Origin of the sequence: Pseudomonas sp. MYb2 (genome assembly GCF_002979955.1) — a bacterium.
In the GTDB taxonomy this organism is placed as follows: Bacteria; Pseudomonadota; Gammaproteobacteria; order Pseudomonadales; family Pseudomonadaceae; genus Aquipseudomonas.
The window spans coordinates 115343-173013 of the sequence record NZ_PCQC01000010.1 but is presented as its reverse complement, the minus strand read 5'-3'; the positions used below and the strand labels follow the sequence as shown (position 1 = coordinate 173013).

General features: G+C 61.7%; 21 protein-coding genes (2 of these 21 running past the window's edge). 12 read left to right on the top strand and 9 right to left on the bottom strand.

Translation table 11 applies throughout. The annotated features are described in order from the left end of the window. On the bottom strand, positions 1–602 hold the beginning of the coding sequence (locus tag CQ009_RS18260) for a lysine N(6)-hydroxylase/L-ornithine N(5)-oxygenase family protein (RefSeq protein WP_105707988.1). Its footprint begins 733 nt before the window's first position; the window shows 602 of its 1335 coding nt (coding positions 1–602); the start codon lies at positions 600–602; its stop codon lies off the left edge, out of view. 132 nt (positions 603–734) lie between these two features. Continuing rightward, entirely contained in the window at positions 735–1217 is a 483-nt protein-coding gene (locus CQ009_RS18255) for a sigma-70 family RNA polymerase sigma factor (protein WP_105707985.1), read from the bottom strand. A gap of 319 nt (positions 1218–1536) precedes the next feature. Here CQ009_RS18255 and CQ009_RS18250 point away from each other — a divergent pair, with 319 nt between their 5' ends. Genes CQ009_RS18250 through CQ009_RS18240 form a run of 3 tightly spaced genes read left to right on the top strand, consistent with a single transcriptional unit; the run spans position 1537 to position 6085 of the window. Then, positions 1537–2709 carry an efflux RND transporter periplasmic adaptor subunit gene (locus CQ009_RS18250; protein ID WP_105707983.1) on the top strand — a complete coding sequence of 391 codons (1173 nt, stop codon included), beginning with the start codon at positions 1537–1539 and terminating at the stop codon, positions 2707–2709. Beyond that, positions 2710–4683, top strand: a complete 1974-nt coding sequence (locus tag CQ009_RS18245) for a MacB family efflux pump subunit (RefSeq protein ID WP_105707981.1) — start codon at positions 2710–2712, stop codon at positions 4681–4683. It abuts the gene before it with no gap. A 7-nt stretch (positions 4684–4690) separates the two neighbouring features. Then, on the top strand, positions 4691–6085 hold the full coding sequence (locus CQ009_RS18240) for an efflux transporter outer membrane subunit (RefSeq protein ID WP_064389813.1): 1395 nt from the start codon (positions 4691–4693) through the stop codon (positions 6083–6085). Positions 6086–6207: 122 nt separating this feature from the next. Here the strand turns inward: CQ009_RS18240 and CQ009_RS18235 are convergent, their stop codons facing one another. Further along, positions 6208–7827 (bottom strand): PvdJ/PvdD/PvdP-like protein, encoded by a 1620-nt coding sequence (locus CQ009_RS18235; RefSeq protein WP_105707979.1) that lies wholly within the window; start codon positions 7825–7827, stop codon positions 6208–6210. 251 nt (positions 7828–8078) lie between these two features. Here CQ009_RS18235 and pvdM point away from each other — a divergent pair, with 251 nt between their 5' ends. The 5 genes from pvdM (at position 8079) to CQ009_RS18210 (ending at position 17819) form a co-directional block, all read left to right on the top strand. Continuing rightward, on the top strand, positions 8079–9449 hold the full coding sequence (pvdM, locus tag CQ009_RS18230) for a pyoverdine-tailoring dipeptidase-like protein PvdM (RefSeq protein WP_105707976.1): 1371 nt from the start codon (positions 8079–8081) through the stop codon (positions 9447–9449). Then, entirely contained in the window at positions 9446–10738 is a 1293-nt protein-coding gene (locus tag CQ009_RS18225) for an aminotransferase class V-fold PLP-dependent enzyme (protein ID WP_105707974.1), read from the top strand. Before pvdM ends, CQ009_RS18225 begins: the two co-directional genes overlap by 4 nt. Before the next feature lie 46 nt (positions 10739–10784). Next, entirely contained in the window at positions 10785–11696 is a 912-nt protein-coding gene (locus CQ009_RS18220) for a formylglycine-generating enzyme family protein (RefSeq protein ID WP_105707972.1), read from the top strand. A gap of 162 nt (positions 11697–11858) precedes the next feature. Continuing rightward, on the top strand, positions 11859–13520 hold the full coding sequence (locus CQ009_RS18215) for a cyclic peptide export ABC transporter (RefSeq protein ID WP_105707970.1): 1662 nt from the start codon (positions 11859–11861) through the stop codon (positions 13518–13520). Between the two features lie 126 nt (positions 13521–13646). Further along, entirely contained in the window at positions 13647–17819 is a 4173-nt protein-coding gene (locus CQ009_RS18210; RefSeq protein WP_105708034.1) for a non-ribosomal peptide synthetase, read from the top strand. 162 nt (positions 17820–17981) lie between these two features. On the opposite strand, the gene CQ009_RS18205 is transcribed toward CQ009_RS18210, so the two are convergent. The 5 genes from CQ009_RS18205 to CQ009_RS18185 form a co-directional block, all read right to left on the bottom strand. Next, positions 17982–20462 carry a TonB-dependent siderophore receptor gene (locus CQ009_RS18205; RefSeq protein WP_105707968.1) on the bottom strand — a complete coding sequence of 827 codons (2481 nt, stop codon included), beginning with the start codon at positions 20460–20462 and terminating at the stop codon, positions 17982–17984. 337 nt (positions 20463–20799) lie between these two features. Then, entirely contained in the window at positions 20800–24030 is a 3231-nt protein-coding gene (locus CQ009_RS18200) for a non-ribosomal peptide synthetase (RefSeq protein WP_105707966.1), read from the bottom strand. After that, on the bottom strand, positions 24027–37553 hold the full coding sequence (locus CQ009_RS18195; RefSeq protein WP_105707964.1) for a non-ribosomal peptide synthetase: 13527 nt from the start codon (positions 37551–37553) through the stop codon (positions 24027–24029). The genes CQ009_RS18200 and CQ009_RS18195 overlap by 4 nt, the downstream gene beginning before the upstream one ends. Further along, a complete protein-coding gene (locus CQ009_RS18190; RefSeq protein ID WP_105707962.1) occupies positions 37553–49873 on the bottom strand; it encodes a non-ribosomal peptide synthetase in 12321 nt (4106 codons plus the stop codon). The genes CQ009_RS18195 and CQ009_RS18190 overlap by 1 nt, the downstream gene beginning before the upstream one ends. 244 nt (positions 49874–50117) lie before the next feature. Then, the gene (locus CQ009_RS18185; protein WP_105707960.1) at positions 50118–50855 is read right to left on the bottom strand and encodes a thioesterase II family protein; all 738 of its coding nucleotides are present in this window, start codon (positions 50853–50855) and stop codon (positions 50118–50120) included. Positions 50856–50984: 129 nt separating this feature from the next. On the opposite strand from CQ009_RS18185, the gene CQ009_RS18180 reads away from it, so the two are divergent. Then, the gene (locus tag CQ009_RS18180; RefSeq protein WP_105707958.1) at positions 50985–52118 is read left to right on the top strand and encodes a cupin-like domain-containing protein; all 1134 of its coding nucleotides are present in this window, start codon (positions 50985–50987) and stop codon (positions 52116–52118) included. Positions 52119–52219: 101 nt separating this feature from the next. Here the strand turns inward: CQ009_RS18180 and CQ009_RS18175 are convergent, their stop codons facing one another. Further along, entirely contained in the window at positions 52220–53392 is a 1173-nt protein-coding gene (locus CQ009_RS18175) for an MFS transporter (RefSeq protein ID WP_105707956.1), read from the bottom strand. Positions 53393–53722: 330 nt separating this feature from the next. Here CQ009_RS18175 and CQ009_RS18170 point away from each other — a divergent pair, with 330 nt between their 5' ends. The 3 genes from CQ009_RS18170 to CQ009_RS18160 all read left to right on the top strand — a co-directional run. Next, positions 53723–55270, top strand: a complete 1548-nt coding sequence (locus CQ009_RS18170) for a family 2 encapsulin nanocompartment cargo protein terpene cyclase (protein WP_105707954.1) — start codon at positions 53723–53725, stop codon at positions 55268–55270. Positions 55271–55359: 89 nt separating this feature from the next. Continuing rightward, the gene (locus CQ009_RS18165) at positions 55360–56160 is read left to right on the top strand and encodes a glucose 1-dehydrogenase (RefSeq protein ID WP_105707952.1); all 801 of its coding nucleotides are present in this window, start codon (positions 55360–55362) and stop codon (positions 56158–56160) included. Continuing rightward, a protein-coding gene (locus CQ009_RS18160; RefSeq protein ID WP_105707950.1) for a glycoside hydrolase family 15 protein crosses the window boundary here: on the top strand, positions 56153–57671 show its 5' portion. The gene runs 308 nt beyond the window's last position; only the first 1519 of its 1827 coding nucleotides appear in the window; the start codon lies at positions 56153–56155; the stop codon falls past the right edge of the window. The genes CQ009_RS18165 and CQ009_RS18160 overlap by 8 nt, the downstream gene beginning before the upstream one ends.

Genomic DNA, 57671 nt, shown 5'->3' with positions numbered 1-57671 from the left:
GGCTGCTTGGCCATCTGCGACAGATACTGCGAGTGGTGGAACACGCGAGTGTCGCCCTTCAGCGCCTTGAATGCCTCGGGAATACGCGGCGTGCCGCCGGCGCTGACCACCACCGAGCGGGTCGTGCGCACATGTTGCAGGCCGTCGCTGCCACGGGAAATAACCCGCAATGCTTCAACCTGATGGTTGTGCAGCACCGGTTCGATGGTCAGCACTTCTTCGCCGTAACGGCTCTGCTCGTTGAACTGCCCGGCGACCCAGCGCAGGTAATCGTTGTACTCCATGCGGCATGGGTAAAAGGTGCCGAGGTTGATGAAGTCGACCAGACGGCCGTGGTACTTGAGGTAATTGACGAACGAATACGGGCTGGTCGGATTACGCAGGGTCACCAGATCCTTGAGGAAGGAAATCTGCAACTCGCTTTGCGTCGACAGGGTATTGCCGTGCCAGCTGTAGTTGGCCTGCTTGTCGAGGAACAGCACATCCAGCTCACCCTGGATCGGGCCGCGCTCTTGCAGAGCGATGGCCAGCGCCAAGTTCGAAGGGCCGAAACCGACGCCGATCAGGTCGTGAACGATGGGCGATGCAATTGCCTGTGTCATTTCCAGTGTCCTCTGGATGAACCCCTCAACCGTGGGGATAAAGCCTGGGTGACCTGACCGGCCCGGAGCAGGACAGCAGATCGTCTGTTGATTAGGAACGAGGACGGTGAAAAGAAATTTACTGAGGAGAGATCAATGGGCGTCCCATTGTTTGATGCGCACCCGGCAATGTTTCATGGCATTGACGATGTGCTTCTCCACCAGCGCTTTGGAAATACCCAGGCTTGCGGCGATTTCGTTGTGGGACAGGCCTTCGATCTTGCGCAGCAGAAAGCTTTCGCGGCACAGCGGCGATAATTCGGCCAGCGCGCGCTGGAGCATCTCCAGGCGTTGACCGTGATCGAGGGTGCCATGGGGCGACGGGGTGAAATAGCGCTCTTCGTTGTCGAGCACTTCCAGCGATTCGACCTGGCGCGAGGCATTGCGACGATGGTCGTCGATGACCAGATTCAATGCCGTTCGATAAAGAAACGCCCGGGGCTGCTCGATCGGCGTGTCGCTGGAGCGCTCGAGTACGCGCAAATAGGCGTCATGCACCACATCCTCGGCAACCTGGCGGTTGCCCAGCTTGGCGTTCAGGAAACACACCAGCTCGCGATAGTAGTTTTCCAACATGACTCCCGGCCGCAGCAGTGCGGTTTCGATCCTTGAGCCACACCCGCCACCGTCAAAACGACAGTGGCACGATGCTGGCAATTTCAGATGCGTAATTTATAGTAATTCTCATATAGATTTAAAGCGCTGTTTCGATTTGCCCGACAAATTGTTAGCTTCTATACCTGTTACCGCGTTTTTCAGCGCTTAAATTACCCAACGCGTCCCTCGTTTAAAAAACAGTTCCCCGTATCTGTCGCCTCCTGCGCCAGCGTTCGGTCTTGGCCCGTGTGCGGTGCCGGCTGGATGACGGGTCGATTTCCACTGGCCGGAACCCTGCATGAAACGTCCCCGCCCCGCCCGACGCGCCCTGCTCGTAGCCCTTTGTCTGATTCCCGTTGTCGCCGTAGCCGCCTGGCAGATATTGCCCCCTGGCCGGGACAAGTTCGCCACCGTGCAAGTCAGTCGCGGCGACATTGAAAGCAGCGTCACCGCGCTGGGCACGTTGCAGCCACGGCGCTACGTAGATGTCGGTGCGCAGGCTTCCGGGCAGATCCGCAAAATCCACGTAGAAGTCGGCGACGTGGTCAAGCAAGGACAATTGCTGGTCGAAATCGATCCATCGACGCAAAAGGCCAAACTCGACGCCAGCCAGTTCTCCATCGAGAACCTCAAGGCGCAGTTGCAAGAACAACAGGCGCAGCACGAATTGGCGCGACAGAAGTACCAACGCCAGCAGAACCTCGCGGCCGGTGGCGCCACCCGCGAAGAAGACGTGCAGACCGCGCGCGCCGAACTCAAGGCCACCCAGGCGCGGATCGACATGTTCCGTGCGCAGATCCGTCAGGCCGAGGCCAGTCTGCGCAGTGACCAGGCCGAACTCGGTTACACGCGCATCTATGCGCCGATGGAAGGCACGGTGGTTGCACTCGATGCCCGCGAAGGCCAGACCCTCAATGCCCAGCAACAGACGCCGCTGATTCTGCGTATCGCCAAACTGTCGCCAATGACGGTCTGGGCTGAGGTCTCCGAGGCGGACATCGGCCATGTCAAACCGGGCATGACCGCGTACTTCACCACGCTCAGCGGTGGTAATCGGCGCTGGAGCAGCACCGTACGACAAATTCTGCCGGTGCCCCCCAAACCGCTGGATCAAACCAGTCAGGGCGGCGGCAGCCCGGCCAGTTCGAGTAAAAGCGGCAGCGCGCGCGTGGTGCTGTACACCGTGCTGCTGGACGTCGATAACGCCGACAACGCCTTGATGGCAGAGATGACCACGCAAGTGTTCTTCGTTGCCGACCAGGCAAAAAACGTTCTCACCGCACCGGTCGCTGCCCTGCAAGGCAGCGCGGTGGCCAATCGGCAGACCGCGCAGGTCATCGCCGCCAATGGCCAGATTCAGTCCCGCGAAGTACGCACCGGCATCAGCGACCGTCTCAAAGTGCAGATTATCGAGGGCTTGAACGAAGGCGATCACTTGCTGATCGGCCCGGCCGACGGCAGCGGAGGTTGAATGCAAACGCCTCTGATCGACCTGCAGGACATCCGCAAATCCTACGGCGGCGGTGACGCTCCCGAAGTTCACGTGTTGCGCGGCATCGACCTGTCGATTCACGCCGGCGAGTTCGTGGCGATTGTCGGCGCGTCCGGTTCCGGTAAATCGACACTGATGAACATTCTCGGCTGCCTCGACCGGCCGACGTCCGGCGAATACCGCTTCGCCGGGGAAAACGTCGCCGGCCTCGACAGCGATGAACTGGCCTGGCTGCGGCGCGAAGCCTTCGGTTTCGTGTTCCAGGGCTATCACCTGATTCCGTCCGGCTCGGCCCAGGAGAACGTCGAGATGCCGGCCATCTACGCCGGCACACCCGCCGCCGAACGCCATGCGCGCGCCGCCGCCCTGCTCGACCGTCTCGGTCTGGCCGCGCGCACCGGCAACCGCCCCCATCAGCTGTCCGGCGGCCAGCAACAACGCGTGTCGATTGCTCGCGCACTGATGAATGGCGGTCACATCATTCTGGCCGACGAACCGACCGGCGCCCTCGACAGCCACAGCGGCAAAGAAGTCATGGCGCTGCTCGATGAACTGGCGAGCCAGGGCCACGTGGTCATTCTCATCACCCACGACCGCGAAGTGGCGGCGCGGGCCAAGCGCATTATCGAAATCAGCGATGGCTTGATCATCAGCGATAGCGCCAGAAACAACCCCGATGCCCAGCACAGTGCCAATCCCGGCGCCCTGCAAGCGGTGGATCTGCGCAAGCGCTTGAGCGAAGGCGCCGAAGCTACCGGCGCCTGGAAAGGTGAACTGGTCGATGCCCTGCACGCCGCTTGGCGAGTGATGTGGATCAACCGCTTCCGCACCGCGCTGACCCTGCTCGGCATCATCATCGGCGTCGCCTCGGTGGTGGTGATGCTCGCCGTCGGCGAAGGCAGCAAGCGTCAGGTCATGGCGCAAATGGGCGCGTTCGGTTCGAACATCATTTATCTCAGCGGCTCGGCGCCCAACCCGCGAACGCCACCGGGCATCATCACCCTCGACGATGTGCACGCTCTGGCGAGCCTGCCGCAAGTGCAGCGGATCATGCCGGTCAATGGCGCCGAAGCCGGCGTGCGCTTCGGCAACGCCGACCACCTCAGTTACGTCGGCGGCAATGACACCAATTTCCCGGCGATCTTCAACTGGCCGGTGGTACAGGGCAGTTACTTCACTGAGGCCGACGAACAGAACGCAGCCGCCGTTGCGGTGATCGGGCACAAGGTGCGGAGCAAACTCCTCAAGGACATACCCAATCCGATCGGCCAGTACATCCTGATCGAGAACGTACCGTTTCAGGTGGTCGGGGTGCTCGCGGAAAAAGGTGCCAGCTCCGGCGACTCCGACAGCGACAACCGCATCGCCGTGCCCTACTCCGCTGCCAGCGTCAGGCTGTTCGGCACGCGCAATCCCGAGTACGTGGCCATCGCTGCCGCCGACGCACGCAAGGTCAAGGACACCGAACATGCCATCGAACAATTGATGTTGAACCTGCACAACGGCAAAAAGGATTTCGAACTGACCAACAACGCCGCGATGATCCAGGCCGAAGCGCGCACACAAAACACCCTGTCGCTGATGCTCGGCTCGATTGCGGCGATCTCGTTGCTGGTCGGCGGCATCGGCGTGATGAACATCATGCTCATGACCGTCCGCGAACGCACCCGCGAGATCGGTATCCGCATGGCCACCGGCGCCCGTCAGCGCGACATCCTGCGCCAGTTTCTCACTGAAGCGGTGATGCTCTCAGTGGTCGGCGGCATCGCCGGCATCGCCCTGGCGCTGATCATTGGCGGCGTGCTGATTCTCAGTGAAGTCGCGGTAGCGTTCTCGTTGATGGCGGTACTCGGCGCTTTTGGTTGCGCCCTGGTCACCGGTGTTGTCTTCGGCTTCATGCCGGCCCGCAAAGCTGCCCGACTCGACCCGGTCACGGCCCTTACCAGTGAATGATCGCTCTATGAAACCGCGCCTCAGCCTGTTGACCGCCTGCCTGATACTCAGCGCTTGCGGCAGTTCCGCACAACGTCCGGACAGCGGCATTGTCCCGCCTGTTGCGTGGCAATCGCCACACGACACCCGCGCCGAACGCGACACCCTGCGCTGGTGGACGCGCTTCGCCAGCCCGCAGCTCAATCAACTGATCGAACAGGCTCAGGTCGGCAGTTATGATCTGGCCGCAGCCATCGCTCGCGTGCGTCAGGCGCGCGCTGCCACCGTCATTGCCAGTGGCTCGCAATTGCCGGAAATACAAGGCACCGGCAACGCCAATCGGCAGAAGCTGTTGCGTGGCGAAGGTTACCGTCAACTGGATGCCGACAGCAGCAACAAGGCTGTGGACTACTTCGATGTCGGCCTCAACGCCAGTTACGAAATCGACTTCTGGGGCGGCAAGCGCGCATCGCGCGACAGTGCACAGTTCAGCCTGCAAGCCAGCGAGTTCGATCGCGCCACCGTCGAATTGACCTTGCTCAGCGGCGTCGCCAACAGTTACACCCAGGTGCTGTCGCTGCAGGAGCAGAGTCGCATTGCCGAGCTGAACCTGGCCAATGCGCAAAGCGTTCTGCAACTGGTGCAGACGCGCTACAACGCCGGCTCGGCCACCGCGCTGGAGCTGGCCCAGCAGAAAAGCCTGGTGGCCGCACAACAACGCCAACTGCCGACCGTCCGGCAACAAGCCCAAGATGCGCGAATCGCGCTGGCGGCGCTGCTCGGGCGTCCAGTGCAAGACCTGCCGACCGGTCATGAGTCCTTCGATCAATTGCAATGGCCGCAGATTGCTGCCGGCCTGCCCAGCGAACTGCTGACCCGCCGCCCGGACATTGCCCGCGCCGAGGCGCAACTGGCGGCAGCCCAGGCGGACGTCACCGTGGCTCGCGCGGCGATGCTGCCAAAAATCACCCTGAGCGCGAGCATCGGCTCCGGCGCCAATCAGGCGGGTGACCTGTGGCGCAGTCCGTTCTACAACCTCACCGGCGGGCTGATCGCACCGATCTTCAACAATGGTCGTTTGGGCGCCGAACGCGACAAAGCCACGGCTCGTCAGCAGGAGCTGCTGGAAACCTATCGAGGCGCGATCATCAACGGTTTCGCCGACGTCGAAAAAGCCCTCAACAGCATCCGCGGCCTCGATGAACAACGGCAGTGGCAGAGCGAAGAGCTGAACCAGGCGCAAACCGCCTTCAACATCGCCCAGAGCCGCTATCAGGCCGGCGCCGAGGACTTGCTGACCGTATTGGAAACCCAGCGCACGCTGTATGCGGCGCAGGACCAGAACGTGCAACTGCGGCTGTCGCGAATGCAGGCGAGTATTGCCTTGTACAAGGCATTGGGCGGCGGGTGGCAGGCACTGTAATCGCGCAGCCCGGCCAAGCGCTTTCGCGAGCAGGCTCGCTCCCACAAGAGAGCGCATTTCAACTGGTGGGATGCGGCCAACCTGTGGGAGCGAGCCTGCTCGCGAAGAAGTTGACGCGGTAATCAGGCCTGAGTCTGTTTGGCCTTCAGATTGCGCGCATACCACGGTCGTTGCGGCACGCGGCGGAACAGCCCGGCGAGTTTTTCCTCGTCGTTGAGGAAGGTGATGCGCAGCGCCAGCTTCATGGTTTCCGGGTCCATCTCCACGGTCTTGCCCGCCTGCAACCCAGGCGTGGTGCTGCAACCATGGGTGACCGGACCCAGCCAGGGGTCATCGACTTCGTTCCAGCGTCCCGGTGCAAACCACTGCACACCATTGACCACCTTGCGCGTGACCTCCCCCGGATGGAAACGCTCGTGAGCGCGAAACCAGTCTTCAATACGATCATCGATCCAGCCATGGAAGTGCCAGAACGACGGGTTGACGTGGGATGAAAACGGGTCGCCAAGGAAGTCATTTTCCGGGCCATACCAACGTGCAGCGAAGTCGGCAGGATCACGCGCAAAAGGCACGGGCTGACCGTTGGACGGATCGCGCGGCACAGACGCCCAGCGCATGTGCAGCCAGTCGTGCAGACCCAGCTCCACCTCGGAACCGAACTGGCCCAGCGTCAGTCTGGCCAGATACGCCGGATCACGGTATTGCGACTCCCAGACCTGAAAGTTGCTTTCGTAGGTCTCGGCCGTCTTGAGATCGCTGACCCACTTGCTGTATTCATCATCACCGTCGGCCAGCCACGGAGGCGGCAGCGCCGTGCCGTCATGATTGTCGAAGTAACGGGCGAAACCCGGGCGATCACGGATCAATTCCGGCTGTGGCAGCGGAAAGTATTGCCACGATGGCAGGTCCTGCATCGAGCGCGCCGTGCCGAGCATGTGCCGGTGCATAAAGAAGAAATCGACGCCGGAACCATTGCGATCCTTGCGCGGCCCACGAGCATCGCGCTCCTTGTCGCGCGGCCCCGGTTGCCAGCCGATGCCGCGCAAGGCTTCGCGCTTGTCCTCTGGCAAGGTGTGCCACTTGTCCCGCGTCGCATGCCACAACTGGTGGAACAGCCGGTGCTCGGGGGAAATCAGCCAGGCCAGCAGCGTCGGATTCAGCGGCGTACGTTCACGCGCTTCGGGAAACAGTCGCTTGACCGCTACGAAGCCGTTGTCCTGTGCGGGCAAGGCCAGAGGGCGATCCAGGCGCAAGGCTTTACCGCTGAGGGTGCCTTTGCCGGCGTTGCCGAAATCGGCCCAGACCTCGTCGAGGATCATCTCCAGCTCATAGTTGATCTGGCCTTGCGCACCGATCAGCCGCCAGGTCAACTTCGCGGCGTCGGCACCGGCGAGATCGCCAAGAATTCGGTAACGAGGTGTTTCGCCGGAGCGCAAACGCTCCGGTGTATCAAGAAAACCACAGACGCCACGGCCTTTCTGGCCGATGTCGAGGAACACTTGCAGGCCCTTGGCCGGAAGCCCTTCAAGGCCTGCGTCACGGCCTTCGAAGCGAATATCCCAGACGCCCCGCAAGGCACTGGCCAAGCGTTGTCCGGCGAGGTCGGCGACGTCGAAAGACGCTTCACCCGGAGTGATCGTCGGATCCGGCTTCGTCCATTCACGATGCCCAAACCAAGCCGCAGGCACCGCAGCGCCAGTCAGCGCCAGACCTGCCATGAACCATCGTCGAGAAATCTTCATTGCCCTACCTGTGTCAGCCATGAAGCAGGCTTTATCCAAGCTAGAACGTTTGTTGCGCGGGTAAATTTATGTGGGTTTGAAAAGATCGCAGCCTTCGGCAGTTCCTACATCGAATGTATATCCCTGCAGGAGCTGCCGAAGGCTGCGATCTTTTAACCTGGCAAGCTAAATTCCACGGCCATCCACTCGTTCTTCCCAGATAGCAAAGGCTTTGCGCCTGCACCTCGATGGCGAACCCGACTGAGATGGCAATGACAAAACCACGTTCGAAAAAGGCTCTATTCATCGGCCTGCCCTTAGCCCTGGCGATCAGTGCCGGTGCAGGCTTTGCCGTCTGGCATCACTGGTTCAAGGACGACCTTGGCTATGACGCCAAGATTGTGAAACAGGCAGATGAACTGCACGAACGCATGCTCTCCTTCGACAGCCATGTCAGCCTGATGCAAAACTTCGGCACCGACGGTCACGAGGCCGACAAGGATGGCTCCGGCCAGTTCGACCTGGCCAAGGCCAGTCGCGGTCGTTTGTCTGGCGCGGCGCTGACCATTTTCGGCTGGCCGGAAATGTGGAACGGCCCCGATGCCCCGCACAAACCTACCGCGGGCTTCATTGATGAAGCACGCAACCAGCAAGAGATCCGCTACAAGATCATTTCCGGCATGGTGCGCGACTTCCCCAATCAGGTCGCAATCGCCTACACCCCGGACGATATGCGCCGCCTGCACGGCGAAGGCAAGTTCGCGATTTTCATCAGCATGCTTAACGCCTATCCACTGGGCCATGACTTGAATCTGCTGGACCTGTGGACGGCGCGCGGCATGCGCATGTTCGGTTTCAGCTATATCGGCAACAACGACTGGGCGGACTCATCGCGCCCGTTGCCATTTCTCAATGATTCTCCGGACGCCCTCGATGGCCTCTCCGATCTGGGCAAGCAGGCGGTCAAGCGCCTCAATGATCTGGGCGTAATCATCGACGTATCACAAATGTCGACCAAAGCCCTCGAACAAGTCGCACAGCTGAGCCGTACGCCACTGATTGCCTCGCACTCGGCGCCGCGCGCGATGGTCGACATCCCACGCAACCTCAGCGACAAAGAGATGCAGTTGATCAAGAACAGCGGCGGCGTGGTGCAAATCGTCGCGTTCTCCCAGTACCTGCGGCCGCTGACCCAGAAGACCCAGGATCGCCTCAACGAACTGCGCAAGGAATTCGACCTGCCGCCCCTGCCAAACCTGGCGATGGCGCTGATGCCGGGCGACCCGATCATTGCGGCCTGGTCCGAAACGAAATTCGGCCTGTACGCCAGCCGTCTGTACGCGATCCTCGAAGACGAACCGAAGGCCAGCCTCAAGGATTTCGGCGACGCCATCGAGTACGCCGTGCGCAAGATCGGCATCGACCATGTCGGCATCAGCTCCGACTTCAATGAGGGCGGCGGCGTCAAAGGTTTCGAGAACGTCGGCGAGATCCGCAATGTCACCGCTGAACTGCTGTCGCGCGGTTACTCCGAAGCCGACATCGGCAAACTCTGGGGCGGCAACTTCCTGCGCGTCTGGGATCAGGTCGAAAAAGCCGCGAAACCGGCGCTGGCCAACGCGCAGGGAACGACGCAGCCATGAGCAATCGTCGTGATTTTCTGAAACAGGCCGGACTGCTCGCCGCTGCGCTGCCACTGGGCGCCAGCCTGCCGAACATCGCCAGCGCTGCCGCCACGGCTGCGCCCGCTGCGCCAATGCCGCGCAGCAAGTGGACGCAGTTGCAGCAACTGTTCAATCAGGATCCGGACTACCTGCACTTTTCCAACTTCCTGATCACCTCGCACCCGAAACCGGTGCGCGAAGCGATTGAACGGCATCGCGCCGCCCTCGACAAAAATCCCGGTTTGACCATGGATTGGGACCTCGGCGTGATCGAGCAGCGCGAGGAAAACGTCCGCGTCTGGGCCGGCCAATACCTGCAGGTAAACGCTAAACAGATCGCCCTGACCGGCAGCACCACTGAAGGTCTGACGATGATTTACGGCGGTGTGCATGTGCGCCCCGATCAGGAAATCCTCACCACCGCCCACGAACACTACGCCACCCACACCATCCTCGCCTTGCGCAAGGAACGTGAAGGCACGCAGGTGCGCAAGATCCGGCTGTTCAAGGATCCGCAGACCGCGACCAAAGCCGAAATCCTCGCCGCCATCGACACTGCCATCCGCCCGGAAACCCGTGTGCTGGGGATGTGCTGGGTGCATTCGGGCAGCGGCGTGAAGCTGCCGATCGGTGACATCGGCGCCATCGTCGACAAGCACAACCGTGGCCGCAGCGATGCCGACCGGATCATTTATGTGGTCGATGGCGTGCACGGTTTCGGCGTCGACGACCTGAGCTTTGCGCAGATGAACTGTGATTTCTTCATCGCCGGCACCCACAAGTGGATGTTTGGCCCGCGCGGCACCGGCATCGTCTGCAGCCGTTTCGAGGAGGTCAAATACGTGACGCCGATCACCCCGACTTTCTCCGAAGCCACCGCGTTTTCCACCACCATGACGCCCGGTGGCTACCACTCTTTCGAGTATCGCTGGGCGCTGGACGAAGCCTTCAAGCTGCATCTGCAATTGGGCAAGGCCGAGGTCGAAGCGCGCATCCACGCGCTCAACAGCTACCTGAAGAAACGCCTGCTGGAACACCCGCAAATCGAACTCGTCACGCCGCTGAGCACGCAACTGTCGGCCGGTTTTACCTTCTTTCGGGTCAAGGGCCAGGACTGCGACAAAGTCGCCGCGTACCTGATGCAAAACCGGGTGGTCGCCGACGCCGTGAACCGCGACGTGGGCCCGGTGATTCGTACTGCACCGGGCCTGCTCAACGACGAAGCGCAAATCGATCGCTTGATGGCGCTATTGGCCAAACAGCTGTAGGCGCCCCGCTCCCACGTTTCCTTTCAACCTGTTATCGAGAGTCATGATGAACAGTAGTGAACCGCGTAATTTTTCCTTGAAGGCCTTACCCGCACTGGGCCTCGCCGCGTTGCTCGGTTGTGCCTTGCCGGGGCTGGCGCAAGCGGCCGAACCGCTCAAACCGGGCAAAGTCTTCAAGGACTGCAAGGACTGCCCGGAAATGGTCGTGCTGCCCACCGGCACCTTCACCATGGGCACCCCGGAGGACGAAGTCGGCCGCGAGCCGGACGAAGGTCCGATGCACCCGGTGACCTTTGCCAAACCGCTGGCCATCAGTCGTTTCCAGGTGCTCAAAGGGCAATGGGACGCCTACCTCGCCGACACCGGCTATCAGATGCCCGACGGCGACAAACGCCCGGGCCGCGCGTGCAAGGCCGGTATTCCCGACTACGCGGGCAGCGATCCGAAAAAGCAGTACACCGACAAGCATCCGGCGGTGTGCATGGACTTTCCCGAGGCCGAGGCCTATGTAGCCTGGCTGTCGAAGAAAACCGGTAAATCGTATCGACTGGTCAGCGAATCGCTGCGTGAATACGCCGCCCGTGCCGGCAGCGCCGGACCTTTCCCGTTCCCCTTCGATGAAGGCAAGGAATACAGCATCGCCAAACACGCCAATACCTATGGCGCCGCCGACGGCTACAACTTCACCGCGCCGGCGGGCAAGTTTCCGGCGAACGCCTTCGGCGTCTACGACATGCACGGCAACATCTATGAATGGACCGCCGACTGCTACAACGAAAACTATGTCGGCGCGCCGAGTGACGGCAGTGCCTGGCTGACCGGTGACTGCAAGATCCGCCGCATCCGCGGCAACGACTGGGGTGAAGCACCGGTGTTCTCGCGCTCGGGTAATCGCAACGCCACCTACAGCGATACGCGCGGCGACTGGATCGGTTTTCGCGTCGCGCGCGATCTCTAAGGACAGCGGTAACGACAGCCGCCATGGCGGCGCGGGCCGCTCGCTCGTCGCTTCAGCCTCGATAAACCCGTGGTCGGCTAAATCGCCGCCCACGGGTTTCGTCTTTTAACCAGCCCAATCCTTGAAACGATGCCGTTAGCGGCACTAGAAGCGGAAACCTCCATGACCACAAAATCGCGCGGAGCCATCAGTGAAGTCCTCGGCCTGCTCAAGCCTTACCGGGTCGTCGTGGCGCTGTCGATCCTGCTCGGCATGCTTGGTGGCGTCAGCGTCACCGCACTGCTGGCGACCATCAACAAAGCCCTGAACGGCAGCGGCGTTCCGTCAGCGACAGTGCTGCTGACGTTTGCCGGCCTCTGCGCGTTTGCCTTGTTGACTTCGATTCTGTCGGACATCGGCACCAACCATGTTGGCCAGCACATCATCGCCGGCCTGCGCAAATCACTCGGCGAAAAAGTCCTGCTGGCACCTATCGAACAGATCGAGCGGTTTCGCAGTCATCGCCTGATTCCGGTGCTGACCCATGACGTCGACACCGTGAGTGATTTCGCGTTTTCCTTTGCGCCGCTGGCGATCGCTTTCACCGTCACCCTCGGTTGCCTGGGTTACCTGGCCTACCTGTCCCTGCCGATGTTTGCCCTGCTGTTGATCGCGATCGTGATCGGCACCGTCGTTCAATACATTGCGCGGGCCAAAGGCATCAAAGGTTTCGAAGCGGCACGAGAAGCCGAGGACGAACTGCAAAAGCACTACAGCGCGATCGCCGCGGGTGCCAAGGAATTGCGTATTCATCGCCCGCGCCGCCAACGCATGTTCAGCCAGCGCATCGAGGGCACGGCGGATTACATCTGTAACACACACATCCGTTCGATCAACACGTTCGTGGTGGCGAAAACCTTTGGCTCGATGCTGTTTTTCGTGGTGATCGGTCTGGCCCTCGCGCTGCAATCGTTCTGGCTCGGTACCGACAAAGCCGTGCTCAGCGGTTTCGTGCTGGTGTTGCTGTACATGAAAGGCCCACTGGAATATCTGGTCACCACGTTGCCGGTGGTCAGTCGCGCGAACATTGCCTTCAAACGCATTGCCGAACTGGCCGAGCAGTTTTCCTCGCCGGAACCGCACTTGCTCCTGCGCGAGTCGACGCCCGCGAGCAAAACCGCAGTGCAACAGTTGCAAATGCACAACGTGCACTACGCCTTCCCGCCGGTTCAGGGCAGCGCTGCATTTGAGCTGGGTCCGGTCAATCTGAACATCGCGCAGGGTGACATCGTGTTCATCGTCGGCGAGAACGGCGGCGGCAAAACCACCCTGATCAAATTGTTGCTGGGCCTGTATGCGCCGCAACGCGGGGAAGTCCTGCTCAATGGCCAGGTGGTCGATGCCCAGGCGCGCGATGATTATCGCCAACTGTTCACCACGATCTTCGCCGACTACTACCTGTTCGATGAACTGGTACAGGGCGACAAACAAGTGCCGGCCGACACCAGCCGCTATCTGGAACGCCTGGAGATTGCGCACAAGGTGAGCATCAACGACGGTGTTTTCAGTACCACCGATCTGTCCACCGGCCAGCGCAAACGCCTGGCGCTGATCAACGCCTGGCTGGAAGAACGTCCGGTGCTGGTGTTCGACGAATGGGCTGCCGATCAGGACCCGGCCTTCCGGCGCATCTTCTACACCGAGCTGCTGCCGGAGCTGAAACAGATGGGCAAGACCATCATCGTGATCTCCCACGACGACCGCTACTTCGACGTCGCCGATCAACTGGTGAGGATGGAGGGAGGCCGAGTGGTCACCCACAAAAAGCCCCTCGAGACTGCTTGATCGATTGCACCTTTGCAGCCGGCCGGACGCCCGTCCTGCCGGCCTTCAATCCGAATGTCTATCGCCGTGGACCCGACTGTCGGCAACGCCGTCAGCGCTCACGGTGCTGCCAACCACGAGAGCCCGATGAACGACTTACTCGATGATGAGGTACTGGCGCTGCTGATGGCAGATGCCGGCGAGCAATCCCAAGGCATCATTGCCCGTCCCCACCCGGCCCCGGCCCCCCTCTCCTTCGCGCAACAGCGATTGTGGTTCGTACAACAGCTGACACCTGACAGTGCCGCCTACAACTTGCCACGCGCCGTACGCCTGAGCGGCTCCCTGCAAGCACAGCATCTGGAAATGGCGCTGAATAAAGTCATCGAACGCCACGATGTCCTGCGCAGTGCGATCGTCGAGATCGACGGGGTAGCCATGCAGGTGGTCGATGCACACGCAACGCTGCAGTTGGGCTTCGATGATCTGCGCGGGCTGAGCGCTGAAGCGCGCGAACAGCAGCTTGCCCAGCGCACTGCCGAAGAGGCCGCCAAGCCCTTCGACCTGAAGCAGGCGCCGCTGATGCGCGCGACACTGCTGCAAGTCGCCGACACGGAGCACTTGCTGTTGCTCAACATGCACCATATCGCCTCGGACGCCTGGTCCAACGCGATTCTGATGCAGGACCTGACCCGCGCCTACGCGCAAGCGGCAATGGGCATGAGCGCGCCACTGCCGCGCCCGGCCATCCAGTACGCCGACTATGCCGACTGGCAGCGTGGCGACTATCTGCACAGCCCGGCCTGCAAGACCAGCGCCGAATACTGGCAGAATTATCTGGGCCAGACGTTGCCGCCGCTGGATCTGCCGGTGGACTTTGCGCGCAATGACCAGCACAGCCATGCGGCCGGCAAACACGACTTCAGCCTGCCCGCCACCTTGGCGCAAGCACTCAATCGCTTCTGCCAGCAGCACGGTTTGACTCCCTTTGTGGTCGCCCTGGGCGCCTGGCAATTGCTCCTGAGCCGCTACAGTGGCCAGGACGATTTCACCGTCGGCGTGCCCAACGCCACACGCAACCGAAGTGAAATTCAGGATCTGGTCGGATTCTTTGTCAGCACCCAGGTCTATCGCGTGCGGATTGACCCGCAGCAGCCTTGCAAAGACTTTCTGCTGCGTCTGCGCCGCGAATCGCTGGCCGCGCTCGACCATGCCGACTACCCCCTGGAATTGAGCTTCGACGACCTGCAACTGCAAAGCAGTCAGCAGATCAATCCGTTGTTCCAGGTGCTGTTCAACTGGCGCACGGACGGCGGCACCTCGGTGCCGCTGAACCTGGGCGAATTGACCCTGGACTTTGTCGATGCCGGCAGCGGCCAGGCGAAATTCGACCTGTCGCTGGACGTCAGTTATTCCCTGAACCGCATCGACGCCAACATCGAATTCAGCCGCGACCTGTACCGCCCCGCCACCATCGAGCGGTTGGCCGGACATTGGCAGAACCTGTTGCACGCCATCACCGCAAATCCCGATGTTGCCCTGAGCGAACTGCCGCTGCTGAGTGACACCGAGTGCCGTCAGCAACGCGAACAATGGAACCCAGCCGTTGCGCCATTGCCGAGCGCAGGCGTGCATCAGCTCTTTGAACGCCAGGCACTGGCCACGCCGCATGCCCTCGCGCTGATTTGCGATGACGTGCGCCTGAGCTATGCCCAACTCAACTCGGCAGCCAATGGCCTGGCGCAGACCCTGATCGGCTATGGCGTGGGCCCGGAAGTGCGGGTGGGCATCGCGGTCGAGCGTTCGGCGCGGATGATCGTCAGCCTGCTGGCGGTGCTCAAGGCCGGCGGCGTGTACGTGCCACTCGACCCCGAATACCCGCAGGAACGCCTGACCTGGATGATCGAAGACAGCGGCTTGAGCGTGCTGCTCAGCCAGCGCTCTTTGCTCCAGCGCCTGCCTTCGGTAGCCGCGGTGAGCGTGCTGTGCGTCGATGAACTCGACCTCCTCGACAGCACGCACAGCGACAATCCGCCCTGCCGTACCCATGGCCATAACCTGGCATATGTGATGTTCACCTCAGGCTCCACCGGCCGACCAAAAGGTGTGGGGATTACCCAGGCGGCGTTGACCCGACACGCGCAAGTCGCCCTGCAATTCCTCGGCCTGACAGCCGCCGATCGATCGCTGCAATTTGCCACGTTCAACTTCGATGCCTTCGTCGAACAGCTCTACCCGGCGCTGATCTGCGGCGCGTCGGTGGTACTGCGCGGGCCGGACATCTGGGACAGCGAAACCTGGTACCGGCAGTTGCGCGACAAGCAATTCACGGTCAGCGACCTGACCACCACGTACTGGAACATGCTGGCGAGGGATTTTGCCGCTGCCGGTGTGCGTGACTACGGCCCGTTGCGCCAGGTGATCGTCGGCGGCGAAGCCATGCCACCGGAAGGCGTGGCGGCGTGGGGCAAGGCGGGACTTGGCCATGTGCGCCTGCTCAACACCTATGGCCCTACGGAAACCACGGTCAGTGCCACGGTGCTCGATTGCACGGATTACGTCACCGGGCAAATGCCACTGCCGAAAACCATGCCGATCGGCCGCCCCTTGGCTGGACGCGCCATTTATCTGCTGGACAGCGGTGGTCAACCAGTCCCGGTGGGCGTCGTCGGCGAGCTGGTGATTGCTGGCGATCTATTGGCCCGTGGCTATTTCCAGCGCCCGGAACTGACCGCCGAACGCTTCATGCCTGATCCGTTCAGCACGCAGGGCGGGCGCCTGTACCGCACAGGTGATCTGGCACGTTATCGTGCCGATGGCGTCATCGAATATGTCGGCCGACTCGATCATCAAGTGAAGATTCGCGGCTTCCGTATCGAACTCGGTGAAATCGAATCCTGCCTGCTGCAAATCCCGGCTGTTCGCGAAGCCCTGGTCCTTGCTCGCGAAGGATTGGCCGGGATGCAGTTGATCGGTTATGTCGTGCCGAGCGCCAGTGATTTGTCGAGTGAGCAGCACGATCAACTGCGCGCAGCCCTCAAGGCTGAACTGAAAAGCCGTCTGCCCGGCTACATGGTGCCCAGCCATCTGCTGATACTGGAAGCCATGCCCGTCAGCCCGACAGGCAAACTCGATCGCAAGGCGTTGCCGCTGCCTGACTTCAATCAGTCAGAGAATCGCTTCAAGGCCCCAGAAACTGCGTTGGAGCAAGCGCTGGCCGAGCTCTGGCAGGAAACCCTGCACGTCGACCGGGTCGGCCTCGACGACAATTTCTTCGAATTGGGCGGACATTCGATTCTGGCCATCCAGTTTATTGCCGCGCTCAATGCGCGCCTGGGGATCAAACTCGCTTTGCAGCAAATGCTCGCCCACGCCACCGTCGAAACCCTTGCGCAATTCATTGCCACGCAACACCAGCAGCAAGCCCAGTGCGTGGTGGAGCTCTCGGCCTCGGCCACCAGCGCCCCGCCGCTGTTCTGCCTGCATCCCAGCGGCGGCATCGTGTTCTGCTACCAACCGTTGGCCAAACGCCTGAGCAAACACGCGCGCACTTTCGGCGTGATGCACACAGGCTTCGCCGATAAACACGCCCACGCCCAGACCTGGGCGCAGATGATCGCCGACTACACCCGGCAGATTATCGACAAGCAGGCGGACGGCCCGTATCGCTTGATGGGCTGGTCGCTCGGCGGCTCCATCGCCATGGACATTGCTGCGGAACTGGAGCGTCAGGGACGTAAAGTGAGCTTCCTCGGTCTGGTCGATACCACCTTGCCGGACAGCCTGTTGCCGGCCGATCTGCCGCGCAAACCGCTGGAAGAAGAAAATCCCGAGTACTTCAGCGCACAGAATGAGCTGGCGACGGCTGTGGAAATGTTCAGTCTGATGTTCGCTCATCTGCACGAAGCGGCGGCACGCTTCCTCGCCGAGAATCCGCAGACCGATCTGAAGGCTTTCTACCAGTGGGCCAGCCAACAGGCTGCCACCAGCGAACAGGAAATGGTGGCGACACTGGACGCCATCAAACAGGAAATCATGAATGCCCAGGCGTTCGAGATCCATGATCGGCTGGTGAAATCCTACGACGCCTTCACGCTGCCAACGCTAAAGGTCGAGGCCAGTTGCTGGTGGTCGCTGTCGCACAAGACTTTGGAACAGGTGTTGCACTCGGAACAGGTGCTGCGTGAACACACCGTCAGCGGACGACTGCAAGGCTCGGTGCATTCCACCCTGCCCCACCGCAGCATGATTTACGGTGAGTCGTTGCTGGAGTCCTTCGAATCGGTGTTCCTGACGTGCGAGGCGGCACTGAAAAACTGATTTTCATCCTGACAAACAAAAACGCAGAAGCGCTGGCTTCTGCGTTTTTTTTTGCGTGACTTGACGCATAACCTGCGGGATTCAGCTGCAGACGGGCAAAAAAAACGGCCCACGCCCTCTGTAGAGGAGCGTGGGCCGCTTCGGTGAAGGGCCTTCAGTGCATCAGAACTGAGGGGTCCACTTCACGGAGAACATCACGTTACGCGGATCACCGAAGTTGTTGTTGCCGTCGAGCTGGTTGTAACCGGCCGCAATGTACTTCTTGTCGAACAGGTTGTTGGCGTTCATCGCCAGGCCGACCTCAGGTGTCAGCTGGTAGCCGACGCGGGCGTTCCATACGGTGTAACCCGCAACATCGTAGGTGCCTTCGTAACCCAGCGTATGGCTCTGGGTCACGAAGCCCAGGCCGGTGCTGACGCGATTCCACTCACCCGGCAACTGGTAGTTGGCCCACATGCGCAGCATGTGTTTTGGCGTCCAGGTGCTGAACACGCGACCTTCGTTGCTAGGATCTTTGATGTACTTGGTGGTGTTGTAGGTGTAGCCGGCAAACAGTTGCAGGTCTTGCACCACTTCGCCGCTGATCTCGGCGTCGATACCCTGGCTGCGCACTTTGCCCGAAGCGGTCGAGCAGTACGAACCATCGCACTCGAAACCACCGGCAATGTCGTTGATCGCACGGTTTTCCTGGTCGTAGCGGAAGAGTGCCAACGAGGTGTTGACCCGACCGTCCATCAACTCGCCCTTGAGACCGATCTCATAGTTGCTGCCGATAACCGGTTTGAGCACGGTGCCGTTGACATCGCGGTTGGTCTGCGGCTGGAACACGTCGGTGTAGCTGGCATAAACCGCCCACTCGCGGCTCAGGTCATAGACGATACCAGCGTAAGGCGTGACTTCGCCGGTTTCAGTCGCGGTACTTGGGTCGTTCTTGGTGATGCCGCCGAACGAAGATTGCGCCTTGGATTTGTAGCTGAAGTCATACCAGCTGACACGGGAGCCCAGCACCAGGGTCAGATCGTCGACCGGTTTGACACGCCAGGTGCCGTACACACCTTTCTGACGAACGTCATACTTGCTCAGCGTGCCACGACCGTTGGCAGCGATCAGGCTGTCATAGCTGATGTCGGTACGGTCCTTGTTCAGGTTGAAGATCGTGTCGCTGCTGTTGCTGAAAGTACGGGCGAGCTGGTCGTCCGTTTCGAGCTGGGAAAAGTTACCGCCCAACATCACTTCCTGCTGCATCGACAGGGCTTCGAACTTGCCATTCAGGTTCATGTCGATGCCGACCTTGGTGGAGTCGAAATCGGTCAGGAAGTTAGCGTACTGCACGCCGCTGCCATCCGCTTCCAGACCATCGCCGGCACTTTGCACGCGCTGGTTCTTCGCCTTGTTGCTCTCGGTCATGCGCACGGCACCGACCTTGAATGCCCAGTCTTCGTTGAAGCGATGTTCAAGATCGGCGTACAGCGTGGTGACGTCGATGTCCGAACTGTTCCAGCGCGCGCCGGTGTAGGTGGAGCGTGAGACGTCCGGCATCTTGCCGTCAGCATATCGCGGCAGACCACGGATCATCGGACGCGAATCACCGTCGGAACGGCTGACGGCCAGGCCCAGGGTGGTGTCATCGCTCAGGTCGAAGTCCAGCGAGCCGTACAGCGACAGGGTGCGACTCCATTCAGAGTCGATGAAAGAATTGCTCTGGTCCTGATCGGCTACCAGACGACCACGGATGGTGCCGGCCTGGTTCAGCGGGCCGCCTGCGTCGACTTGCAGACCGTAGTGATCCCACGAGCCAGCCTTGCCGGTCACGCTTACAGTCGGTGCCGCCTGACCGCGCTTGCGCACCAGGTTGATTGCGCCACCCGGGCTGCCAGTGCCTTGCAGCAACCCGGAGGCACCGCGCAGGATTTCCAGGCGGTCGAAAAAGACCAGATCCTGGGTCGCCCAGTTACCCAGCGAATAGGTGTTACGCGGGATCGGCACGCCGTCGTACTGCCAGTCGTCGATCTGGAAACCGCGCGAGGAAATGATCAAACCCTTGCCGACCCCCTGCAGACCCACGACACCAGTGGTCTGGTTGAGCGCGTCCTTGAGGTCAACCAGGTCCTGGTCGTCCATTTGCTTGCGGGTCATCACCGTGACCGACTGCGGAATTTCCTTGAGGGTGTGGGTGCCCTTGCCGATGGTGACGGCGTTGGAGGTGTACGAGTTGCTACCTTCGGTGGTCGCACCGACCTGTTGCGCGCTGATGTTGGTCGCGCCCAGTTCCAGGCCCTGGGTGTTGCTGCCACGTACCAGCATCAGCGTGTTGCCTTCGATGCTGTAGCGCACCCCAGTGCCTCTGAGCAATTCGGCGATGGCCGCCTGCGGGCTCATCTTGCCACTGACCGCGTGGCTTCTGAGCCCGGTCATGTCGTCAGCGTTATAGATCACTTGCTGGTTGGTCTGTTGGCCGAAGGCTTGCAGCGCTTGCGGCAACGATTGCGCCGCAATGTTGATGCTGACGTCTTCCGCCATCACCTGGGCGCTGATTGGCAACACACAGACCAGCCCCAGACCGGTCAGCACCCGACGCGAACGCAAGCCGCGGGACATGACGAGTGCCTTGAACAGAGGTTTCAACTCATGAATTGCTGACATCGTGCTCTCTATTATTGGTAAAAGTGAAAGTCCATTGGGCCGACGGGCCCGCCGCTGCCTGCACTCGAGAACCGCACACTGTCGATGGCCCCTTGGGCAACATGACAGTGCGTGGCCGACCGGCCCCTCCCCGGGCACGATCATCTGGCGAAACAACGGCGAAATTTTTTCTGCTGAACAGATCCGGTGCGAGGCTGCCCTGCCAACCGGCTTTGTCCACATACCTTAGTAAGACGCAGCACCTCCAGAAAACCGGAATGAGTTTATTTATCATTAGCGCAAAAATTTAAAAAAAAGGCCGACGCTGTTGGGCGACGGCCTTGTGTTTCTTGCTATTTCAGCTTGTCTGCGCAGCCTTGGCGGCTTGCAGCTGCCGCGCTTGTTCAGCCAGTCGAGCCTTTTCCTCGGGGCTCATTGCATCCATACGCAGACGCACCTGAGCCAGTTTTTCCAACTGCCCCGGCGTGCTTTCGACCGCCCGCAACGCCAGCGCCAACGACGCCACGGTCGGATGATCGAAGACCAGCCCGGGATGCACTTCGCATTGCAGCAACTTGCGAATACCGGCCACCAGTTTGATCACCAGCAACGAATGGCCACCGGCGGCAAAGAAGTCACGGTCTATGCCCAGACGCTCCAGCCCCAGCAGTTGCGCCATGCGCCCAGCGAGCAATTGCTCCAACGCATCGCGCGGCGCCTCACCTTCGTCATTGGCGGCAGTGCCGGCCAACTGTTGCAGCGCTTTACGATCAATCTTGCCATTGGCCAAACGCGGAAACCGTTCGATCAGTTGCAAATGCTGCGGCACCATCACGGCGGGCAAGCGCGTGCTCAACTCGGCACGAGCGCTGTCAAGCAGCCCCGCCGGAGCGCCTTGCTGCGCCACGATAAATGCCAACAGGCCTTGCTCGGCCGACGCCGCAGGCAGCACCAGCGCTTCGGCAACCGCTGGCAAGCGCAGCAGCTCGGCTTCGATTTCCGCCAGCTCGATACGGAACCCGCGCACCTTGACCTGCTGATCACGTCGACCCTGCAGCTGGATTGCACCATCGGCGCGGTAACAGGCCAGGTCGCCGCTGCGATACAAACGCTGCGCAGGATCGAACGGGCTCTGAATGAACGTCTGCGCATCGGCCTCGGCGTTCAAATAGCCACGGCATATTTGCGCCCCGCCCAGATACAACTCACCCAGCACACCCTCCGGCGCCAGCCGCAGATCAGCGTCCAGCACAAACACCTGGTTGTTGCCGAGCACCTGGCTCAACGCCGAACAATCGCCGCCCGAGCCGTCAAGGGTCAGCGGATGAATCATCACGCCGACCGTGGCTTCGGTCGGGCCGTAATGGTTGAACACCCGGCAATCACTGCGCAGCCGCACAATGCGCTCGATCAGCGTCGGCGCAATCGGCTCGCCGCCCAGCACCAGCGTGTGCGGCAAGCTCGCCTGCTCATTGTCAAGCAGCGCGGCAAGGTGCGAGGGGACGATTTTCAGGCCGTCGATCTGACGCTGCTGCAGGTACTCGGCGAACAACGCGCCGTCCTGCATTTGCGCATCGCTGGCGACATGCAGCGTTGCACCATTGAACAACGCACCGAACAACGTGGTGTTGCCCAAATCTGCCGCGACGGTGGAACTGAAGCCGATGTTTTTGCACTGCTCCAGGCCCAGCGCCTGACTGGCCTGCGCGACATAATTGAGCAAGTGCCGATGCTCGATCACCACGCCTTTTGGCACACCGGTAGAGCCGGAGGTAAACAGCACATAAGCGATATCGCTACCCTCGGTCGACAGCCGCGGCAATACCGCGTGCGACGTGCCGAGGTCGGCCAGGGTCAGCGCGGTGTGCGGCTGATCCTGCCAGGCCGTCACGTGCGCTGCATCGGTCAACAACAGCGCTGCGTTGGCCTGTTCCAGCATCAACGCCTGACGCGCCTGTGGCCATTGCACATCCAGCGGCAGATACGCCGCGCCGATGCGCCAGCTCGCCAACATCGCGATGACCAGGTCCGCCGAGCGAGGCAGCGCCAGCGCGACGATCGAGCCTTTGCCCACGCCTTTGTTGCTCAGGCCCTGAGCCACGGTTTCTGCACGATCCAGCAACTGGCCATAGCTCAATTGCTGCTCAGCATCGGTCAAGGCGATTGCGTCTGGCGTATGCGTCGCCAAGTCAGCCATACGCTGTGGCAGGTAACGGGTGTCGACCAGCATCCGCGGCGGCGGGTTGATCGCCAGCAGGCGCTGTTCGGCGGCGTGACTGAGCAGATTGAGTTGGCCAAGCGCTGTGTGCGGCGCCTCGACAATCGCGCTCAACAGTGCGCCGAACTGATCCAGTACGGCCTCGGCTGCCGCTGGCGAATAGCGCGAAGCGGCGTACTGCAGACCAGCGCCGGCAAGACGCTGGTTTTCGTCCAGCTGCACCTGCAACAACAACTCGAAAGCATCCGGTTGCACCTGCACGGCTTCAGCCCGGATCCAGCGCAAACCGCTGCTGTTGGTGGCAACGCCGATCTGGCCAAGGCTAAAGCCGTAAGCCGGGCGCGCGGCGTCGGGCGCCAGTTCCGGCGTCCAGTATTCCTGCCAGGTACGATGTTCTTCGACACGCGCGGCCAACTGTCCCAGCCAGTCACTGAAGCGCGCGCTGCCAGGCAATTCCAGCGACAGCGGCAAGGTTTTCTCGAACACGCCAACGGCGTTGGCGAAATACTCGTAGTCGCCACGGCTGTCATGGCGCAGACCGACCAGCGCTTGATCGAGACCGCTCAAACGCCCGAGCAACAGCCACCACGCGCCTTGCAGCAACGTGGCGACTGGCTGACCAAGCTGCTCGGCCAGCGCTTGCAGAGCATCACGCTGCGCCGCCTGCAGATTCAGCGCTACGCGCGAATCGGCAGCACTCGCTTCGAGGCTGGCGCTGCGAGCAGCCAGCCAAGGCGTTGCGATGTCCGTCTGCACACCTTGCAGGTGTTGCTGCCAGTACGCTCGAGCGGTGGCGGCATCTTCATCGAGCACCACTTCGCTGCGCCATTCCAGATACTGGGCGAATTCCCCCGACTCCTCGTCTTCGGTTGGCTGAACCCCGGCGTACACCTGTTGCACTTGTTGCAGCACAAGGTTCAACGATGGCGCGTCGGCGCTGTAGCGAGCAATGCCCAGCACCAGTTGCCATTGCTGTGACGCCAGTCGATAAAGCACCGCCTGGACACTGGCCGATTCGCCGACGACAAAGGCGCGTTCCAGCGATTCGCTGATTTGCGCCAGAACGTCCCCGGCGCGTTGCTCGGCAGCATGGATCGTCAACGGGAAGCGCACGCTGCCGGTCGCCGCCTGACGCAAACCGTGGAAACCGGCAGCCTTGCCCAGCCGCGCCAACAACATCGGCTGCTGTGTCAGCACGCTATCGAACGCGGCCTGCAAACGTTGCGGGTCGAGATCACCGTCAATGACAACGCTGAGCCAGCGCATGGCCTCGCCACAGGTGGCGGTGTTCGACAGGCGCTCAAGCAGCGCCTGTTGCTCAGGTGTCAGGGCGAAACCCGGATCCTGTACGTCCATCATGACTTCGCTCATGCTCCGCTTTCCTCAGTATTCATTGCCACCTGAGCGGCGGCTGTCGGGCGCTCCAGGCTGCCGTGGTCATACATGTCACCCATCGCCACGACAATCTTGCGCGGACCTTCGAACGGATCACGGGCATGCGCCACCAGCATGTTATCGAGCAGGATCGCGTCGCCCTTCTGCCAGTCGAACCGCACGGCGCACTCTTCATACAGCTCACCGATGCGTTGCATCACGTCGTCTTCGATCGGCGAACCGTCGCCGTAGTACACGTGACGCGGCATGCGCTCGGCGCCGAACATCGACAACAGGTCTTCACGCACATCCGGCTCCAGCCAGTAGATGTGGTGCAACTGCACCTGATTGAAGAATGACTTGGCGCCGGTGATCGGGTGACGAATGATCGCCGGTCCCGGTGTGCGGGTTTGCAGTTCGTTGTTGTCGAGCCAGCGCCACTCGATACCGCCGGCGCGGCAGCGGGCTTCGACTTCGGCACGGTCTTCGGTCTTGAAGAAGTGCTGCCACGACACGTCGAGGTTGTCGGTGAAGGTGCGCACATACAGCAAGCCTTTGGACTCGAACTTGTCACGCAGATCCGCCGGCAGTTTTTCGTACATCAAGCGGCAATCCACCACCGGCGTCGCACCACCGACCGGCGCCGCTTGCTCGCAATAGAACATCTGCTTGCGCGGCCAGCGATCCTGGTGCGAGCTCTCGTTGTGGAACAGGATCATCTTGCGTTCCGGGTACGGCGTGGAGCGATAAGTGTTCTTGCCGCCCTCCTTCTTCGGCAGATCGCCGTATTGACCGTAAAGGCCTGGCTGGATCGCTTCGGCGAACGCCTCAAAGCCCTGAATGCCGTCGAGCTCGAAACCACGGAAGAGAATGCCGGCGTGGGTCGCGAGTTTTTCTTCGATCAGCGGGCGGTTGTGCTTGATCCACTCGATCAAATCCAGCTGCGGCTCGTTCGGTTCCATCAACAGCGGGAACGGCTGCGGCGCGGCGATCAGCGATTCGCGGATCGGCGCCGGGCGAACCTTGGCCAACGGGGTGGCGCCACGCTTGAGGAACTTGCCCAGTTTGTCGGCCTTGGGTCCGGGGGCAGCGGGTTTGGCGGCCACTGCTAAATTGTCGACTGGCATGCTGATAGCTCCCAATTGAATGTCCTGATCAGCGACGATCTGTTCCAACAGGGCTATCCAGGCCTGCACCAGGTACTGAATGCGCTCGTGTCCGAACAAGGTTGTGGCGAATTGCCAATTACCCAGCAATTGCCCTTCTTCTTCGTCAACGAACAATGCCATGTCGAATTTAGAATGGCTCTGCAGCGCCGCCAGCGGCTCGACGCTCAAACCGCCCATGGATTGGGTACGGCCCGGCAGGTTGTTCATCACGAACAACACCTGCACCAACGGGTTCATGCCCTTGTGGCGCGGCACGCCACAGGATTCGACGATCATGTCCAGCGGCAGGTCCTGATGCTCCAGCGCGCTGAGCAGGGTGTCCTGCGTGCGGGCGAGGAATGCCGAGAACGCCGTGTCCGCCGAGAAGCGTGAACGCAGCGGCAAGACGTTGACGAAGAAGCCGATCAGTTGTTCCAGCTGCGCCTGCTCGCGTCCAGCGACGTCGGCGCCGACCAACACGTCGTCGCCGCCGCTGAATTGATGCAACAACACCTGGAACGACGCCAGCAGCGTGCTGTACAGCGTCACCCCGGCGTCATTGGCAACCTTGCGCAAGGCCTGACTCAAATCCTTCGGCAGATGGAACTGCACGGCATCACCGTCGTACGACGCCACCGGCCCTCGCGGGGTGTCCAGCGGCAGGTTGAGCTGCCCGCTGTAACCACTGAGCATCTCTCTCCAGTAATCCGCCTGCTGGCCAAGAATCCCTTGCCGTTCCAGCTCCTGTTGCCACAGGGCAAAGTCCGAGTACTGCACTTCCAGCGCCGGCAACGACGCGGCAGCACCGGCCTTGCTCAGCTCATAGAGCTGCACCAGTTCGTTGATCAACACGCCCATCGACCAACCGTCAGAAATGATGTGATGCATGGAGAACAGCAGCACATGCTCGGTCGGTGACAGATGCAGAATGCGCCCGCGCCACAATGGCGCCTGCTCCAGATCGATCGGCGTTCGCGCGTTATCCAGCGCAGCCTGCGCGACCTGTTCTTCCTGGGCACTGCGCGACAGACCGGACAAATCGAGCAACGGGAAGTCGACATCGACCGTCTCGGCAATCAGCGCAATCGGATCACCTTCGTCATCCTGCGAGTACGCGGTGCGCAGCACTTCATGACGGCGCACCACTTCGGCAAAACTGCTCATGAAGCGCTCGACCGACAGCTCACCGCGCAAGCGCAGGGCCAGCGGCATGCCGTAGGCCGAACTGCCGCCGGACAATTGCTCGGCGACCCACAAACGCCGTTGCACCAGCGACAGCGGTGCCGTCGATTTGCTGCCCCAGGCCTTCAGTGGAACGGCCTGACTGGCCGCCCCGCCAAGGGCCGGTGTTTGTTCTTCGGCCATCCAGGTGGCCAGATCCTTGAGGCGCGGATAGTTGAACAGGTCCCGCAGGCTCAACGTGCCGCCGGTCAAATGGCGCAAACGCGAAACTGCCTGAGTGGCCAGCAGCGAGTGCCCGCCCAGTTCGAAGAAATGATCCTCGCGGCTGACCTGATCGAGTTCCAGGACGTTTTGCCAGATGGCTGCGATCTGCTGTTCCAGTTCACCGACGGGGGCAACGAAGTCACCCGCCGCGACAAACGCGTCGATGCTCGGCAAGGCTTTGCGGTCGACCTTGCCATTCGGCGTCAGCGGCAGGCTGGCGAGGAACAGCACGTGCGCCGGAATCATGTAGTCCGGCAAGTGCACCTTGAGTCGCGTCTTCAGCGCTTCGCGCAGCACCGCTTGCGCGGCTGCATCGGCGCTGGCCACGGTCGCGTCATCGACCACCACATACGCCACCAGTTGATGGCTGGAGGCGATCGGTTGCGCCACCACCAGCGCCTGGCTGACGTTGTCGATCTGCAACAGACGCGCTTCGATTTCGCCCAGCTCGATACGGAAACCGCGCACCTTCACCTGATGATCGATACGCCCGACGTATTGCAACGTGCCGTCGCCCAGATAACGGGTCAGGTCGCCGGTGCGGTACATACGCTCGCCATTGCCGGCGAAAGGGTTAGGCACGAATTTCTCTGCGGTCATCGCCGCCCGGCCCAGATAGCCACGGCTGAGACCGGCACCGGCAAGGTACAACTCCGCCGACACACCCTGTGGTGCCGGTTGCAGATCGCCGCCCAGCACATAACTGGCGGTGCGGATCATCGGTCGACCGATGTTCGCCGTGCCGCCAGCCTCTCGACGGGTCCAGGTGGAGTAAACGGTATCTTCCGACGGGCCGTACAAGTCGAAGATATCGGCGATGGTCGCCTGTTGATACAGGGTGTCCACCAGGTTCTGCTTCAGCGCTTCGCCGCACAGGTTGATGATGCGTACGCTGGCCGGAATATCGCCAGAGTCTTGCAAGGCATTGATTGCCGACGGCACGGTATTGATCAGGCGCACCTGATCGCGCGCCGGCAAGTTCGGCAACTCCAGCGCGTTGCGCGCGATGATCAACGAACCGCCATTGGCCAGGGTGACAAACAGCTCCCACACCGACAGGTCGAAACACACCGACGTCGAAGCGAGCACACCTTGAATGTCCTCGCGGCTGTAGAGGTGCTTCGACCAGTCGCTCAGCGCCATGATGTTGGCATGGCTGATCGATACGCCTTTGGGCTTGCCGGTGGAACCAGAGGTGTAAATCACGTAGGCAAGATTGTTCACACTCACGTCGGTGACAGGCGCGACCGTGCTGTAGGCCGAGAGATCCAGTTGATCCAGCAGCAACACTTGCATGTCGCTGGCGAGCGACAGGGTGGCCGCCACATCGGTCTCGGTCAGCAGCACGCGGGCGCGGCTGTCTTCAAGCATGTAGGCGACCCGATCCGCCGGGTAATCCGGGTCCAGCGGCACGTAGGTACCACCAGCCTTGAGGACCGCGAGCAATGCCACCAGCAGGTTGTCAGAGCGCTGCATCGCCACACCGACGCGCACTTCGGCGGCGACGCCAGTGCTGATCAAACGGTGCGCCAGGCGATTGGCCCGGGCATCGATATCGCCATAGGTGAAGGATTGCTGGCCGAACGTCACGGCGCGCGCGTTCGGCTGGGCAGCGACCTGACGCTCGATGGCCTGGTGAATGCAAATCGGCTCAAGGTCAGCGGTTGCCTGCGGATTCCAGTCACGCAGGATGCGCTGCTCATCGTCTGCTTCAAGCAGGTTCCATTCGCCCAGACAGCCTTCGACACTGGCGCGCATGCCGCTCAACAGTTGCTGCAACTGCGTTGCCAGTTTGACCACGGTGCCGGCGGCAAAACTTGTCTGTTGATAGCTGAAGTGCACGGTCAATTGCTGATCGAGGTTGACCATCAACGTCAGCGGATAGTTGGTCTGCTCATAACGGTCGACTTCGCCAAAGCGCAGATCCGCCGATTCGGCTTGTTGCAAGGCTTCGGCAATCGGGTAGTTCTCGAACACCAGAATGTTGTCGAACAACGCCTCACCGCTCTGCCCCGCCCAACGCTGGATGTCGAACAGCGGCGTATGTTCCTGCTCGCGCAGCAGCAGGTTCTGTGCCTGCACCTGTTGCAGCCATTGCGGCAATGACTGTTCGGCACGTGGGCTGGCAATGATCGGCAAGGTGTTGATGAACAGACCGATCTGACCTTCGACGCCGTTCAACTGCGCCGGTCGTCCCGATACCGTGGCGCCGAACGTGACCGTGTCCTGCCCGGTATAGCGCTGCAACAACAGCAACCACGCGGCTTGCACCAACGTGTTGACCGTGACTTTTTGTGCCCGGGCAAAACTGTTGAGTTCAGCGGTCGCGTGAGTGTCGAGGGTCAGCAGGTATTCACCCTGACCGCTGACGCTTGCATCAACGAGGTGCGGCACGGCATCGGCCAGATACGTCGGTGTCTCGAAGTCGGCCAGTTGGCCCTTCCAGAAGTTTTCCGTGACCTGCGCATCCTGCTGCGCCAACCACTCGATGTAATCGCGATAACGTCCCGCCCCCATCGCCGGCGCGTGGCCGTGATAGCGCTGCAATACATCGCCGAGCAACTGCGAGTTGCTCCAGCCGTCCATCAGAATGTGGTGCGAGGTGTAAATCAGATGGAAGCGCTCAGCCGCCACCTGCACCACGACCAGACGCAGTAACGGTGCCGCGTGCAGATCAAAACCTTGCTGGCGTTGTTCAAGTTCCAAGGCTTTCAGCGCTTGCGCCTGGTCGCTGCGATCACGCCAGTCGAGCACGCTGAACGGCACTTGCAAGCCTTTGTGCACCACTTGCAGGGCATTGGGCAGGTCACCTTCCCAGACAAAACCGCTGCGCAGCACTTCGTGGCTGTCCATCGCCGCTTGCCAGGCGTCGCGGAAACGCTCGACCTGCAAGCCATCGACGGCCACACACATCTGGTTGATGTAGTCGCCGGACTGTTGCGCGTAGAGGGTGTGGAACAACATGCCCTGCTGCATCGGCGACAACGGATAGATGTCGTCAATCTGCTGTGGACGGGTTGGCAAGCCGTCGAGCTGTGCCTGGGTCAGCCCGGCCAGCGGGAAGTCCGAAGGCGTCAGCCCAGCGATGCCCGGGGTCAGGCAATGGCCGATCAAAGTGGCCAGCTCCTCGGCGTAATCCGCCGCCAGTGCTTCGATCACAGCACTGTCGAAACGCTCGCTGCTGAATGTCCAGCCTACGCGCAATTCGCCGCCGTACACCTGACCGTTGAGGGTCAGCCAATTGCCCATTGGCGCGTCCGGGCTCTGGTCGAGACCGGCATTGTCCGGCGCCGGTGCAAACAGCGCGCCGTCATCGCCCTCGAAACTGCCGTCGAACTGGCCGAGGTAGTTGAAGGTGATGCGCGGGGTCGGCAATTCACGCAGGCTCTGTTGTGCCTGAGCATCGCCAAGATGACGCAGTGCACCGAAACCGATGCCTTTATTGGGGATCGAGCGCAGTTGTTCCTTGATCTGTTTGATCGACTCGCCCGGCGTCACCGTCGGGGTCAGGCGCACCGGGAACAGGCTGGTGAACCAGCCCACGGTGCGGGTCAGGTCAACACCGTCGAACAGCTCTTCACGCCCATGACCTTCGAGCTGAATCAGCGTCGACGCCTGCCCGCTCCAGCGGCCAATGACCCGCGCCAACGCCGTCAGCAGCAAGTCGTTGACCTGGGTGCGATACGCCGCCGGGGCTTCTTGCAGCAACTGTCGGGTCAGCTCGCTGCCGAGACGGGTCTGCACAGTGTGCGCCAGACGATTGTGCTGACCGGCATCGGCACGCTTGCACGGCAGATCGGTGCTGACATCGCTCAGGCAGGCCTGCCAGTAAGCCAGTTCCTGCTGCAACGCTGCACTGTTGGCGTAGCGCTGCAAGTGTTCGCTCCAGTCCTTGAAGGCGCTGGTTTTCGAGGGCAGGCGCAGCGCCTGACCGTCAAGCAATTGCTGATACGCGTTCTGCAGATCCTCCAGCAGAATCCGCCACGACACGCCGTCCACCACCAAGTGATGAATGACCAACTGCAAACGCTGGGTGCCATCGGCCAGATTCGCCAGCACCGCACGCAACAGCGGCCCGTTCTGCAGATCGAGGCTGCGCTGGGCGCGGTTGCCCAAGGCCTCCAGTGCGTCGGCATCGGCGACGGCTTCCTGCCACAGCAGGTTTTGCGGTTGATCTTCAACCGCGCGGTGCTCGGCCTGCCACACGCCGTTGTGCTGGGTGAAACTCAGGCGCAAGGCATCGTGATGGGCAACCAGCGCACGCAACACTTGCTCGACTTTGTCCGCGTCCAGCGGCTGGCGCGGCTTGAGCAGCACCGATTGGTTCCAGTGATGACGCTCAGGGATTTCATCGTCGAAGAACTGCTGCTGGATCGGCAACAGCAACGCTGCGCCGGTCACCGCTTGTTGGTCGATGCTCGTATCGTCATCGCCCAACTGCGCGACCAGGGCCAGACGTTGAATGGTCTGGTGCTGGAACAGGTCTTTCGGGTTCAAGCGAATACCGGCCTGTCGCGCGCGGCTGACCACCTGAATCGAGATGATCGAATCGCCGCCCAGTTCGAAGAAGTTGTCGTTGAGGCCCACTTGCGGCAGCTTCAGCACGTCTTGCCAGATCGACGCCAAGCGTTGTTCCAGCTCGCTTTGCGGCGCCTGATAGGTCTGCTGCGCCTGACTGGCATCCGGCGACGGCAAGGCACTGCGGTTGAGTTTGCCGTTGGCGGTCAGCGGCAATTGCCCGAGCAGCAACAAGTGCGCCGGGATCATGTGATCCGGCAGGTTTTCCTTGAGTTCGGCACGCACGCGGTCGCGCCATTGCGCTTGTTCAGCGGCGCTGGCGTCGAGCAATGCCGCATCAGTCGGCACCAGATACGCAACCAGTTGTTGACCACTGAGGCCCGGCTGCGCCAGCACCACGGCTTGGCGTACGGCAGCCTGTTCGAGCAGTTGCGCTTCGATCTCACCGAGTTCGATACGGAAACCGCGAATCTTCACCTGATGGTCGATCCGCCCGATGTATTCGATCACGCCGTCAGCGCGATAACGCGCCAGGTCGCCGGTGCGGTACAGACGACCACCATCAGCGGCAAACGGATCGGGAATAAACCGCAACGACGTCAGATCGGCACGGTTCAGATAACCGCGCGCCAGGCCGGCGCGACCGACGTACAGCTCACCGATGCAACCCTTGGCCACCGGGTTCAGATCGCCGTCGAGCAAGTACCACGACAGGTCGGCAATCGGCTCGCCGATCGGGCTGCTGGCGTCACGCTGCAAATCGGCCATCGACAACGGCCGGTAGGTCACGTGCACGGTGGTTTCAGTGATGCCGTACATGTTGATCAGTTGCGGCGTTTGATCGCCGAAACGCTCGAACCATGGACGCAGGCTTTTCACTTCCAGCGCCTCACCGCCGAACACCACGTAACGCAGCGCCAGTTGTTGCGCGGCGTGTTCCGGGGCGCAGGCGACCTGCATCAGTTGCTTGAACGCCGAGGGTGTCTGGTTGAGCACGGTGATGCCTTCGCGACAGAGCAAAGCGAAGAAATCTTCCGGCGCACGGCTGACCTCGTAAGGCACCACCACCAGTTTGCCGCCGTACAGCAACGCGCCGAAAATCTCCCACACGGAGAAGTCGAACGCGTAGGAATGGAACAGGCTCCAGACATCCTGCGCGCCGAAATCGAACCACGCCGCAGTGGCTTCGAACAGGCGCAGCACGTTGCGCTGCGCGAGCAAGGTGCCCTTTGGCTGACCGGTCGAACCCGAGGTGTAGATCACGTATGCGAGGTTGTCGGCGCTCATGCGCACTTGCGGATTGCTGTCGCTGTAACCTTCGAGGTCTTCGCGATCCTGATCGAGCATCAGGCTGCGCACCGAGTCTGGTACGGGCAGTCGACCGAGCAGATGGCTTTGGCTCAACAGCAGGCCGATGCCGCTGTCGCCAATCATGTAGGCCAGACGCTCTTCCGGATAGCTCGGGTCCAGCGGCACATACGCGCCGCCCGCCTTGAGAATCGCCAGCAAGCCGACCAGCATGTCGAGGCTGCGCTCCACCGCCAGACCCACGCGCACGTCCGGGCCGACGCCGCTGGCAATCAGCTTGTGCGCTAACTGGTTGGCCCGGCTGTTGAGTTCACCGTAGCTCAAGGACTGTTCTGCATACGTCACGGCCACCGCTTGCGGTGCGCGGGCGGCCTGGGCTTCGATCAAGTGATGCAGGCACTGCTCGTTAGGGAAATCGGCCACGGCCGGGTTCCATTGCAGCAGGGTTGCTGCGCGTTCGGCAGCGTCGTGCAGCGGCAGTTCAGCGATACGCTGGCCGCTGTCGGCGACGATGCCGTGCAGCAGATTCGTCCAGTGTCGCGACAGGCGCTCGATGGTCTCGACGTCGAACAGGTCGGTGGCGTAAGTCAGCTCGGCCCAGACGTTGTCGGTCGATTCGAAGGTGTTCAGGGTCAGATCGAACTGCGCGGTGTTCGACGCCCACGGCAAGCCTTCGATCTGCAGTTGCGGCAGGCGTGTCGCGCCCTGCGCCTGACGCGCCTGGCTCTGGTGGTTGTGCATCACCTGGAACAGCGGGCTGTGGCTGAGGCTGCGTTCCGGTTGCAGTGCGTCGACCAGTTGCTCGAACGGCAGATCCTGATGGGCCTGAGCGCCGAGCACGGTGTTCTTCACTTGTTGCAACAGGCTGCGGAACGTCTGCTGGCTGTCGAATTCGGTTTTGAGTACCTGGGTGTTGACGAAGAAGCCGATCAGCCCTTCGGTTTCCACCCGGTTACGGTTGGCCACCGGCACGCCAACGCGGATGTCGGCCTGACCGCTGTAGCGGTGCAGCAAGGTCTGGAACGAGGCCAGCAACAACGCGAACAGGGTGACGCTCTCACGTTGCGCGACTTGCTTGAGGGCAGTAGCCAGTTCGAGGCTCAGGGGGATGTCGCGACGCGCGCCGCGATAGCTTTGCTCGGCAGGGCGCGGACGGTCGGTCGGCAGCTCCAGCAACGGTTGATCGCCATCGCCGAGTTGCGCGGTCCAGTAATTCAACTGACGCTCGCGCTCACCGGCGTCCATCCACTGTTTCTGCCACACGGCGTAGTCGGCGTATTGCACCGGCAACGCCGGCAATGGCGCGGTCTGGCCCTGGCTGTACGCGGCATAGAGCGCCACCAGTTCATCGACCATGATGTTCATCGACCAACCGTCGGAGACGATGTGGTGCAAGGTGATCACCAGCGCATGGTCATCGGCGGCCAGGCGCAGCAGTTTCACTCGCAGCAACGGGCCTTGCTGCAGGTTGAACAAGTGCAGGGTTTCTTCGGCGACCAGCGCTTGCAACGCTGCATCGTCGAGCCCGGCAACGTGCTGCACTTGCAGATCCAGCGTGCCGTGGGCCTGAATCACTTGCAGGGTCTGGCCCTGCTGTTCGACAAAGCAGGTGCGCAGGGATTCGTGGCGCTCGATCAATGCATTGAAGCTTTGCTGCAATGCCGGCAGATTCAGCTCACCGCGCAGACGCAGCGCAGCCGGAACGTGATAGGCGGTGCTGGTCGGTTCCAGTTGCCAGAGGAACCATTGGCGTTCCTGCGCATAGGAAAGTGCCAACGGTTGCAGACGTGGCAACGCGACAATCGCCGGCTCCTGAGTCGCCTGATCGACACCCAAAGCAGCAACGAAATCTTCCAGCGTGCTGTGCTCGAACAGTGTGCGCAGCGGCACCTGAACATTCAGCGCCTGACGCACTCGCGAGACCACTTGGGTCACCAGCAAGGAATGGCCGCCGAGTTCGAAGAAGTTGTCACTGAGGCCGACACGCTCAAGCTTGAGCACCGCTTGCCAGATCTCGGCGACGGCATGTTGAGTCGCGGTTTGCGGCGCGATATAGGTTGACTGCAACTGGCTGGCGTCGGGTGCCGGCAAGGCTTTGCGGTCGACTTTGCCGTTGGGGGTCAGCGGCAGTTGCGCGAGGAACAACAGGTGCGCCGGCACCATGTATTCCGGCAGCTCGGCCTTGAGGCTGGCTTTCAATTCAGCGCGCAGTTCGACTTCATCAACAGTGCTGTAGGATGGCACCACATAGCCGACCAGTTGCGGTCCAGTCGGGCCGTCCTGCGCGACCACCACGGTTTCGCGCACGCTGTCGAGCGCGAGCAAACGCGCTTCGATCTCGCCAAGCTCGATTCGGAAACCACGGATTTTGACTTGATGATCGATGCGCCCGATGTACTCGATCACGCCTTCTGCGCGATAACGGGTCAGGTCGCCGGTGCGGTACAGACGCGCACCGTTTGCCGAAAACGGATCCGGCACAAAACGTTCGGCGGTCAGGCTCGGGCGCTGGAAATAACCGCGCGCCAGACCGTCACCGCCAATCAGCAATTCACCGGGTGCGCCGAGCGGATTTAGCTCAAGGTCGCTGCCGAGGATGTACAGTGCGGTGTTGTCGATCGGGGTGCCGAGGAATGGACGGCTGTGGTCCGCACTCAGCGCATGTTGCGCCGACCAGATCGTGGTTTCGGTCGGGCCATACAGGTTCCACACGCTCGGCGTCAGCGCCAGCATGCGCTGGGCCAGTTCCTGCGGCAGTGCTTCACCGCCGCAGAGGAACGTGCGGCCCTTGAGAATCGCCGCGTGCTCGTTATCGAGCAGCATGCGCCAGGTCGATGGCGTGGCTTGCAGGACGCTGACGGCATGACGCTCGATCAGTTCGAGCACCGCTTGCGGATCCTGATGCACATCCTTGCCGGTCAGCACCACACAGGCGCCAGCCAGCAGCGGGCCATAGATTTCCAGGCCAAAAATATCAAACGAGAACGTGGTCAGCGACAGCATGCGATCCGCAGCGGCAATCCCCGGCTGGTTGATCATGCTCGCGACAAAGTTGCTCAGCGCCGCGTGGCGCACCATCACGCCTTTCGGTTTGCCGGTAGAGCCGGAGGTGTAGATCGTGTAGGCCAGATGCTCGCCATTGACGGCCACGTCCGGTGCGGTCTGTGGATAAGCCGCCAGCCAGGCAGCTGGCTGATCGAGCAACAGGGTTTGCACACCCGCCGGGATCGGCAACTGCGCTTGCAAATGCGTTTGGGTCAGCAGCAATTGCAGACCGCTGTCTTCGATCATGTAGGCCAGGCGATCCTCGGGATACGCCGGGTCCAGCGGCACATAAGCGCCGCCGGCCTTGAGGATCGCCAACAGGCCGACGATCATCTCAACGCTGCGCTCGACCGCGATGCCGACCGGTTGATCCGGGCCGACGCCGGCCTCGATCAGGTGATGCGCCAGTTGATTGGCCCGGGCATCCAGTTCGCCATACGTCAGTACGTCGTCGCCGATGATCAGCGCCGTCGCCTGCGGGTTTCTCTGCGCCTGCAAGGCAAAGTCCAGCTGCACGCACTCGGCCTGCGCACTGTGATCCGCCACGCGCAACCAGTCTTGCAACAACACGCCGTGTTCAGCACTTTCCAGCAGCGGCAGTTCACCGACACGCTGGGTTGGCGCGGCGATTATGCCCTGCAACAGGTTCTGCCAGTGACGCGCCAGACGCTCGACCGTTTCCGGCTTGAACAGATCGGTGGCGTAGGTCAACTCGGCGGCGAAACCGTCATTCGATTCATAGGTATTGAGGGTCAGGTCGAACTGCGCGGTGCGCCCTTCCCACTGCACATCCTCGACGCTCAGCTGCGGCAGTTGTACCGCGCCACGCCCCTGATCACGACTGGTCTGATGGTTGAACATCACCTGGAACACCGGGCTGTGGCTCAGGCTGCGTTCCGGTTGCAGCGCTTCGATCAACTGCTCGAACGGCAGATCCTGATGCGCCTGCGCGGCCATCGCCGCTTGCTTGACCTGCGCCAGCAGTTGGTTGAACGGCAGTTGACCATGCACTTCGGCATTGAGTACTTGGGTGTTGACGAAGAAGCCGATCAGGCCTTCGGTCTCGACCCGGTTGCGGTTGGCGGTCGGCACGCCGACGCGAATCTGCGCCTGACCGCTGTAGCGATGCAGCAACGCCTGAAACGACGCCAGCAACAGCATGAACAGGCTCGCGCCTTCGCGCTGGGCCAGTTGCTTGAGCGCATCGCCGAGGGTGGCTGGCAGGTCCAGTTGCAGACGTGCACCGCGCAGGCTTTGCACCGCCGGGCGCGGGAAATCGATCGGCAGTTCCAGCACCGGCTGCTCGCCGTCCAGTGTCTTGATCCAGTAAGCCAGTTGTCGCTCACGCTCGCCCGCTTCCAGCCAGTGGCGCTGCCAGATCGCATAGTCGGCGTATTGCACCTCCAGTTCCGGCAGGCTCAACGGCTGCCCGGCGCTGTCGGCGGCGTAATGCTGGATCAGCTCGTTGACCAGCACTTTGATCGACCAGCCATCGGCGATGATGTGGTGCTGGATCAACACCAGCACATGATCGTCATCAGCGACCTTGAGCAATGCCACGCGCAGCAGCGGACCCTGTTGCAGATTGAACGGGCGCGCGGTTTCGCTTTCGACAAACGCCTTGATCGCCGCCTCTTCGCCAGCGCTGTCGAGGCCTGCCGGCAGCGGTGTCAGGGTGATGCTCAGTGGCAATTGCGGGTGAATCACTTGGCAGAAGGTTTCGCCGTGCTCGGCAAACGTGGTGCGCAAACTTTCGTGGCGCGCGGCCACGGCATTGAAGCTGCGTTCCAGCGCCGCCACGTCCAGCTGGCCCTTGAGGCGCAAGGCGCTGGGGATGTGATACGCGGTGCTGTGCGGATCCATTTGCCAGAGGAACAGTTGGCGTTCCTGAGCGTACGACAGAGGAATCGCTGCAAACCCGGAGCGTATTTCCGGGATCGGCAGGTTGGCCGGAGAGACGCCCTCTTCGAGCATCTTTTCCAGGTACAGCTTACGTTTGTCCAGCGGCAGAGTGATAAAGCGCTTGGCTACCCTCAAAGCAACACTCTTGTCCATCAGACTTCCTCCATATCGTCAAGCAGGGCTTCAAGCTTGCTCAGTTTCTGTTCGTTGATTGCCCCGCCTCCTGTATCGAGTCGAGCGACAAAGTCGCTCAGGACGGGGTGCTGGAATAACAGTTGCGGGGTCAGCGTCAGGCCCAGTTCGAGGGCGATGCGCGACACCACGTTGACCGCCAGCAGCGAGTGCCCGCCCAGTTCGAAGAAGTGATCGTTCAGACCAATGCGTTCAACCTCGAGCACTTGCTGCCAGATCGCCGCGACCTGCTGCTCAAGCTCACTCTGCGGCGCGACGTATGCGGCCTGCATCTGGCTGGCATCCACCGCAGGCAGGGCCTTGCGGTCGAGTTTGCCGTTGGGGGTCAGTGGCAACTGCTCAAGGAACAGCAGGTGCGCGGGAATCATGTAGTCAGGTAACGAAGACTTGAGGCCAGTCTTTAGTCCGTCGCGCAGTTGCCGCTGCGCTTCGCCGTCATGCATGTCCAGCTGCGGGGCGACCACATAGGCCACCAGTTGCGCACCGGTTTCGCTTTCGATGGCCAGCACCGCTGCTTCGCTGACGTCCGGTTGAGCGAGCAATCGCGCCTCGATTTCCCCCAGTTCGATGCGGAATCCACGAATTTTCACCTGATGGTCGATCCGGCCCATGTACTCCAGTTCGCCCTCTTCGCGTTCACGAATCAGGTCGCCGGTGCGGTACATGCGCTCGCCATTGCCGACGAACGGGTTCGGTACAAAGCGCTCGGCGGTCATCGCCGCACGCCCCAGATAACCGCGGGTGATGCCGGCGCCGGACAGGTACAGCTCGGCCGAAACCCCATGCGGCACCGCTTGCAGATCGGCGTCGAGCAAATGGCTGGCGCTGTGATCGAGCGCACGACCGATGCGCGGCTGACCGCCGGCGATACGGCGGGTCCAGGTCGAATAGGTGGTGTCTTCCGACGGGCCGTAAAGGTCGTAGACGTGCTCGACTGTCGGCTGCTGATACAACGCGTCGACCAGCCCTTGTTTGAGCGGCTCACCCGCGAGGTTGATGATGCGCACGCTCGCGGGAATCTGCCCGGCGCGTTGCAACGCAGCGATCGCCGACGGTACGGTGTTGATCAAGCGAACCTGATCGCGAGTTGGCAGGGTCGGTAGTTCCAGTGCATTGCGCGCGATGATCAGCGATCCGCCATTGGCCAGCGTGACGAACAGCTCCCACACCGACAGGTCGAAGCACACCGAAGTCGAGGCCAGCACGCCTTGAATATCGTCGCGGCTGTAAACCTTCGCCGACCAGTCGATCAGCGCCATGACGTTGCGGTGAGCAATCGCCACGCCTTTCGGCTTGCCGGTGGAACCGGAGGTGTAGATCACGTAGGCGAGGTTGTCCGGCTGCACCGACGTTTGCGGGGCGACACCTGAATAACCGGTCAGCGAAACCTGATCCATCAGCAGCACTTGGGTATCGCTCGGTACGCTAAGGGTTGCGGCGACCGCTTGCTCGGTGAGCAGCACCCGCGCAAGGCTGTCTTCGAGCATGTAGGCAACGCGATCAGCCGGGTAATCCGGGTCCAGCGGCACATACGCGCCGCCGGATTTGAGCACCGCCAGCAAGGCAATCAGCAGCTGTTCGGAACGCGGCATCGCCACACCCACGCGCACTTCCGGGCCGACACCCAACTCGATCAGCTTGTGCGCCAGACGGTTGGCTTGCGCATCGAGTTCGGCGTAGGTCAGTCGCCTATCGGCGAAGGTCACCGCCAGCGCATCCGGCGTGGCCGCCACTTGGCGGGCAATGCCTTGATGAATGCACAGTTCGGTGACGAAGTCGGGCTCGACGTTCGTGACGTTGTCGATCAGGCTCAAGTCGCTCAGCGAGCCTTCACCCGCTTCGGCCATCTGCCCGAGCAGACGCTGCAGGCTTTCAGCCAACTGCGTGACACTCGCCGCCGCAAAACTGTCGCGCTGATAGCTGAAATGCACCGACAGTTGCGCGCCCATGCTCACCAGCAGCGTCAGCGGATAGTTGGTCTGTTCCTGATTGACCACCGCACCGAAACGCAATCCCTGCGGCGCGCCCCGTTCAAGCGCTTCGCCAATCGGATAGTTCTCGAACACCATCAGGCTGTCGAACAGTGCGTCACCGCCCTGCCCGGCCCAGCGCTGAATGTCCGCCAGCGGCGTGTGTTCGAACTCGCGCGAAGCGAGGTTCTGCGCCTGCACGGCTTGCAGCCAACTGGCCAGACTCTGCTGCGTTTGCGGCGCGGCCACCACAGGCAAGGTGTTGATGAACAGACCGATCTGTTCTTCGGCTCCCGGCAGATCCGCCGGACGCCCGGCCACGGTCGCACCGAACGCCACACAGTCTTTGCCGGTGTAACGCTGCAACAGCAACAGCCACGCGGCTTGCACCAACGTGTTGACGGTGACTTTCGAGGCCCGGGCAAATTCACCCAGACGCACGCTCAGGTCAGCGTCCAGCACTTGGTAATGGTCGCCATAACCGACACTTGGCAAAGCGTCGACTGGCCGCGCGATGGCGTTGGCCAGACGCGTCGGCTCTTGCAGGTGTTCCAGCGTTGCCAGCCAGTAATTCTCGGCAGCCGCCGCATCCTGACGCTGCAACCAGCCGATGTAATCGCGATAGCGACCCGCCGGACGCGGCACCGCTTCGCCGCGATAATGCTGCAGCACTTCGCCAAGCAACTGCGCGCTGCTCCAGCCATCCATCAGGATGTGATGGTTGGTGTAGATCAGGTGATGACGATCAGTCGCCGTGCGCACCAGCACCAGACGCAGCAACGGCGCACAGGTCAGGTCCAGGCCCAGTGCGCGCTCCTCGTCAGCGAGGGTTTGCAGCGCCGTGTCGAGATCGGTCTTGCCGTTCCAGTCGAGCACGCTGAACGGCACCTCGACCTGGCGTTGCACCACTTGCACCGGCTGCGGCAGATCACCCTGCCAGAAGAACCCGGTACGCAGAATGTCGTGGGCATCCACCACCGCTTGCCACGCGGCGTGGAAGCGCTGCGGCTCGACGCCCTCAACGTCCAGACGCATCTGGTTGATGTAGTCGCCATTGCCATGTTCGAGCAAGGTGTGGAACAGCATGCCCTGCTGCATCGGCGACAGCGGGTAGATGTCATCGATGCCTTGCGGCTCCAGCACCAGCGCATCCAGTTGCGGCTGCGACAGTTGCGCCAGCGGGAAGTCCGACGGTGTCACGCCACGGTTGCCGCTGTCGCAGCAATGGCCGATCAGCGCGGTCAGCTCCTGCATGTAGTCATCGGCCAGGCGCTGGATGGTCGCGGCGTCGAACATGGCGCCGCTGTAGGTCCAGCTCAGGTCCAGCTCGCCGCCGAAGACTTTGCCGTTCAGCGCCAGCGGATTGCCCAGCGGCCCTTGCATATTGACTTCGGCACCGCCGGCTTCGCTGGTCGGTACAAACAAGGCCTCGTCGGCCGCGTCGAAGCTGCCGTCGAACTGGCCCAGATAGTTGAAAGTCAGGCGCGGTGCCGGCAAGGCCTGCAGGGTTTCGCGCGCCTGTTCATCACCCAGATGCGCCAGCGCACCGAAGCCGATGCCTTTGTGCGGAATGGCCCGCAGTTGCTCCTTCACTTGTTTGAGCGATGCACCCAGTTCAGTCACCGGTGACAGACACGCCGGGAACACACTGGTGAACCAACCGACCGTGCGGGTCAGGTCGATGCTGTCGAAGAGGTCTTCGCGACCGTGGCCCTCGAGCAAGACCAGCGCACTGTCGTCACCGGTCCAGCGCACCATCACTCGCGCCAGTGCGGTCAGGAGCAGATCGTTGACCTGCGTACGATAGGCCTGTGGCGCGTCCTGCAAGAGTTGACGGGTCAGGGCTTTGTCCAGTTTGCTGCGGATCGTCAGCGCCTGATCGTGTTGCTGCCCGCCGTGCGGATGGTCGTAAGGCAAGGCGGCCGAAGCGCCTTGCAACTGCTGCTGCCAGAAGCGCAGTTCAGCCTGCAACGCAGGGCTTGCCGCATAATCCTGCAACGCTGCCGCCCAGGCTTTGACTGCGCTGGTCTTGGCCGGCAATTGCACGGATGCACCGGCACTGAGCTGCCGATAAGCGTTTTGCAGGTCTTCGAACAGGATCCGCCACGACACGCCATCGACCACCAGGTGATGAACGATCAGCAACAGGCGTTGCGTACCGTCAGCCAGATTCGCCAACACCGCGCGAATCAGCGAGCCACCGCTCAGTTGCAGGCTACGTTGCGCCTTGTCGCCCAGCACTTCCAGAGCTGCAAGGTCAGCGACCTCGACTTGCCACAGAATGGTCTCACCCGCTTGCGTTACCACATCACGGTATTGCGCGGCCCAACCATCAGCCTGCTCGACAAAGTCCAGACGCAAGCTGTCGTGATGCAGCACCAAGGCATCGAGTGCTTGTTCCAGCAATTGCGCATTCAGCGCCTGCGTCGGCTTGAGCATCACCGACTGGTTCCAGTGATGACGGTCGGGAATCGCCTGCGCGAAGAACTCCTGATGGATCGGCAACAGCGCTGTGCTACCGGCGACCGGTTGCTGATCGATCAATTGCAACGCTTCACCGGTCTGCGCGACCACGGCCAGCGCTGCAATGGTCTGGTGCTGGAAGAGGTCTTTCGGTGTGAAGCGAATCCCGGCCTGCCGCGCACGGCTGACCACTTGAATCGAGATGATCGAATCGCCGCCCAGCTCGAAGAAGTTGTCGCTGATACCCACTTGCTCAAGCTTGAGCACGTCTTGCCAGATCGCCGCCAGTTGCTGTTCCAGCGGCGTGTGCGGTGCAAGGTAAGCCTGCTGCAGCTGGCTGACGTCCGGTTTCGGCAGGTTCTTGCGATCGAGTTTGCCGTTCGGCGTCAGCGGCATGCGCTCCAGACGCAAGACATACGCCGGCACCATGTGCCCCGGCAACGTCGCCTTGAGTTGCGCACGCAGATCGTCGGTGAAGTCGGCACGGCTGGAATCGCCCACCACATAGGCCACCAGACGCTTGCCACTGCCGGCGCTGCCTTCCTGCGCGACGACCACCGCTTCGCGCACGCCGTCGAGGGCTTGCAGGGCTGCTTCAACTTCGCCCAACTCGATACGGAAACCGCGAATTTTCACCTGATTGTCAATGCGATCCAGATAGTCGAACGTGCCATCGAGACGCTGACGCACCAGGTCGCCTGTGCGATAAAGCAAGCCGCCGGTGGTGCTGAACGGGTCCGCGACGAAGCGCTCGGCAGTCAGCCCCGGACGGTTCAGATAACCCCGCGCCAGCCCCGTGCCACCGAGGTACAACTCACCGGCCATGCCTTGCGGTAGCAGGTTCAGATCGGCGTCGAGCACGTAGGCGCTGCGGTCACCGATACGGCTGCCGATTGGCGCGTACGCGGCGCCACACGGCACTTCGCGACCGGCCTTCCAGATCAGTGGAGTGACCACGGTTTCGGTCGGACCGTAGCCGTTGATGATGTAGTCCGGATCGAGCGCGCGTTTGACCCGCTCAAAACTCGCGTTCGGCACCGCGTCACCGCCGAAGCAATAGATACGCACCTTCGGCGGATTGCCGACGCGCTCGGCGTGTTCGGCCAATTGTTGCAGGTACACCGGCGGGAATGCGACGACAGTCACGCCGTGTTCGATCATCGCGTTGTAGGTCTGCTCCGGCGTCCACAGCGTGTCGTCGCGAATCAGCAGCGACGCACCGTGAGTCAGGCTGGTCAGCCAGCGTTCGTGGGCACCATCGAAGGCGAACGACATGAAGTGGAATTCGCAGTCACTGTCGCGCATTTCATAACGCTGACCGATGGCCTGGCAATGCATGGCCAACGGACCGTGGGCGACGCTGACGCCTTTCGGATTGCCGGTGGAACCGGAGGTATAAATCACGTAGGCGAGGTTGTGCGGATCGAGCTGCACCTGCGGTGCCTTGATCGGCAACTCGCGCAAATCGAGACGATCCAGTTCCAGCAGCGGCACCGACTCATCGACCGGTAATTGCGCCGACACCGACGAGTCGCTGATCAGCAGCGCCAGCCCGGAATCTTCGATCAGATAGGCCAGGCGTTCGCGCGGATAGCTGGTGTCCAGCGGCACATAAGCACCGCCAGCCTTGAGCACCGCCAGCAGCGCGACGATCACCGACTCGCTGCGCGGCAGAGCTACACCGACGCGGGTTTCTGCGCCGACGCCGCGGGCGATCAGTGCGTGCGCCAGTTGATTGGCACGCTGGTCGATCTCGCCGTAGCTGAAATGCTCACCGTTGAAGATCACCGCCGTGCGCTGCGGATTTTCCGTGGCCAACGCGGCAATACGCTGATGTACGCCGATGTCCACCGGGTACGGCTGCGGATGGTTTTCGGCTTGCTGGCGGGCCTGCTCTTGAGCATCGGCCAAGGCGATTTCACCGAGGTTGCGTTCGGCGGACACGGCGAACTGCTCAAGCAATTGCAACAGGTGCGCACTGATACCGGCGATGACATCGCTGGCGAACTGGCCGCGATCAAAGCTGTAGTGCAACGCCAACTGCTGACCGAGGGTGACCGCCACGCTCAGCGCGTAATGGGTTTGTTCGAGATTGCCGACATCACCGAATGTCAGCCCTTGCCCGGCCTGACTCAGCGCCTGGGCAATCGGGTAGTTTTCGAACACCAGAATATTGTCGAACAGTGCTTCACCGCCCTGCCCGGCCCAACGCTGGATGTCCGCCAGCGGCGTGTGTTCGAAGTCGCGCAAGCTGAGGTTTTGCGCCTGTACCGCTTGCAGCCAGCTGCCAACGCTTTGATCCGGACGCGGCGCGCCGATCACCGGCAAGGTGTTGATGAACAGACCGACCTGCTGCTCGATGCCCGGCAGATCCGCCGGACGCCCGGCCACCGTCGCACCGAACGCCACGGCTTCGTGACCGGTGTAGCGTTGCAGCAACAGCAGCCACGCCGCTTGCACCAAGGTGTTGACGGTGACTTTTTGCTGGCGGGCAAAGGTTTCCAGCGCCTGGGTGCGTTGCACGTCCAGCGTCAGGAAGTGATCGCCGTGGCCGCTCTGCTTCTCGCCAGCGGTGGCTGCCCGGGCCAGTCGCGTCGGCTCTTGCAGGGCAGCTAATTGGCCGTTCCAGAAATCTTCACTCAGTTGGCCGTCCTGACGTTGCAGCCAGGCGATGTAATCGCGATAACGTCCGCCGCCCGTCACCGGCGTGCGACCGCTGTAGCGCTGCAAGACTTCACCGAGCAACTGCGAGTTGCTCCAGCCGTCCATGAGGATGTGGTGATGGGTGTAAATCAAATGCCATTGCTCGGCACCGGTCTGCACCAGCAGCAGTCGCAGCAGTGGCGCGCAGCTCAGATCAAAACCTTGCTGGCGCTCGGCATCGGCCAACGCCGCGAGCGCTGCGGGCTGATCGTCGCGGTCGCGCCAGTCAAGAATGCTGAACGGCAGTTGCACCCGCTTGTGGACGATCTGCAGCGGCTGCGCCAGCTCACCCTGCCAGACGAACCCGCTGCGCAGAATGTCCTGCGCATCGACGGTGGCCTGCCACGCGGCGCGGAACCGCTCGGGATCGAGACCCTCGACGTCGACGCGCAACTGGTTGATGTACTCACCCGCCGCTTGTTCGTAAAGGGTGTGGAACAGCAAGCCCTGTTGCATCGGCGACAGCGGATAGACATCGTCGAGTTGACCCGCCGGCACCGGCAGCGCATCCAGTTGTGCCTGGGTCACGCGCGCCAACGGGAAGTCCGATGGCGTCGCTTGTGCGGCTTGCAACGTGCAGCAATGTTCGATCAGCGCATGCAGCTCGATGGCGTACTGTTCGACCAGATACCGCACGGTCGCGCTGTCGAACATCTCGCGGCTGAAACCCCAGCTCATCGACAGTTCACCGCCATAGACCTGACCTTCCACGGTCAGCCAATTGGCCAGAGGCGCGGCCGGATCCTGCGCGACACCGCTGGTTTCGGCGGACGGTACGAACAACGCGGCTTCGTCGAACTGGCGGTCGAACTGACCGAGGTAGTTAAAGGTAATCCGTGGCGGAGCCAACTCCGCCAATTCGGCGCGCACCGATGGCGCCGCCAGATAACGCAGCACGCCGTAGCCCAGGCCTTTGTCCGGCACGGCGCGCAGTTGCTCTTTGATCGACTTGATCGAACCGTCGAGATCGTCGGCAGCGGTCAGCTTGACCGCGAACAGACTGGTGAACCAGCCCACGGTGCGGGTCAGGTCAATGTCATCGAAGAGGTCTTCGCGACCATGCCCCTCTAGCTCGATCAGTGTGCCGGGCTGGCGGGTCCAGCGACTGATGGTGCGCGCCAGTGCGGTCAACAACAGATCATTGACTTGCGTGCGATACGCCGCCGGCGCCTGTTGCAGCAACTGACGGGTACGCTCGGCGTCGAGGCGCCATTCGATTTTCTCGCCATGCAGGTTTTGCAGGCTGCCGTCCGGTCGCTCGCACGGTAGATCCTGTGCGCCCTGATGCTGGTTTTTCCAGTAATCCAGTTGTTCATCGAAGCGTGCAGCAGCGCTTTCCAGACGCGCGGTCCAGCTCTGGAAGGCATTGGTCTTGGCCGGCAACTGAATGCCTCCGCCCGCCGAGCGCTGCTCGTAAGCTTGCTGCAAATCTTCCAGCAGCACGCGCCAGGAAACGCCGTCCACTGCCAAGTGGTGAATGATCAACGCCAGGCGCTGAGAGCCATCAGCCATCTTCACCAGCAGTGCGCGCAGTAGCGGACCCTTCTGCAGGTCGAGGCTGCGTTGGGCTTCGTTGCACAACGACTGCAACTGTTCCGCCGACTCGGCATCACGCAACCACAGGTCAGCGCTGCCCACCAGCGGGCCATGGCTCTGCTGCCAGCCGTCTGCGCTTTCGACAAAGCGCAGGCGCAAGGCGTCGTGATGATTGATCACCTGCGTCAGCGCGGCCTCAAGCCACTGCGCATTCAAGCTGTCGCGTGGGGTCAGCAGCAGCGACTGGTTCCAGTGATCACGCAGCGGCATCACACGACTGAAGAAATGCTGCTGGATCGGCCCGAGCACGGCAGCGCCGGTCACCGGCCCTTGATCCACCGAGGTCTGATTATCCAGCGTGGCGACCAGCGCAAGGCTGCGCACCGTTTGGTACTGGAACAGGTCACGCGGGCTGAGACGAATCCCGGCCTGTCGCGCACGGCTGACCACTTGAATCGAAATGATCGAATCGCCGCCCAGTTCGAAGAAGTTGTCTTCCAGACCGACGCGCTCAAGGCCGAGCACGTCTTCCCAGATCGCCGCCAACGCTTTTTGCAGCGCATCCTGCGGCGCGACGAACGCTTGTTGCGGAGCGGCATCCGGTTGCGGCAAGGCTTTGCGATCGAGTTTGCCGTTGGCGGTGACCGGCAGTTTGGTCAGCGTCATCAGGTAGGTCGGCACCATGAATTCCGGCAGGCTGCCGAGCAGCCACGCCTTGACGTCCTGCTGCCACTGCTCGTCCGGCTGAGCCTGTTCCAGCACAAGGTATGCCACCAGGTGTTTGCCGCCCTGAACCAGCACCACCGCTTCGCGCACCAGCGGATGCTGCATCAGACGGGTTTCAATTTCACCCAGCTCGATGCGCAGACCGCGCAGTTTCACTTGATGGTCGAGACGACCAAGGTATTCGATCACGCCGTCGGCGCGCTGGCGCACACGGTCACCGGTGCGGTACAGGCGCGCGCCGTCGTGGAACGGGCACGGCACAAAACGCTCGGCGGTCAGCGCCGGGCGCTGGTGATAACTGCGCGCCAGACCGGCGCCGCCCAAGTACAGTTCGCCGGCCACGCCACTCGGCACCGGCAACAGTTCGGCATCGAGGACGTGGGTGCGCAGGTTGGCGATCGGCCGGCCGATCGGCACGCTGTCGGCGCCTTCGTCAACGCAGGTCCAGTGGGTCACGTCGATGGCCGCTTCGGTCGGGCCGTAGAGGTTGTAGAGGCCGGCATTAGGCAGTTTGGCGAAGACTTGCAGTTGCGCGTCCAGCGGCAGTGCTTCACCGCTGCAGACGATGCGCTTGAGGCCCACGCAGCTTTCGACACCGGCCTCATGAATGAACGCCTGCAACATCGACGGCACAAAGTGCAACGTACTGATGCCGTGGCGATTGATGATGTCGATCAGTTGCAGCGGATCGCGGTGCGCACCTGGCGCGGCAACCACCAGACGCGCACCGGTCAGCAGCGGCCAGAAAAACTCCCAGACCGACACGTCGAAACTGAACGGGGTCTTCTGCAACACCGAATCGCTGGCGTCGAGGCCGTAGGCTTCCTGCATCCAGCACAAGCGGTTGACCAGCGCCGCGTGGCTGTTGCCGGCGCCTTTCGGTTTGCCGGTGGAACCCGAGGTGTAAATCACATAGGCCAGGTTCAGCGGATCGATGCTGACGTTCGGACGGCTATCGCTGTAGCGGTCGAGCAGGCCCGGCTGATCCAGCGTGATGACCTGCACGCCGTCAGTCGGCAGCGATGCCAGCAAAGCATCCTGGGTCAGCAGCAAGGTGATGCCGCTGTCCTCGATCATGTACGCCAGACGCTCCTGCGGGTACTCCGGATCCAGTGGCACATAAGCGCCGCCAGCCTTGAGAATCGCCAGCAGCGCGACAACCATTTCCACCGAACGCAGAGCACAAACGCCGACCAGACTGTCGGCCCGCACGCCTTGTTCACCCAGCAAATGCGCGAGGCGGTTGGCCCGCGCATCCAGTTCGGCGTAGCTCAGCGTCTGCTCACCGAACAGCAGCGCCGGCGCATTCGGCGTGCGCGCGACCTGCGCTTCGATCAGTTGGTGTATCGGGGTTTGCATCGGATAAACCGCGTGAACGTTGTTCCAGTCATGCACCAGCGTGTGCTGCTCATCGGCCTCCAGCAGCGGCAGTTCGCCGATGCGTTGCGACGGATCGGCGACCATGGCCTTGAGCAAGCGCAGCCAGTGGCGCGCCATGCGCTCGATGGTGGCCGGCTCGAACAAGTCGCTGGCGTACGTCAGCGCCGCGTGCAGCTTGCCGCCCTTCTCGTAGGTATCGAGGGTCAGATCGAACTGGGTGGTACGGCTCTGCCAGTCAAGACTGTTCAACAGTAGACCGGAGGCCGTGCTGATGCTGGCGATGTCCGCCACTTGCGGCTGGTGGTTGTACATCACCTGAAACAGCGGCGTGTGGCTGAGGCTGCGTTCCAGCTTCAGCGCTTCGACCAATTGCTCGAACGGCAGATCCTGATGCGCCTGAGCGCCGAGCGCGGTGTCCTTGACGGCGCGCAGCAGATCGTCAATCCGGGTCTGCCCGTCCAGTTGGGTACGCAGCACTTGAGTGTTGACGAAGAAGCCGATCAGCCCTTCGATTTCGCCACGGTTGCGGTTGGCAATCGGCACGCCGACACGGATGTCGGTCTGGCCGGTGTAGCGATGCAGCAGCGCGTTGAAAGCACCGAGCAAGAGCATGAACAACGTGACTTGATGCTGCTGCGCGGTGTTGCGCAGTTGCTCGGCCAGTTGTTCATCGACAGCGAATTCATAGCGAGTGCCGCGATAGCTCGGCATCGCCGGACGCGAATGATCCAGCGGCAGCTCCAGCACCGGGTGTTCGTCACCCAGTTGCGCCTGCCAGTAATCGAGTTGGCGCGCCTGTTCGCCCGCTTCGAGCCAGCGGCGTTGCCACAAGGCGTAGTCGCTGTACTGGATCGGCAGCGCGGCCAGTTGCGGTGGCTGACCGGCATCGAACGCGTCGTAGCAACGGATGAACTCGTCGATCAATACGTTCATCGACCAGCCATCGGAAACGATGTGGTGCAGGGTCAGCAGCAACACATGCTCCTGATCGGCGAGTTTGAGCAACGTCACCCGCAGCAGCGGACCCACGGCCAGGTCGAATGGCAACACCGACTGTTGTTCGGCGGCCTGCACCACAGCCTGCTCACGCTCGCTGGCCGGCAGTGCGCTGAAGTCTTCATGACGGATCACCAACGGCGCGCTGGCCGGCACTTGCGACAGACTGTCATCGGCCTGGCGCTGGAACACCGTACGCAGGGTTTCGTGGCGCTCGACCAGGCTGGCGAAGGCTTGCTCCAGCGCCGCCACGTTCAAACGGCCATTGAGCCGTACCGCGCCTGGCAGGTTATAGGCGCCACCTTGGGGATCCAGCTGCCAGAGAAACCACATGCGTTGCTGTGCGTAAGACAGCGCCTGCCGATCCTCGGCCTCGACGCCGGTCGGAATCGGAAACCGGGAAAAATCCACCCCTTCCCTCTGCAGGGCAGCGAGGAACATCTGGCGCTTTTCCAGGGGCAACCCGATAAACCGGCGAGCGAGTTTCAAGGAGTCTTCAGCATTCATTTCTTAGCATCCGGATCAGTAGGCAGGAAGCACAAAGGCACGTCGTCCCTATAAAACGAATGCAGACCGGAAAAATTAGCGAATGAGAACAACTGTCAGGCGGGAGGCAGAGCGGGGATTTCTCGGGCACCACAAATCAAAGGTGGGAGCGAGCCTGCTCGCGAAAGCGGTATGTCAGGCAATGAAAATGCTGACTGTTGCGACGCTTTCGCGAGCAGGCTCGCTCCCACAGGTTATAAGGTGTTCAGGCAGTCGCGGCCATGGCGTGGCGGCGATGATGCACATCGAGCTGATCCTTGATCACCTTCAATACCTTCGCTTCATGCTCATGAATAAAGAAGTGCCCACCCGCGAGCATGTCCACCGAGAAGCTGCCACGGGTTTCCTTGCTCCAGCCGATCAATTGCTCGGTGGTGGCGCGGTCAGCCTTGCCGCCGAGCACATGCACCGGGCAGTTGAGCAGCGGTCGCGCCAGCGGCTCGAACTTGCCGCACAACAGGAAATCCGCGCGCAGGATCGGCAAGGTCAAGCTCATCAGCTCTTCGTTGGCCAGCACTTCCTCGCTGGTGCCATTGAGCGTGCGCAGTTGTTCGATCAACTCGGCGTCGGTCTTGGGCTCGGCAAAGCCGCGATCGTAATCGGCACGCAGGGTCGGCGCCGCCGTGCCGGAAGCGAACATCGCCACCGGTTCCGGGCAACCCAGCGCACGCAGGGCGTGCGCCATTTCGCAGGCCAGCAACGCGCCAAGGCTGTGGCCGAACAGTGCATAAGGGACTTTGAGTGTCGGGCGCAGCTCCTTGGCCAGTTGCATCGCCAATGCACGCATGTCGGTATGCAGTGGCTCGCCGAAACGTGCGCCACGTCCCGGCAGCTCAACCGGTTGCAACTGCAACCACTGCGGCAGTTTCGGCCGCCAGCGGCTGTAGACCATGGCACTGGCGCCGGAATACGGCAGGCACAGCAGGGTCAGCTTGGTCACCACGCTTTCCTCGAAAAATTCACTTGTAGAGAGAAACGGATCCCGTGGCGGTTAAATTAGTCGTCGACCGGTAAATTCCCCCCGCAGGCGCTCGTTAACTGTTCAGGCCAAAACCAATAACGAGGATTCACCGTGGACCTGCAGAGCATCCTGGGCAAGCTGTTCGCCAATGCCGGTGCCGTCGGCATCGAAGGCGTTTTCCAATTCGTGTTTGGTCCGCAGCAGGCCTACTGGTCCGAGGTCAAGGCCAGCAGCCGCACCGTGCCCGGACGCCACGCCAGCCCGGACGTGACCATTGAAGTCGCCGAGCGCGATTTCCTCGGGATCATGAGCGGCATGGCCAACGTCGAAGAGCTGTTCGCCAGCGGGCGCCTGAAGATTGGCGGCAACATGGGCCTGGCAACGATGCTGCCGCAGATCATCGAACATGCGATGCACGGTGGCGCCGTGGCGGAAAAAGTCGACATGAACAAGCGCTACCCGACTCCGCCGCGCTTCAGCGAAAAACTCACTGCCAGCCTGCCGACCCAAAGCAGCGTCGAACGCCTTGCCCGCAGTGATCTGTCGGTCGCCGAATTCAACAGCCGCTACCTGCCCAATGGCATTCCGGTGGTGATCAGCAATGCGCTGCACGACTGGCCACTGTTCAAGCTCAGCCGCGAAGAATCGCTGGTGCATTTCGCCGAACTGCAAGGCATCACCCGCCATGGCGATTACGTGAAGAAAACCTTCTCCACCGAACGTGATTTTCGCTCCACGTCGATGGCCGACTTCATCGCCTCGCTGGATCAACCGGCGGTCAAAGGTGCGAATGGCGAACCACCCGCCTACATGGGCAACAACATCCTGCCGGCGCAATTGATGCAGCAGATCAAGTACCCGCCCTACTTCGACACCTCGCTGTTTATTCCGCCGCGAATCTGGATCGGGCCGAAAGGCACGTTGACGCCGTTGCATCGTGACGACACCGACAACCTCTTCGCGCAGGTTTGGGGGCAGAAGACCTTCACCCTCGCCGCGCCGCATCACCGTGAAGCGCTGGGGACCTGGTCGACGGCGCCCAAGGGTGGTCTGGATGGCTGTGATTTCAACCCGGATGCGCCGGACTACGAGCGTTTTCCTGCCGCCCGCGACGTGACATTTCTGCGGGTGACGCTGGAGGCTGGGGATTTGCTGTTTTTGCCGGAGGGCTGGTTCCATCAGGTGGAATCGGTGTCGACATCACTGTCGGTGAATTTCTGGGTGAATTCGGGACGGGGCTGGTAAACAGTTGCCACCTCCACTTTGTAGGAGCTGTCGAGTGAAACGAGGCTGCGATCTTTTGACTTTAACGATCAAGATCAAAAGATCGCAGCGTGCCGCAGCTCCTACTTGAGATGGCGGTAACTCTGGATTGCCGAGCCAAGCACCACGGTCCCCGCCACAATCGCCAGCCAGAAACCGCTGCGCGCACCGAAGGCGTCCACCAGCCAACCGGAGCCGGCGGCCCCGACAGCCACGCCGATACTCAAACCGGTCACCAACCAGGTCAACCCTTCGGTGAGCTTGGCTGCTGGCACGATGCGTTCAATCAACGCCATCGCCACAATCAGCGTCGGCGAGAAGAACAGCCCGGCAACGAACACGGCCAGCGACAAGCCAAAAATATTGCTCGCCAGCAACAGCGGCAATGTCGTCACCGCCGTCGCCACGCCGCCGTACAGGAACAACTGCGGCAATGGCAATTTCGAGCGCATCGCACCGAAGGCGATGCCGGCCAGGCACGAACCGATGGCGTACACGGACAACACAATGCTCGCCGCCGCCGGTTGCCCCTGTTGTTGAGCAAACGCGACGCTGACCACATCGATGACACCGACGATAACGCCCATAGCGATCATCAACGCCAGCAGCAATTGAACGTCCGTCGAAGCAATGATCGAACCTTGATGTTCGCAGGTATGCGGATGCACTGCCGGCTCGGTGCTGCGCTGGGCGACAAACGCCGTCACGCCGATCGCCAGCGCCAGCAGCGCCGCCAGCGGTCCCGCCTCGGGAAACACCGCCACGCACAACCCCACCGACAATGGCGGGCCGACGATAAAGCACACTTCATCCAGCACCGACTCCAGCGCATAGGCCGTCTGCAATTGCGGCTGACCGCGATAGATCTCGGTCCAGCGCGCACGCACCATTGCCGACATGCTCGGCATGCACCCGGCCAGCGCGGCGAAGATGAACAGCGTCCAGTTTGGCGCTTGCAACCGCGTGCACAGCAGCAACATCAGCAGTGCGCCGCCGCCGATCAACGCCGACACCGGCAGAATCCGCCCCTGACCGAAGCGGTCCACCAGTCGTGACACCTGCGGCGCACAAAACGCCGTGGCCAGGGCAAACGTCGCCGCCACACCACCGGCCAACGCATAGCCACCCTTCAACTGCGAGAGCATGGTGATCACGCCGATACCGGTCATGGAGATCGGCATGCGCGCGATCATTCCGGCCAGGACAAAATTGCGTGCGCCGGGGGCGGTGAATAATTCGCGGTAGGGGTTTGCCATGGGTGCTGCCTCATCAGGGGCCGCCAAGTTGCCATAAGGCTTGCAGGTCGCAAAGCGCACAATTGTTGGTGGAATGTGAAGGTGCTCGACTACGGCCTGCGGTTCGACTCATGCGCTGACGACCGATGCCTGATACAGCCGAAATGGCCGTCAACCTCTCGAATCACAACGACCATTTGTCGAAAACCTGGCAGACCTGTCAGATCTGACAGGTGCCTTGTTCCGCCACACAAGTTTTCATTAATCCGTCGCTCAACTGCGCAGCGCTCCTGATGAACAGGCAACGTGCATGGGAACTATCTGGCAGCAAACATACAAGGGAGCCCTGCCATGGATGAACAGCTCATTCTCGTCTCACCCAAGGATCGCCAGACCGGCGTGGCCGCAAAAATGCAAGTGCATCACCAGGGCCTGCGCCATCGGGCGTTTTCCATTCTGCTGTTCGATCCGCAGGGCCGGCTGCTGATGCAGCAACGCGCGCTGGGCAAATATCATTCCGGCGGGTTATGGACCAACACCTGCTGCGGGCATCCTCGCGCGGGCGAACGGACGGCAGTCGCTGTCAACCGTCGACTGCAGGAAGAAATGGGCATGACCTGCAAGCTGCACAAAGTCGCCTCGATGCTCTACCACGAGCAAGTGTCCGATCAACTGATCGAGCATGAGTTCGATCATGTGTTTGCCGGTATCAGTCAGACCGATCCGGTGGCCAATCCTGATGAAGCCGAAAGCTGGGAGTGGCTGGCGCTACCGCAAATCGCGGAGCGCATCGAGCAGACGCCCAACGTCTTCACGGTCTGGTTTCGGCGGATGTTCGAGCAGTTCGGGATAGAGGGGGTGCGAGGCTGGTTCGAGGCAGTGCGCGCGCGCACCGCTTCACCATCATCGCCGCCGCGAAACGTTGTTCGTATGGATTCGCCCTGGGCCATCCCACCGTTGTACTGCCCTGCTCCCTTTCGGGTCGATGCTGCGCTGGCCGAGGCAGTGGATGAACAGCTCATGCCATGGATCGAGCAGGTCGGGATCTTTCCGGGCCAACTCGAAAAAGTCCGCGCGATGGGCTTTGGGCGCTTCGCCATGCTGTGTCATACCGACACGGAGGATCCGGACCGTGTGTTGCTGGCAGCGCAATGTGTTGCCGCGCTGTTCGCCGTCGATGATTACTACTGTGATGATGAAAGAACCGGGGCTGAACCCAAACTGGTCGGCCCGCGCCTGTCCGTCGCGCTGGCCGCGCTGGAACCGGTTTATTTGAGCGAACGGTTTCGCCCTGGTCTGGCACAGGCTTTGTGTGGCGATCCGGTATTGGTCGCACTGCAGGCCTATCTGGCGCGGGTGGAGGCCTTCGCGAGACCTGCACAGGTCGCACGCGTACGCCATGAAATCATCGCCATGTTCGTAACCATGACAGCCGAAGCCGCCTGGCGCATCGAAGGCCTCACGCCGGCGCTCTGGGAGTACCTCGCCCACCGCCAGGTCAACAGTTTCCTCCCATGCCTGTCGCTCGTCGACATTGTCGGTGACTATGAATTGCCCGCAAATGTCTACAGCGCACCGCAAGTGCGGCGGGTGACGACACTGGCTGCCAGCGCCACGATCATTGCCAACGACCTGTTTTCGGCGTTGAAGGAACAGCAGGCCGGCATTGGTGATTTCAATTTACCGTTGCTGCTGATGCGTGAGCAGCAATGCTCGCCGCAACAGGCCATGGCGCAAAGCGCCGCTATCCATGACGAGATCATGCATCTGTATGAAGCCGCAGAGCTGGCCGTCTTGCCGGGCGCATCGCCGCTGCTCAAACGCTATTTGCGAGGAATCAAGAGCTGGCTGGCGGGCAATGTCGAATGGCATCGCACCAGTGGCCGTTATCAGGTGTGAAGGTGTCGAACTTTTCATGATTACGGATGAACTCTCGTCGCCGCCTGTCAGTCAGCTAGATAAGTCCTCGACTCAAGGCGCGACCCTGCATGCAAATCTCCCTCACCGGACAAGTAGCCCTGATCACCGGCGCCAGCTCCGGCATCGGCCACGCTGCCGCCAAAGCCCTCGCCGCTGCCGGCGCCGCAGTGGTCATCAACTACAACCGTCAGGCCGAACCGGCCGAAGCACTGGCCCGGCAGATCATTGCCGAGGGCGGTCAGGCGCTGGCCATCGGTGCCGACGTCTCGCAGGAAGACGACGTTGAACGACTGTTCGCCGAAACCCTCGACGCCTTCGGCTCGCTGGACATTCTGGTGGCCAACTCGGGTATGCAAAAAGACGCCGCCGCCGTGGACATGACCCTCGACGACTGGAACGCAGTGATCAGCGTCAACCTCACCGGGCAGTTCCTCTGCGCTCGCGCCGCCCTGCGCATCTTCAATCGCCAGGGCATTCGCGAAGGCGTGTCGCGCGCGGCCGGCAAGATCATCCACATGAGTTCGGTGCACCAGCGCATTCCTTGGGCCGGCCACGTCAACTATGCAGCGTCCAAGGGTGGCGTCGATCAATTGATGCAGACCCTCGCGCAGGAAGTCAGCCATCAACGCATTCGCATTAACGGCATCGCGCCGGGGGCGATTCGCACGGCAATCAACAAAGACGCGACCGAAGGCGCTGCCGGCGACAAGCTGCTGGAGCTGATCCCCTACGGACGCATCGGCGACGCGGAAGACATCGCCAACGCCGTGGTCTTTCTCGCCTCGGATGCCTCCGATTACATCGTCGGCACCACCCTGTTCATCGACGGCGGCATGAGCCTCTATCCGGAGTTTCGCGGCAATGGCTGAGCATCACCTGGAACGACAAAGTCCGATCGATGCCCATGGCATCATCGGTGACATGCGCAGTGCAGCGCTGATCAATGATCGCGGTAGCGTGGATTTCTTCTGCTGGCCGGAGTTCGACAGCCCGTCGATTTTCTGTTCGTTGCTGGACAGCCCCGACGCGGGGATTTTCCAGTTGGCGCCGGATTTGCCCGATGCGCGCCGCGAGCAGATTTACCTGCCCGACACCAATGTGCTGCAAACCCGCTGGCTGAGTGAGCGTGCGGTGGTCGAAGTCACCGATCTGTTGCCGGTGGCGGACAACGAGGACGATTTGCCGCTGCTGATGCGCCGGGTCCGCGTGGTCAGCGGTGAGGCGACCTTCCACGTGCGTTGCGCGGTGCGCCATGACTACGCGCGCGCCGACACCCGTGCACGGATGGACCAGCAAGCGGTGATTTTCAGTGCCGATGGGCAGCCATCGATGCGTCTGACGTCGGATCAGCCGTTGCACATCGAAACCGACGCAGCGGTTGCCTCATTTACCCTGAAACAGGATCAGACTGCTGCGTTCATGCTGGGTGGCGAAGACGATCCGCGTTTCGCGGCAGGTGCCGCGCAACTGTGCATGGAACGCACATTGAAGTTCTGGCGCGACTGGCTCGGTCAGTCAATCTATCGCGGACGCTGGCGCGAAATGGTCAACCGTTCGGCCCTTGCGTTGAAACTGCTGACGTCGCGCAAACACGGCGCGATTCTCGCTGCCGCCACCTTCGGCCTGCCGGAAACGCCGGGGGGCGAACGCAACTGGGATTATCGCTACACATGGATCCGCGATGCCTCGTTCACGGTGTACGCGTTCATGCGCCTGGGTTTTGTCGGCGAAGCCAACGCTTATATGGGCTGGTTGCGCGGACGAGTCAGCGACTGCTGTGGCCAACCGATGAAGCTGAACATTCTCTACGCTATCGATGGCCGTCAGGAATTACCGGAAACCGAACTTGATCACCTCTCGGGGCACGGCGGAGCAAAACCGGTGCGCATCGGCAACGGCGCTTACGATCAGATCCAACTCGATATCTTTGGCGAGCTGATGGACGCGGTGTATCTGGTCAACAAATACGGCGACGCAATTTCCCACGAAGGCTGGAAACACGTGCGCGAAGTGGTCGATCAAGTCTGTGAGACGTGGCAGACCAAAGACGTCGGCATTTGGGAGATGCGTGGTGAACAGCACCACTTTCTGCACTCGCGGCTGATGTGCTGGGTGGCGCTGGACCGGGCCATCCGACTGGCCTCGAAACGCTCGCTGCCGGCACCGTTTGCGCAGTGGGACCAGACCCGACAGGCGATCTACGCCGACATCTGGGACAACTTCTGGAATGAAGAGCGCGGGCATTTCGTGCAGTACAAGGGTGGCACGGCGCTGGATGGCTCGATGTTGCTGATGCCGCTGGTGCGCTTCGTCAGCGCCAAGGATCCGCGCTGGCTGTCGACGCTTGAGGCGATTGAAAAACATCTGGTGCGCGACGGCA

What these genes read in the sequence shown, in the direction of transcription:
- CQ009_RS18255 (WP_105707985.1), bottom strand. Translation starts at nt 1,217, where the DNA reads ATGTTGGAAAACTACTATCGCGAGCTGGTGTGTTTCCTGAACGCCAAG.
- CQ009_RS18250 (WP_105707983.1), top strand. Translation starts at nt 1,537, where the DNA reads ATGAAACGTCCCCGCCCCGCCCGACGCGCCCTGCTCGTAGCCCTTTGT.
- CQ009_RS18245 (WP_105707981.1), top strand. Translation starts at nt 2,710, where the DNA reads ATGCAAACGCCTCTGATCGACCTGCAGGACATCCGCAAATCCTACGGC.
- CQ009_RS18240 (WP_064389813.1), top strand. Translation starts at nt 4,691, where the DNA reads ATGAAACCGCGCCTCAGCCTGTTGACCGCCTGCCTGATACTCAGCGCT.
- CQ009_RS18235 (WP_105707979.1), bottom strand. Translation starts at nt 7,827, where the DNA reads ATGAAGATTTCTCGACGATGGTTCATGGCAGGTCTGGCGCTGACTGGC.
- pvdM (WP_105707976.1), top strand. Translation starts at nt 8,079, where the DNA reads ATGACAAAACCACGTTCGAAAAAGGCTCTATTCATCGGCCTGCCCTTA.
- CQ009_RS18225 (WP_105707974.1), top strand. Translation starts at nt 9,446, where the DNA reads ATGAGCAATCGTCGTGATTTTCTGAAACAGGCCGGACTGCTCGCCGCT.
- CQ009_RS18220 (WP_105707972.1), top strand. Translation starts at nt 10,785, where the DNA reads ATGAACAGTAGTGAACCGCGTAATTTTTCCTTGAAGGCCTTACCCGCA.
- CQ009_RS18215 (WP_105707970.1), top strand. Translation starts at nt 11,859, where the DNA reads ATGACCACAAAATCGCGCGGAGCCATCAGTGAAGTCCTCGGCCTGCTC.
- CQ009_RS18210 (WP_105708034.1), top strand. Translation starts at nt 13,647, where the DNA reads ATGAACGACTTACTCGATGATGAGGTACTGGCGCTGCTGATGGCAGAT.
- CQ009_RS18205 (WP_105707968.1), bottom strand. Translation starts at nt 20,462, where the DNA reads ATGTCAGCAATTCATGAGTTGAAACCTCTGTTCAAGGCACTCGTCATG.
- CQ009_RS18200 (WP_105707966.1), bottom strand. Translation starts at nt 24,030, where the DNA reads ATGAGCGAAGTCATGATGGACGTACAGGATCCGGGTTTCGCCCTGACA.
- CQ009_RS18195 (WP_105707964.1), bottom strand. Translation starts at nt 37,553, where the DNA reads ATGGACAAGAGTGTTGCTTTGAGGGTAGCCAAGCGCTTTATCACTCTG.
- CQ009_RS18190 (WP_105707962.1), bottom strand. Translation starts at nt 49,873, where the DNA reads ATGAATGCTGAAGACTCCTTGAAACTCGCTCGCCGGTTTATCGGGTTG.
- CQ009_RS18175 (WP_105707956.1), bottom strand. Translation starts at nt 53,392, where the DNA reads ATGGCAAACCCCTACCGCGAATTATTCACCGCCCCCGGCGCACGCAAT.
- CQ009_RS18170 (WP_105707954.1), top strand. Translation starts at nt 53,723, where the DNA reads ATGGATGAACAGCTCATTCTCGTCTCACCCAAGGATCGCCAGACCGGC.
- CQ009_RS18165 (WP_105707952.1), top strand. Translation starts at nt 55,360, where the DNA reads ATGCAAATCTCCCTCACCGGACAAGTAGCCCTGATCACCGGCGCCAGC.